32 protein-coding genes (1 of these 32 cut by a window edge) are annotated in these 43,546 nt (G+C 72.4%); 23 read left to right on the top strand and 9 right to left on the bottom strand.

What is annotated here, in order from left to right:
• Positions 1-656 (top strand): M43 family zinc metalloprotease (locus K8612_RS27770; protein WP_255672263.1); only part of this gene is annotated, 656 nt, incomplete at its 5' end.
• A 4-nt stretch (positions 657-660) separates the two neighbouring features.
• On the opposite strand, the gene comJ is transcribed toward K8612_RS27770, so the two are convergent.
• A complete protein-coding gene (gene comJ, locus K8612_RS27765) occupies positions 661-1,275 on the bottom strand; it encodes a competence protein ComJ (RefSeq protein WP_223764496.1) in 615 nt (204 codons plus the stop codon).
• Positions 1,276-1,596: 321 nt separating this feature from the next.
• Here comJ and K8612_RS27760 point away from each other — a divergent pair, with 321 nt between their 5' ends.
• The gene (locus K8612_RS27760) at positions 1,597-2,757 is read left to right on the top strand and encodes an acetyl-CoA carboxylase biotin carboxylase subunit family protein (protein WP_223739483.1); all 1,161 of its coding nucleotides are present in this window, start codon (positions 1,597-1,599) and stop codon (positions 2,755-2,757) included.
• 15 nt (positions 2,758-2,772) lie between these two features.
• On the opposite strand, the gene K8612_RS27755 is transcribed toward K8612_RS27760, so the two are convergent.
• Both K8612_RS27755 and K8612_RS27750 read right to left on the bottom strand, forming a co-directional pair.
• Positions 2,773-3,351, bottom strand: a complete 579-nt coding sequence (locus K8612_RS27755; protein ID WP_223764495.1) for a DUF2378 family protein — start codon at positions 3,349-3,351, stop codon at positions 2,773-2,775.
• Between the two features lie 10 nt (positions 3,352-3,361).
• Positions 3,362-4,135, bottom strand: a complete 774-nt coding sequence (locus K8612_RS27750) for an alpha/beta hydrolase (protein ID WP_223739481.1) — start codon at positions 4,133-4,135, stop codon at positions 3,362-3,364.
• A gap of 193 nt (positions 4,136-4,328) precedes the next feature.
• On the opposite strand from K8612_RS27750, the gene K8612_RS27745 reads away from it, so the two are divergent.
• The 4 genes from K8612_RS27745 (at position 4,329) to K8612_RS27730 (ending at position 12,248) form a co-directional block, all read left to right on the top strand.
• Positions 4,329-6,353, top strand: a complete 2,025-nt coding sequence (locus tag K8612_RS27745; protein WP_223764494.1) for a hypothetical protein — start codon at positions 4,329-4,331, stop codon at positions 6,351-6,353.
• Positions 6,354-6,428: 75 nt separating this feature from the next.
• Positions 6,429-8,105: a lamin tail domain-containing protein gene (locus tag K8612_RS27740; RefSeq protein ID WP_223764493.1), complete on the top strand. Its 1,677-nt coding sequence runs from the start codon at positions 6,429-6,431 to the stop codon at positions 8,103-8,105.
• Entirely contained in the window at positions 8,102-11,335 is a 3,234-nt protein-coding gene (locus tag K8612_RS27735) for a PAS domain-containing protein (RefSeq protein WP_223764501.1), read from the top strand. Before K8612_RS27740 ends, K8612_RS27735 begins: the two co-directional genes overlap by 4 nt.
• A 112-nt stretch (positions 11,336-11,447) precedes the next feature.
• On the top strand, positions 11,448-12,248 hold the full coding sequence (locus K8612_RS27730; RefSeq protein ID WP_223764492.1) for a hypothetical protein: 801 nt from the start codon (positions 11,448-11,450) through the stop codon (positions 12,246-12,248).
• A gap of 6 nt (positions 12,249-12,254) precedes the next feature.
• On the opposite strand, the gene K8612_RS27725 is transcribed toward K8612_RS27730, so the two are convergent.
• Entirely contained in the window at positions 12,255-13,178 is a 924-nt protein-coding gene (locus K8612_RS27725) for a TerC/Alx family metal homeostasis membrane protein (protein WP_223739477.1), read from the bottom strand.
• A 208-nt stretch (positions 13,179-13,386) separates the two neighbouring features.
• Here K8612_RS27725 and K8612_RS27720 point away from each other — a divergent pair, with 208 nt between their 5' ends.
• The 11 genes from K8612_RS27720 (at position 13,387) to K8612_RS27670 (ending at position 29,509) form a co-directional block, all read left to right on the top strand.
• On the top strand, positions 13,387-13,794 hold the full coding sequence (locus tag K8612_RS27720) for a low molecular weight phosphatase family protein (RefSeq protein WP_223739476.1): 408 nt from the start codon (positions 13,387-13,389) through the stop codon (positions 13,792-13,794).
• A gap of 247 nt (positions 13,795-14,041) precedes the next feature.
• A complete protein-coding gene (locus K8612_RS27715; protein WP_223764491.1) occupies positions 14,042-14,947 on the top strand; it encodes a DUF2135 domain-containing protein in 906 nt (301 codons plus the stop codon).
• A gap of 30 nt (positions 14,948-14,977) precedes the next feature.
• Complete coding sequence (locus K8612_RS27710; RefSeq protein WP_223764490.1) at positions 14,978-15,610, top strand: DUF1175 family protein; 633 nt, start codon at positions 14,978-14,980, stop codon at positions 15,608-15,610.
• Complete coding sequence (locus K8612_RS27705) at positions 15,607-17,196, top strand: hypothetical protein (RefSeq protein ID WP_223764489.1); 1,590 nt, start codon at positions 15,607-15,609, stop codon at positions 17,194-17,196. Before K8612_RS27710 ends, K8612_RS27705 begins: the two co-directional genes overlap by 4 nt.
• Positions 17,193-21,908 carry an MG2 domain-containing protein gene (locus K8612_RS27700; protein WP_223764488.1) on the top strand — a complete coding sequence of 1,572 codons (4,716 nt, stop codon included), beginning with the start codon at positions 17,193-17,195 and terminating at the stop codon, positions 21,906-21,908. The genes K8612_RS27705 and K8612_RS27700 overlap by 4 nt, the downstream gene beginning before the upstream one ends.
• 3 nt (positions 21,909-21,911) lie before the next feature.
• Positions 21,912-24,230 carry a hypothetical protein gene (locus K8612_RS27695; RefSeq protein ID WP_223764487.1) on the top strand — a complete coding sequence of 773 codons (2,319 nt, stop codon included), beginning with the start codon at positions 21,912-21,914 and terminating at the stop codon, positions 24,228-24,230.
• A 141-nt stretch (positions 24,231-24,371) separates the two neighbouring features.
• Positions 24,372-25,394 carry a hypothetical protein gene (locus K8612_RS27690; RefSeq protein ID WP_223764486.1) on the top strand — a complete coding sequence of 341 codons (1,023 nt, stop codon included), beginning with the start codon at positions 24,372-24,374 and terminating at the stop codon, positions 25,392-25,394.
• Between the two features lie 131 nt (positions 25,395-25,525).
• Positions 25,526-26,212 (top strand): DUF4142 domain-containing protein, encoded by a 687-nt coding sequence (locus tag K8612_RS27685; RefSeq protein ID WP_223764485.1) that lies wholly within the window; start codon positions 25,526-25,528, stop codon positions 26,210-26,212.
• Between the two features lie 76 nt (positions 26,213-26,288).
• Positions 26,289-27,260 (top strand): hypothetical protein, encoded by a 972-nt coding sequence (locus K8612_RS27680; RefSeq protein WP_223764484.1) that lies wholly within the window; start codon positions 26,289-26,291, stop codon positions 27,258-27,260.
• Positions 27,261-27,275: 15 nt separating this feature from the next.
• On the top strand, positions 27,276-28,025 hold the full coding sequence (locus K8612_RS27675) for an ATP-binding cassette domain-containing protein (RefSeq protein ID WP_223764500.1): 750 nt from the start codon (positions 27,276-27,278) through the stop codon (positions 28,023-28,025).
• Positions 28,022-29,509: a glycine betaine ABC transporter substrate-binding protein gene (locus tag K8612_RS27670; protein WP_223764483.1), complete on the top strand. Its 1,488-nt coding sequence runs from the start codon at positions 28,022-28,024 to the stop codon at positions 29,507-29,509. Before K8612_RS27675 ends, K8612_RS27670 begins: the two co-directional genes overlap by 4 nt.
• Positions 29,510-29,513: 4 nt before the next feature.
• Here the strand turns inward: K8612_RS27670 and K8612_RS27665 are convergent, their stop codons facing one another.
• A complete protein-coding gene (locus K8612_RS27665) occupies positions 29,514-30,488 on the bottom strand; it encodes a COX15/CtaA family protein (RefSeq protein ID WP_223764482.1) in 975 nt (324 codons plus the stop codon).
• A gap of 147 nt (positions 30,489-30,635) precedes the next feature.
• Here K8612_RS27665 and K8612_RS27660 point away from each other — a divergent pair, with 147 nt between their 5' ends.
• Positions 30,636-31,760, top strand: coding sequence for a hypothetical protein (locus K8612_RS27660; protein WP_223764481.1), 1,125 nt, complete (start codon positions 30,636-30,638; stop codon positions 31,758-31,760).
• Here the strand turns inward: K8612_RS27660 and K8612_RS27655 are convergent, their stop codons facing one another.
• The 3 genes from K8612_RS27655 to K8612_RS27640 all read right to left on the bottom strand — a co-directional run bounded on the left by K8612_RS27655 (position 31,761) and on the right by K8612_RS27640 (position 35,176).
• Complete coding sequence (locus tag K8612_RS27655) at positions 31,761-33,167, bottom strand: NAD-dependent succinate-semialdehyde dehydrogenase (protein WP_223764480.1); 1,407 nt, start codon at positions 33,165-33,167, stop codon at positions 31,761-31,763.
• 108 nt (positions 33,168-33,275) lie between these two features.
• Positions 33,276-33,740: an SMI1/KNR4 family protein gene (locus tag K8612_RS27650; RefSeq protein WP_223764479.1), complete on the bottom strand. Its 465-nt coding sequence runs from the start codon at positions 33,738-33,740 to the stop codon at positions 33,276-33,278.
• Complete coding sequence (locus K8612_RS27640) at positions 33,740-35,176, bottom strand: HNH endonuclease (RefSeq protein ID WP_306799732.1); 1,437 nt, start codon at positions 35,174-35,176, stop codon at positions 33,740-33,742. Before K8612_RS27640 ends, K8612_RS27650 begins: the two co-directional genes overlap by 1 nt.
• A gap of 377 nt (positions 35,177-35,553) precedes the next feature.
• Here K8612_RS27640 and K8612_RS27635 point away from each other — a divergent pair, with 377 nt between their 5' ends.
• The 5 genes from K8612_RS27635 (at position 35,554) to K8612_RS27615 (ending at position 43,443) form a co-directional block, all read left to right on the top strand.
• Entirely contained in the window at positions 35,554-36,282 is a 729-nt protein-coding gene (locus K8612_RS27635; RefSeq protein ID WP_223739463.1) for a phosphatase PAP2 family protein, read from the top strand.
• 115 nt (positions 36,283-36,397) lie between these two features.
• Positions 36,398-38,194, top strand: a complete 1,797-nt coding sequence (locus tag K8612_RS27630) for a histone deacetylase (RefSeq protein ID WP_223739462.1) — start codon at positions 36,398-36,400, stop codon at positions 38,192-38,194.
• A gap of 45 nt (positions 38,195-38,239) precedes the next feature.
• Positions 38,240-38,908 (top strand): acyltransferase, encoded by a 669-nt coding sequence (locus K8612_RS27625; protein ID WP_223739461.1) that lies wholly within the window; start codon positions 38,240-38,242, stop codon positions 38,906-38,908.
• A 221-nt stretch (positions 38,909-39,129) separates the two neighbouring features.
• Positions 39,130-41,157 carry an ATP-binding protein gene (locus K8612_RS27620; protein WP_223739460.1) on the top strand — a complete coding sequence of 676 codons (2,028 nt, stop codon included), beginning with the start codon at positions 39,130-39,132 and terminating at the stop codon, positions 41,155-41,157.
• 207 nt (positions 41,158-41,364) lie between these two features.
• Positions 41,365-43,443: a neutral/alkaline ceramidase gene (locus K8612_RS27615; protein ID WP_223739459.1), complete on the top strand. Its 2,079-nt coding sequence runs from the start codon at positions 41,365-41,367 to the stop codon at positions 43,441-43,443.
• A gap of 10 nt (positions 43,444-43,453) precedes the next feature.
• Here the strand turns inward: K8612_RS27615 and K8612_RS27610 are convergent, their stop codons facing one another.
• On the bottom strand, positions 43,454-43,546 hold the end of the coding sequence (locus tag K8612_RS27610) for a hypothetical protein (protein WP_223764478.1). 717 nt of this gene lie beyond the right edge of the window; 93 of the gene's 810 nt are visible here — the last part of the coding sequence; its start codon lies beyond the right edge, outside the window; the stop codon is at positions 43,454-43,456.

Genomic DNA, 43,546 nt, shown 5'->3' with positions numbered 1-43,546 from the left:
GACTCCTCGCGGCGCTCGCCGAGCACGGTCCGCGTCTGTCATCAAGCCTCGCGGCACGTCATTGGCCGGACGGTTACTTCCTGGCCACCGTGGACCCCTCGGGCAACCCGACCACGGGCATCCAGCGCTATTGCAACACGACCTGGTACCAGGACACGGGCAGCTACTGGCTCAGCACTTCCTGGGACCCGACGCGCTACGTGAACATCTACACCAACAGCGCCGGCGGCTCGCGAGGCTACGTGCCCTTCCTCCCCGCGGAGCCCACGGGCGCCGTCGGTCAGCCGCAGGACCGCGTGGTCATCAACTGGCTGGCCTTCGGACGGGTGGGGCCCGTCCCGCCGTACCACAACGGGCGGACTGTCACGCACGAGGTGGGTCACTACCTGGGCCTGTTCCACACGTACTACTCGGGATGCGGCACGGCCACCGCGCCGGACTGCTACACCACCGGCGACCGCATCTGCGACACCCCGCCCAATGCCACCTCCCACAAGGGGTGCACCGCGGGAATCACGAGCTGCGGCGGCGTGCCAGTCCCCATCCAGAACTACATGGAGCTGACGGACGACGCCTGCATGACGGGCTTCAGCGCGGAGCAGGTCCAGCGCATGCGCTGCACCCTGGCCACCTACCGTCCGGACCTGGCGCAGTAGCTTGTCACGCCAGTTGGCCGTCGAGGACCAGGCGCTTCGACGGCCGCAGTCCGGCATCTTGTTTGAGAATGGCGGGAGCGACGTCCTGGGACGGCACGAACGTCACCCGGCAGCACACGGGCGTGTCCTCCGAGGATTCGAGGCCGGAAGTCCGCTCGCGGAACTCCATCTCGAAGAGCAGCGCGTAGCTCCCTTCCGGCAGGTCGAACGGATGCACGCTCCCGTAGGACATGTCGCAAAGCTCGATGCCGCCTGCCGCCACTTCGAACGGAACGACGAGCGCGCGAAAGGCCCGAGGCGAGACTTGCAGCGTGTCCGCCAGGGCGACCTCGAAGGGCACGTCCCCGGCGTCTTCCAGCACCTCGAATGACACGTTGCCGCGACGCCAGGAGAATCCCTGGCCCATCGCCTGAGGCGTGAAGCGGTTGTGCCCGGGCTCGGGCAGTCCGCGTGAGCTGACCGTCACCAGCTTCTGCACCACGGCCATGACGAACCGCTGGGAGCGCTCGCGGTTCATCGGGACGGCCCGAGGCTTCGTGCTCTTGTCACCATTTCGTTCACCCCAGCGCTTCTTGAACGTGTCCCTCCGCGCGGACCACCAGTCGCGCCACTCCTTCACCGCAGCCTCCCTCTCTTCCCGCGGACCCGCGGGCTGGAAGTGGAGTCAGGTGGAGGTCGCGTCCCTCAGGCACATCTCCGCCAGGAACCGTGTGCGGACGTCATCGCTCTCCAGCAGGTCGATGAGCTCCGGGATGGTGTGCCTTCCCATCGCTTCCCTTGCCTGTGCGAACGCCTTGGAATCCTCCGCCATGCCGCGAGTGTTCCCGGTGCAGCCCCTTCGCGCGAGTGCCGCTGGTGGACAGTGTTCCCCACCGGGCTTCTAGGGCGCGGGCGGGGCCGCTATGGTCCACACCAGCGGAGGACTCGCCCGCCAGGAGCCATGAACTTCGTCTTCATCTCCCCCCACTTCCCCTCCCAGTACTTCCACTTCGCCACCGCCCTGCGCGAGCGCGGCGTGACCGTGCTGGGCATCGGCGACACCCCCTACGAGTCCCTCCGCCAGGAGCTTCGCGAGTCCCTTCGCGAATACTTCTTCGTCCCCAGCCTCACCGACTACGACGCCCTCCTGCGCGCCACCGGCTACCTCACCTGGCGCCACGGCCGCATCGACCGCATCGAGTCCCTCAACGAGTCCTGGCTCGAAGTCGAAGCCCGCCTGCGCGAGGATTTCCATGTCGCGGGCCTCCAGCCCTCGGACATCCTCAAGCTGCGCTCCAAGTCCGGCATGGCCGAGGTCTTCCACGCCTCCGGCGTCCCCCACCCGGACCTCCTGCGCGTGCGCGACGCGGAGCAGGTGAAGGCCTTCGCCGCCCGCGTGGGTTACCCGCTCGTGCTCAAGCCCGACGTGGGCGTCGGCGCCGCCCACACCTTCAAGGTCGCCAGCGACGCGGAGGTGGACGCCGCGCTCGCCCACCCGCTGCCCACGTCCTATGTCGCGCAGCCCTTCGTGCGCGGCACCATCGTCACCTACGACGGCATCGTGGACCGCCACGGCGTCATCGTCTTCAACCTCAGCCACGAATACAGCGACGGCGGCATGGAGACCGTCACCGAACGCCGCGACATCTCCTTCTGGAGCCTCCAGCACATCCCCGCCGCGCTCGACGTGCTGGGCCGCCAGGTCGTCGCCGCGTTCGGCCTGCGCGAGCGCTGGTTCCACCTGGAGTTCTTCCGCCTGCCGGATGGCCGCTTCGTCGTGCTGGAGGCCAACCTCCGCCCGCCCGGCGGCTTCATGACGGACATGATGAACTACACGTGCGACATCGACGTGTACCGGCTCTATGCCCGCGTGGTGACCGGCGACCCGGTGGCGGACTTCCAGTACACGCCGCGCCACCACGTCTGCCATAGCGCCCGCCGTCACGGCCGCCGCTACAAGCACTCGCACGCGCAGATCGTCGAACGGCTGGGCAAGTCGCTGCTCGTGCACCGCGAGCTGCCGCCCATCTACCACTCGCTGCTCGGTGAAGAGATGTACCTCACGCGCCACCCGGACCTGGAGTCCATGCGGGACGCGGTGCGCTTCATCCAGGCGACGTGAGCGGCGACCCGAGCTTCAGGGGTCCTGAATCCAGGTGAGCGCGTACGTGGAGCTGTCCCCGTCGTCGTGCACCTTCGTCACGCTGGGCGCCTTCGCGCCGCCCGAGGCCAGCAGCCCCTCGAAGAGGGCCTCCACGTAGCCGGGCGCGCCCAGGCTGGAGTTGAGGCTCAGCTCGAAGTGCGCGGGGCCGCGCTCCACGAGCGTCACCTCCGTGTAGTTGTCCGTGCCGCGCAGCACCTCCGGCAGCCGCTGCACCATGCGCCGGGGCCCCAGCACCCGCATCACGCCCATCACCGCGCGCCCCAGCAGCGTGGCCCCGTAGCCCTCCACGTGCGCCCGGGCGAGCCGGGTGTAGCCCTCCACCCGAGGCACGTCTGGATAGACCTCCTCCACGATGATCTCCAGGCACCGCGCCCAGACCGGCACGGGGTAGAGCGGCAACAGCGGCCGGTCCAGGTCCACGCCCGCATGACGCAGCCGTTCGCGCAGGCGGGGCGACACCTGTCCCTTCAGGCCGTGCTGGAGCAGGCCCTCCACGACCTGCACGTAGACCTGCCGCTGTTCGGGCGGCACCGAGCGGGGCTGGCGTGTCACGAGAACAGGCTCACCCGAGCAGCCACTGCATGGCTCCCGGCAGCCGGCGCTGCCAGTCCTTCTCGTGGTGCTCGCCGCCGGGCTCCAGCACGAGCGACACCTCGTGGTCTCCGTAGCCCAGGCCCTGGAGGTGGTGGAAGAAGTCGCGCGTGCCCCGGCCGTAGTCCAGCGGCAGGCCGCCCGCGTGGATGAACTCCGTGGCGCCCGCGTCCAGGTAGATGCGCGTCCAGCGGCGGCTGTGCTCGCGCCACGCGTCGAACAGGCGGCCCTGGCTCCACATCACCGTGGGCGACAGCGCGCCGATGCGCCCGAACACCCGCGGGAACTTCCACCCCAGGTACAGCGAGATGAGCCCGCCCAGCGACGAGCCCATCACGCCGGTCCACTCGCTGCCCTGGCGCGTGCGGTACGTCCGGTCGATGTAGGGCTTCAGCTCCTCCACCAGGAAGCGCCCGTAGGCCTCGCCTCGCGCGGACACGCCGTTGCGCGGTTCGTCCCACGGCGAGTACTCCTCGAAGCGGCCGGGGCCCGAGTCCACCGCGACGATGATCCACGGCTCCATCCGCCCCGCCTGGACGTTCTCCTCCGCGACGCGGTTGGCGCACCACGTGTCGAAGACGGCGGACTCCGGATGCGCGAAGACGTTCTGCCCGTCGTGCATGTAGAGCACCGGGAAGCGGTGGTCCTTCCAGGCGTCGTAGGTGTCCGGCGTGTAGATGCGGACGGTGCGGTTGAACCCCTCCTGGGGAGAGGGGAAGTGGCGAAGGATGTGGACGTAGCCCATGCGCTGTTTCTGGGGCCGGACGGACCGGCCTCGCGAGGATGTCACCGCAGCATAGCCGCACCGCCCCACGGCCACCTGGAGGCGCGTGGACCGCCGTCCCTCGCCTGGACCCCAAGTCCGGGAAAGGGATGGACCGCGCGTCGCGCCTTCTCTGTAGGGAAGGGTGGTCCCGCTCCTGCAGAGGGCCCGCCGCGTGCGTTCCGTCCTCGTCCGCGTGTGGCTGTTCCTGCTGGGTCTGCCCTTCACGGCGCTCGCCGCGACGTATGAGGTAGACCCCGAGGACACTGGCGAGCAGGCGCTGTTCGCGCTGCGGGAGGACGGCGCCATCACGGCCGAGACGCTGTCGGCGCTGCGGGTGCTGCGGCGCTCGGGGGTGGATCCGGCGAATGCGTCGCGCGCCTCGCTCTATGCGCTGCCGGGACTGACGTACGCGCGCGTGGATGGGTTCGCGGCTTCGGGAGGGCTGACGCCGGAGGAGCGGCGACGGCTGGCGCCCTTCCTGACGACCTCGGCGCCGGAGCGGGTGGCGGGGGATGCGCGGCTGCTGTCGGCGTTCGCCGCGTCGGATCCGGTGCTGCCTCCGCTGGCGCTCCAGGTGCGCGTGGCGGGACCGGAGGGATGGCGTTTGGGATTGCTCACGTCCCTCACCCGGCGACGGCTGGGCGCGGTGCACCGGGACGCGAACCGGCGGGCATTGGTGGCGGAGGCGCCCGGCGTGTCGGTGGTCGTGCCGAAGTTCTTCGGTCAGTGGACGGGCGAGCGGGCCTCCGTGCTGGTGGGCTCGTACCGGCTGGGCTTCGGTCAGCGGCTCACGTTGGACACCACCGGGCTGCCCACGCCGGAGGGCTTCCTGCCGGATGACGCCGTGCGGGTGCCGGGCGACGTGGAGCGCTGGTGCTTCCTGGGAGATGGCGCCTGCACCCCCGAGGAGCGCGCCGCGGACGTGACGCCGGACTTCCAATGGGACGAAGGCTTCCGGGGCGTGGTGGGCACGGTGCGGACCGCGTCGGGGGTGTCCGTGACGGGCTTCGGTTCGTATCAGTCCCGCTCGCTGCTCTCGCACGCGCTGATGGAACGGGCGTCCTGTGCGGGCACGGCCTGCAAGGCGCCCGCGGTGTGGCTCGCGGGAACAGGAGCCTCCACGGGACGAGTCGTGTCGCGCACGCTGCCCGGCGTGTTCCACGAGTGGGCGGGAGGTGGCCACGCGGCGATGGCGTGGACCCGGCGGGCACAGGTCGGAGTGACGGCCTGGGGCGCGCGGCCGGTGTGGAGCGTGGAGGGCGCGGCGCTCGATTTCCGCTCCACGGCGGGCTACCCGGCGGGCGGTGCCTTCGGCGCGGTGGGCGTGGATGGCGCGTGGGGGCTGGGGCCCGTGGACCTCTTCGTGGAGGCGGCGCGCACGTTCGATGCGGCGCCGGGCGGAGGCGGTGGCTACGGCGCGCTTCAACGCACGGTGGTGGCGGACACGTCGAAGGAGCTGGAGCTGTCGCTGCGTGCCTATGGGCGCGGCTTCGCCAATCCCTACACGGGCGCGATGTCCGGCCCGGACGAGTTGGAGGGCTCACGGGCCCGGAACGAAGTGGGCGCTCGCGTGCGCTACCTGCACCGCGTGGAGGGCGCGCTGCGGCTGCGCGGTGAGGTGGATGCGTGGACGCTGCCCTCGGATGGCACGGCGGTGGGCAGCGCCGGCACGGTGAACCTGCGGGGCTCGGCCCGGGTGGACTGGCGGGCGCACGCGCTGTTCCAACCGTCGCTGTGGGCCGAGTACCGGGACAAGGACGTCGGCGTCGCGGGGGACTGCTTCGACGGTTCGGGCGAGGACCCCTGCTCAGGGTCGCTGCTGCGCATCACGGCCCGGGTGAAGGCGGAGCTTCACGACGCGGTGTCCGTGGCCGCGCAGTACGCGCATGCCCGCGTGGATGATCCGGTGAACCGCGGCGTGCGGGAGGACGCGCACGCGGTGGTGGAGGCGCAGGTGCGGCCTTGTGACGCCTTGAGGCTGCGCGGCCGGGCCGTGTGGAAGGACGAGGACGTGTCGACTCGCGACCGGCTGGAGCAGGCCTTCCGGGCCACGCTCGATGCGAGCTGGACGGCGGACGCCGTGACGACGCGGGCCCGGTACGCGTGGGTCGTGGACTTGAAGGACGCGAGAGGAGCCCGGACGCCGCCGGATGCGCCCCGGCACCTGTTCGCGCTGGAAGTGGAGACGCGGTTCTGAAGGGAGCGGAGTGTGGCGGCTCGGGCAGTGCGGGGATGGGGTGTGCGGTTGGGACTGGGATGGATGCTGGGGTGGATGGGGGCGTGCGGACTGCCCACGTGGGAGGACGAGCCAGCGGCGTGTGAGGCGCTGGTGCCGGGGGACCTGATCATCACGGAGTACCTCAACGACCCCGTGGGCGCGGACACGGGGAAGGAGTACGTGGAGCTCCACAACCCCACCGGGCAGACCGTGGACCTGCTGGGCGTCACGCTCTTCACCGCGCGCGACGAAGCGGCACAGGAGCGCGTCTACACGTTCACCACGGGCCTGCCGGTGGACGCGGGGGCCTTCGTCGTGCTGGGCGACGTGCGTGACGGCGCGCTGCCCGAGCATGTGGACCAGACCTACGGGGATGCGCTCGGCGCGCTGGGCAACAGCGCGGGGCTCCTGGGTCTGCGGTGCGGGACGCGCGTGCTCGACTCGGTGGCGCTGGCCGCGCCAGTGAAGTCGGGCGCGGCCCGGACCTATGACGGCCGGTTCGTGCCCGACGCGGAGGGCAACGACGACCTGTCGCGCTGGTGCGACGCGCCGGACGGAACGCGTGGCAGTCCGGGACGCGCGAACGCGCCGTGTCCCGCACTGCCGGATGGCGGAGTCACCTCCGGAGCGACGTGTCTGCCGCCGGGCGCGGACTCTCCCCGGGACATCCAGTCCCCGCGGCCCGGAGAGCTGATCATCACCGAGGTGATGGCCAACCCGCGAGGAGACGACACGGTGGGCGAGTGGCTGGAGGTCCGCGCCACCGTGCCCGTGGACCTCAATGGGCTGACGGTGGGAACGGACACGTCCGGCACGCGCCTGGAGTCGGAGCGTTGTCTGTCCCTCGCCGCCGGAGAGTCCGCGCTGCTCGCGCGCAGGCGGGAACCGGAGGTGAACGGCGGCCTGCCGGAGCCGCTGGCCACGTTCTCCGTGGACCTGCGCAACGCGGGCGGCGGGGTCGCCATCCGCGCGGGCAGCGTGCTCATCGACAGCGCGCTGTATGGCCCGGCCCAGGACGGCGTGGCCACCCAGGTGTCCGCGCCGCTCACCGCCGATGCGAAGAGCAACGACGTCACGGCGTCCTGGTGCGCCGCCACGGAGGCCTACGGTGACAAGGGCAACCTGGGTACGCCGGGACGGACCAACCGCGCGTGCACCGGAGCGGACGCGGGCACGGCGCAGGCAGGCTGTATCGACCGGACCACGGGGCAGCCCCGTGCGCTCCGCGCTCCCACCGTGGGCTCGCTGGTGCTCACCGAGTTCATGGCAGACCCCGCCGCCGTCCCGGATGCGCAGGGGGAGTGGGTGGAGGTGCTCGCGCTGCGCGAGGTGGACCTCAACGGGGTGACGCTCTCCAGCGAGTCGGGCAGCTCCGTCCTGGAGTCCCCGCTGTGCCTGTCGATGAAGTCCGGAGGCTTCGCGGTCCTCGCGCGTGGTGAAGACGCTTCACTCAATGGCGGATTGCCCTCAGTGCTCGGCACGTTCGCGTTCGGCCTGGGCAACGGCGCGGGGGCCCATGTCCTCAAGCTGTCGGCGCAGGGGAGCGTGCTGGACTCGGTGGTCTTCACGAACGCCGCGAGCCCCGGCGTGTCGTCGCAGTTGGACGCGCGCGTGCGGGACGCCACCGGCAACGACGCGGCCGGGGCCTTCTGTCCCACGCCCGCCGGCGTGACCTTCGGCGCGGGCGACCGGGGCACCCCGGGCCGGGAGAACCGGACGTGCGCGCGATGAGGACGCGGCGGTTTGCTTGGCTGGTGCTGCTCACCGTCCTGTCCGCCTGTGGTGGCGGGGAAGGGGAGTGCGGCCCGAGCACGGGCGTGGTGACGAAGGTCATCGACGGGGACACGGTGGTGCTCCAGGACGGCGAGCGGATCCGCTACCTGCTGGCCGACACCCCGGAGACGACGCAGGGGCACGACGACTGCTTCGGCGAGGAGGCCGCGGCGTTCAACCGCTCGCTCGTGGAGGGCCGCACGGTGCGGCTGCGGGACGCGGAGGCGTGCACGGACCGCTTCGGGCGGCGGCTCGCGTACGTGTCCGTGGACGGAGAGGACGTGAACGCGCTGCTCGTGCGGCGCGGCTACGCGTGCACGCTGTTCATCCCGCCGGCCGGTGCCTCCCGGCGCGGCGAGTTCGAGGCCCTGGAGCTGGAGGCCCGGCGCGCACGCCGGGGCCTGTGGGGCCGCTGCCCGGCGCCGTGTCCCCGGGGGCGGCGCCCACCTGCGTCCACCCTGCGGCAGCGTGTCCATCACCGCCTGGGACAGCCGCGCGCCCAGCGGCCAGGCCCTGGTGGAGCTCGCGACCGGCCCTCGCCCGTCCGGACGTGGACCCGGGTCCACGTCCTGGAGGGCAGCCCCCTTGTCACCAGGACATGCTCGCCCTGTCCGCCCGTCCTTCGTTCCGCGAGTGGCATGGCCTGCGGCCTCCCGTGTGCTCGGGAGTCCGTCTCCCCCAGGTCAATGATGCGACCCGGCGGTTCACGGAGGCCTCCCATGGCCGCCCGCCACGTCCCTGGGTTCAATCCCAGAGGTGGGCAAGCCACCCCACCCCATCCCGCAAGCCCCATCCATTTCGCGACGCGCGATGTGCATCTTCCCTCCACTCCGGCCACGTCCAGGGAGCAGGGGTACGGTGACACTCACTCTTCCCACAGCAGGCGGCCTGCCTCGTACGACCGGTGCCTCCGGAGCGCCGGCATGAACCCGTTCGCGTCCACGACGGACTCGCTCGCGGACCTGGTGGAGGCGCGGCGCGAGGACATCCTCCGGCGCTGGGGCGCACGGCTGGACCCTCACCCTCCGGGCATGGCCGCGCAGCTCCAGGACCGGCTGGCGGGGATGCTCAAGCTGTTGGACGCGCTGGTGCTCGTCCTCCGTCAGGGCGCCGTGGAGAACTGGTCCTCGGGGGCGGTCTGGGCCCATGCCCGGGAAATCGGGCAGCGGCGTTTCCAGGCCGGCGCTCGCGTGGAGACGCTGGTGGAGGAGTACGGCCTGCTGCGCGAGGCCATCCTCGAGGTGCTGGATGCGTCCCACCGGCCGCTCGGCACGAACGAGCTGCGCGCGCTGTGGCGCGCGCTGGACCGGAGCCTGACGGAGGCCGTGGCCCACTACGTCCACGAGCACGGACAGGCGCTGCGCTCCCGCGAACAGCGGCTGCAGGAGATCCTCGACCACGCCCAGGCCGCCATCTACGCGAAGGACGCCAGCGGGCGGTACCTCTTCATCAACCGCCCCTTCGAGGCCATCTCCGGCCACCCGCGCGAGTCGGTGCTGGGGCGCTCGGACCTGGACCTGTTCCCCCGGGAGACGGCGGAGCGCTTCCGCTACAACGACCGCCGGGTGCTGGCGTCGAAGACGCCGCTCGTCTTCGACGAGGAGGTGCTCCAGCCCGACGGGACGCACCTCTACCACACGATGAAGTTCCCCCTGCCCAGCGTGGTGCAGGGCGAGCCGTGGGCCCTGTGCGGCGTGTCCACGGACATCACCGCCACGCGCACGCTGCGCCAGGAGCGCGACGAGGCCCGCGAGCAGCTCCACCGCGTGCTCACGCAACTGCCCGTCGTGCTGTGGGCCTTCGACGCGCAGGGCGTGTTCACCCTCTTCGAGGGCGAGGGCGTGACGTCCACCTCCGTGCCCTCCCGGGTGATGCACGGACGCTCCGTCTTCGACGTGTTCCGGAACCGGCGGGACGTGCTGGAGGTCGTCCTGCGCGCGCTGGCCGGCGAGCGGCTGTCCACGGAGCTGTACCTCATGGGCGTCTGGTTCGAGGTCCGCCTCCTGCCGGTGTTCGACGCGGGCGGGCGCGTGGTGAGCGTGTCGGGCGTGTCGCTGGACATCACCGAGCGGCGCCGCGCGGAGCAGGAGCTGCGTGCGTCGGAGACGCGCTACCGGCTGGCCACCCTGGCCACCCGCGACATCATCTGGGACTGGGACCTGGTGACGGATGAAATCCACTGGAGCGAATCGGCGCCCCGCGTCCTCCGGCTGGACATGTCCCGGGGGCCGCCCGTCATGGACACGGCGTGGTGGACGGCCAGCCTGCACCCCGACGAGCGCGAGCAGGTGATGCGGGAGCTGCAGAGGGCCATCGACAGCCACGAGGGCCACTGGGAGGCCGAGTACCGGATTCGCCGGGGCGACGGGACGTGGGCCTTCGTCGAGGACCGGGGCCGCGTGGTGAAGGACCTCCAGGGCCGCCCGGTGCGCATGGTGGGCGCAATGCAGGACGTCACCGACAGGCACGAGGCGGAGGCCGAGGCGAGGCGCCGCGCGGAGTTCGAGCAGTTGCTCATCGGCATCGTCGGCCACGACCTGCGCAACCCCATCTCCGCCATCACCATGGCCGCCACGTCGCTGGCCAGGCGGGAGGACCCCGACCCGCGCGACCAGAAGGCCGTGGCCCGCATCCTCTCCAGCGCCGAGCGCGCGCACCGCATGCTGCGCGACGTGCTGGACTTCACCCAGGCCCGGCTGGGCGGCGGCATCCCCATGGCCCCGCGCGACGTGGACCTGCTGGACCTGGTGCGCCAGGTGCTGGACGAGGTGCAGCAGGCCCACCCGGAGCGGCGCCTGGAGGTGGCCGGGCGGGGCGTCACCCGGCTGTGGTGCGACCCGGACCGGCTGGCGCAGGTCATCACCAACCTGGTGAACAACGCGCTCGCCTACGGAGACGCCCACTGCCCGGTGCGCGTGCGGCTGCGGGGCCAGGCGGGGGGGGTGACGCTCGCGGTGAAGAACCAGGGGCGCCCCATCCCCCAGCACCAACTGCCGCACCTGTTCGAGCCCCTCAAGCGCGCGGAGCTCCGGGATGGCCAGCGCAATGCCCACGGGCTGGGGCTGGGGCTGTTCATCGTGAAGCACATCGTGGACGCGCATGGCGGCCGGCTGCGCGTGCGCTCCACCGCGCAGGACGGCACCACCTTCCTCGTGCAGTTGCCGCGCCGGCCGCCCGCCCGGGACTGAAAGGGGCCGCCCCTGCCCGGGGCGCGCTTGCCCTCCAGGGACGGCCCGGGTAGCAAAGGGGCTCCGGCGGCGGGCGGGCCCGTCCTTTCCGGAAGGAGAGCGGAGCAGCGCCATGAACAAGAAGTGGATCCTCGGGCTGGGGCTGGGTGTGGGCGGGCTGCTCCTCGTGGGCGGAGGCCTGGTCGCCACGGGGTACTGGGCGGACCGCCAGATGGACGGCGCCGGCGTGGCCGCGCTGATGAAGTCCCAGGAGCGCGCCCAGAAGACCGCGGAGCTCAACGCCCGCTACCCCTTCCAGCCGCCTGCCGCGGGCAAGGTGCTGAAGCTGGACGAGGCGCGGCTGGAGGCCTACCTCGCGGCGCGCGAGGCGACCCTGCCCGCCTACGACGTGCTCCAGAAGGAGTCCCTGGAGTTCGTCCAGAAGTACGGCAACGAACTCAGCAACGGGAGCCACAGCGCGAAGCTCCGGGCCGCGGGCGCCTCCCTGCGCATGCTGGGCAAGGCCCAGGCCTCCCTCCTGCTGAACCTGGAGGCGCAGCGCATGTCGCCCCAGGAGTTCGGCCGCCTCACCGCCGTGGTGTATCCGGAGCCCCAGGCCGCCGCGCCGGACGCGGGCGTGGCGATGGTGTCCCAGGCGAGCGACCCCGCGAACATCGCGCTCCTGGAGGAGCAGCTCGCCGCCATCGGGCCGCGGTTGGAGGACCCGAAGCTCAGCGAGGCAGAGCGGCTGCAACTGGAGCAGCGGCGCGCCGGGCTGCGCAAGTACATCACCCAGTTGGAGGTGGCCTCCGGCAAGGACGTGAAGGACGCCAACGCCGCCCTCCTGAAGAAGCACGCGGCGCGCATCGCGAAGGCGGCGAACCCCACGTTCGACCAACTGCTGACGAAGCCCCTGAGCCCCGGCGGCACCTGAGGCGCCTCAGGCCTCCACCTGGCGCACGGACCTGCGGTGCAGGAGGCTGGCGCCCACCGCCCCGCCAATCACCGCCACGATGATGGCCACGGACAGGAGCGGCGGGATGTGCACCCACGTCTCCACCACCATCTTCACGCCCGCGAACGCCAGCACCCCCGCCAGCCCGTAGTGCAGGTACTTCAACTGCCCCACGGCCCCGGCGATGACGAGGTAGAGCGCGCGCAGCCCCAGGATGGCGAAGGCGTTGGAGCTGTAGAGGATGAACGTGTCGGTGGTGACGGAGAACGCCGCCGGCACCGAGTCCACCGCGAACAGGATGTCCGTCACCTCCAGGCCCACCAGCGCCAGCAGCAGCGGCGTGGCCAGCCTGCGCCCCTGCTGCTTCACCACGAAGCGCGGCCCCTCCACCTGGTCCGTCACCGGCAGACTCCTGGCCAGCCAGCCGACCACGCGGTTGTCCTCCTGCTTGGAGGGGTCCTCGCGCAGGACGCGCCACGCGGTGACGAGCAGGATGGCGCCGAAGACGTACGACACCCAGCCCCAGCGCTGCAGCGCCGCCGCCCCCACGAAGATGAACAGGGCCCGGAACACCAGCGCCCCGAAGATGCCCAGGAAGAGCACCTCGTGCTGGTAGCGCTGGGGCACGTTCAGGCTGCGGAAGATGACGAGGAAGACGAAGACGTTGTCCAGGCTCAGGCTCTTCTCGATGAGCCACGCCGCCAGGTACTCGTGGCCGCGCTCACTGCCCAGCGTCGCCCACACGAAGCCGCAGAACCCCAGCCCCAGGCCCACCCACGCCAGGCTCCACAGCACCGCCGCGCGGCGCGACTGCCCCCGGCCTCCCCGGTGCGCGAGCAGGTCCACCACCAGCAGCGCCAGGAGCAGCGCCCAGAAGACGATCCAGGCCCAGGAGGGGGTGCTTTGCATGACCCCTCCAACCTAGGCATCCCCCCGGCTCCCGCCCCAGGGAAGGCTTCGCGCGGAGTCAAATCCCACCCAGATTGGCGGTCATGACACCCCTTGTCAGGGGGATGTGCTGGGGGAGGGCGAGCGTTGTCCTCTTCCCTGCTCAGGATGTGATACTTCCCAGGAAGCCCAGGAACATCATGATTCTCAACACTCCAAAGGCGGTGCGATGAACACGGTCATCTTCGCTTGTACGCACAACGCGGGTCGCTCGCAGATCGCGGCGGCCTTCTTCAACCTGCTGGCGGACCCGGCGAAGGCGCGCGCGATTTCCGCGGGAACGCAGCCGGCCGAGCGTCTGCATCCCGAGGTGCTCGCCACCATGAAGGAGATGGGCGTGGACCTGGGCGATGCGAAGCCGCAGCGCCTGACGCCCGAGCTGGCGAAGAGCGCGCAGATCCTGGTGACGCTGGGCGGGCTGCCGGACGCGCCGGTGGTGGCGGACCAGAAGCGCGAGGACTGGCCCATGGAGGACACGGTGGGCAAGTCCGCGGCGGACGTGGAGAAGATCCGCGACACGACGGCCGCCATGGTGTCGGACTTCGTGAACCGCCACGGCTGGGAGCGCCCGCAGTAGTCGGGTGCGGCAGGCAGGGCCCCTCTGACGCGTGACCGTGGGTGTCCGGGCCCGAAGGGCGGGCGGACGGACTCGCGAGGAGGGGAGGCGAAGGCCGCGACGTCCAGCGTCGCGGCGGGGGGGCTTCCCGGGCCATGGCGCCAGCGGGGGCCGGGTGGCTTGAAAAGGGGGAGGGGCTTGCCGCACGCTGTGTCTCTTCGCGGACACGCGGTTCGCGCGGCTCACCTCCAGGTTCGCAGGCTCCATCATGCTCTCCGTCCTTCTCGCCGGGCTGCTCTCGCAGACGGCGCCGCCGGTCTCCGCCCGCCAGCAGGGCGTGCCCATTGGCCGGGGCGACACGATTCCCAAGGTGGTGTTGAGCGCGCCGTCCGGCGGGTGGACGGTGGACCGGATGCTGCAAATCGAGGGCACGGTGAGCGACGCCTCGGTGGATCCGGTGGTCGTGTCCATCAACGGCGACCGCTACCTGATGCGCACGCAGGGGGGGCGCTTCAGCCGCAAGTTCCCCGCGGCCAGCGGCAAGAACGTGGTGACGGTGATGGCCACCAACAAGGGTGGCACGGCGCGCGCGCAGGCGACGAGCTACGCGCAGGTGCCGCCGGTGCCGCTCAAGGCCATCCTCACGAGCGACACGGACGGCGTCTACACGGACCTGCACATCTACGAGCCCACGGACGCGAGCAGCGCGGGCGACACGCTGGACGTGACGTCCATGGCGCACGTGTACTGGGCGAACACGGAGAGCCCGTCCGGCGGCACGTTCTTCCTCAACGAGCAGGGCGGCGACTTCGACCAGCCGGCGTACGGCCCGTACCTCTACATCCACCGCGCGCCGCCCAAGGGCGTGTACCTGGTGGCGACGAACTACTGGCCCAGCGGTGACAAGGCGCACACGGTGGCCACGCTCAACCTGGCGCTCTTCGAGGGCACGCCGGGCGAGGTCCGCCGCCGCGTGCGCATCCCGCTGGCGACGCCGGGCACGACGCGCGTGCTGGCGTGGGTGAACATCCTGGGAGACGGGCAGGCGGAGGTGTACGTGCCGTCCGCGGATCCGAAGCCCAAGGGGAACGGCTGGCCCACGAACCTGGAGGAGGCGGTCAAGGAGCTCCAGAAGAGTGGGGACGGCGGTGGCGGCGGAGACGAGGGCTACTGAAGCGGCCGGCGCTCCCGGCTCGGCCCCGCCATGCGCGTCCTGATGCTCACGTTGCTGTTGAACGCCGCTGCGCCGCCCTCCGTGGAGGCTCGGGCGCGGCCTGCCGCGTCCATCGCATCGGAGCCCGTGGCCCCGGAGACGCGCTCGCGGCTGCTGCGCCGGGAGGTCGCGCAGGTGGCGCTCGCGCAGGTGAAGGCCTTCGACGCCGCGTGGCAGCCGGCGCAGCGCGACTGCGCGGGCCTCATCCGCTACGCGTACCGCACGGCGTACCGGCGCGTGGCCGCCGAGCGCCTCGCCTCCCCGCTGTGGCGGGACGCGCGCGGCGGACCCTCTGATTTCGCGGACGCGGAGACGCTGATCAGCCGCAGCTTCGCTCCGCTGGGCCGGGGCGAGGACGCGCGCGAGCAGCTCCGCACCGGGGACGTGGTGGCCTTCCGCCAGGAGCACGACGCGGGCCCCGTCTTCCACCTGATGCTCGTGGTGCGCCCGGAGGACCGGGCCCATGCCCCCGCGCGCGTCGTCTACCACCCCGGTGAGGCCGGAGCGCGCGTGCGCACCGGCGTCCTGGACTCCCTCGCCACCGAGGCGCCGCTGGAGTGGCGCCCCGTGCCGGCCAACGCCGCCTTCCTCGGCTTCTTCCGCTTCAAGGAGTGGATGTCATGACGTCTCCCGTGAGCCCGCCGCCCCCCGCTGGAGGCGGAGGCAAGGGCCCCTCGTCCGCCGCGCGCATCGCGCTCATCGGCGCCCTCGTCGTGGGCGTGGGCGTGGGGGCCTTCGTGCTCGGCCGCAAGAGCGGCGGCGGCGGCTCCGGCCCCGCCTTCTCCTCCGGTGAGCCCAAGGGCCCGCCGACCGCGGGCGCCACCGTGGAGGGCATGCCGGAGGTGTCCTCCTCGAAGATGGAGGTGCCCGGCGCCGCGGCGCTCCCCGCCCTCTGGGTGGACGTGCACTCGCCCGCGAAGGTGCGCGACGCGCTGGCGCGCAACGCGTGGCTGAAGTCGCAGTGGGAGAAGCCGCTGGGGCAGGGCTTCACGAGCGGCTGGGCCGCGTTCCTGGGCTCGACCGGCGCCGACCTCAAGGCGTCCTTCAAGGGCGCGGTGCTGGACGTCGTCGTCGGGCAGTTGCTCGACACGCCGTTCCGCACGGTGTGGTTCACCGGCGACGCGCGCGTGGGCACGCCCGCCCTCATCGTCCCCAAGGCGAACAAGACGGCGCGGGCGGCGTGGGACTCGCTGGACGCCGTGGCGAAGCGCGGGGAGCTGGTGGCGGACGGGTGCCCCGCCAGCACGGGGGAGGTGCCGGACGGCGGCTTCCACCTGTCGCGCTGGCTCGTCGCCGAGCAGACGGTGTGGGCGGCGCGCACGGAGGACCGGCTGGTGCTGTCGCGCCACCCGGTGGTGGTGCTCCAGGCGCTGTGCGCGGCGCTGCCGGAGCTGGACGGGGAGCTGGGCGTGGACGTGGAGGTGGGCTTCGACGCGAACGCCTACGGCCGCGAGGCGCAGCTCTTCACCCATGTGCTCGGCCTGGGCGAGGACACGCGGCTCCAACTGGGCGTGGACGGCGACCGGCTGGTGGCGAAGGGCATCGCCGGGAAGGTCAGCGGGACGTGGGTGGCCACCGGCAAGCCCCTCTCCGACGACCTGCTCAAGCTGGTGCCCGAGGACACGCCGGTGCTGTTCGCGTTCCAGCTCATGCTGCCGGAGTCGCTGGAGCCCGCGCAGCTCAAGGCCTTCTGGAAGGGCGAGAGCCGGGCCCCGATGCGCGCGCGCCAGGTGGCCGTGGCGTGGACGCCGCGCGGCAGCGCGTCCATGGAGCCGGAGCTGGCCCTGCTGTGGGGCGACGAGAAGGACGCGGAGGGGCTGTCCGCGCTGTTCTCCGGCGGCGCGCGGACGCTGGTGCGCGCCACGCTGTGCAAGCACGTGGTGCTGGCCACGAGCCAGCCGGAGGTGGAGCGGCTCCAGAAGGCGTGCGAAGGCCGCGCGCCCAACATGCTCAACGCCGCGGGCCCGGTGGTCGCGGGGCTGCGCGCGCCCTCCACGGTGGTGCTGGGCGTCAACACGGGGCGGCTGCTCAGCGGGCTCGCCATGGACGGCTACACGTCCGAGGCGCGCGTGGACCGCGCGTCGCCCATGCCCAAGGCGCTGCCCCCTGAAATCGAAGCGGCCCGCCGCGACCTGGAGGCCCTGCCGTACCTGGGCTTCCGGGGCAACGCGCAGGGCTACGTCATGGCGTCGGAAGGATTTGGGACATGAAGACCTCCGTTCGTTTCGCGGCCCTGGCCGCGCTCCTGCTGTCCGGCGTGGCGCTGGCCAAGCCGCTCTACATCACCGTCCCGCGCTCCTACGGCAGCAGCGAGCCGGTGGCCGTGGACGTCGCCTTCGAGGACAAGGGGCCCGTGGAGCTGCGCGTGCTCCAGCCCGCGAACCTGGACGCGTTCATCCGCGCGCAGGGCGACCTGCGGCGCGCGTATGAGACGCCGCCCACGCTGCTCAACCCGGGCCGGGGCCTGAGCCGCGGCCTCAACGCGGTGCGCTCGCCGGGCCTGGTGCTGATGGAGGCGCTGTCGCCCGACTTCCGCCAGGAGGTGGGGACGTCACTGCCGAAGCCGCCGGCGGACTCCTCGTCCGGCGAGCCGCTGGCGAAGGTGGCGGAGGGGCCGGAGAAGCTGGTGGGCACGCCGCCGGGCTTCTCCGTGGTGCGCAGCCAGTGGCTCAACCTGGACCTGGGCGGCGCCAACCGCGACTTCAACGTGCCGGGCTTCGACACGGGCGACAGCGGCAGCGGCTTCCAGGAGCGCCGCGTGCTGCTCGCGCCGCTGCCCGCGGGCACCTACGTGCTCCAGTTGGTGCAGGGCCGGGTGGAGGGGCAGGTGGTGCTCGTCGTCAGCGACGTCACCGTGCAGCTCAAGCAGACGGACGGCCAGGTGCTGGTGCGCGTGGCGGGGCGCGACCAGCAGCCGCGCGCGGGGGCGCAGGTGCAGGTGTACCTGCCCACGGGCAAGGGCCCCACGGGCACCACGGACGACAAGGGCGAGGTGACGCTGGCGGTGACGGAGCCGCGCATCATCGCGACTGTGACGGCCGGCCAGGACACGGCCATCGTGGACACGGACTTCTACTCCGCGCTGGCGGTGGCGCCGGACGTGTTCATCTACAGCGACCGGCCCATCTACAAGCCGGGCAACGAGGTGAAGTTCCGCGGGCTCGTGCGTCAGCCGGACACGTTCCTTGCGCGGCTCTTCACGCCGAAGAAGCGCGACGTGCGCGTGAAGCTGGTGTCGCAGGAGGGCCGTGAAATCGTCACCCGCGCGGCGGTGGACGAGTTCGGCGCGTTCAACGGCACGCTGAAGGTGCCGGACGACCTGGGCACGGGCGTGCTGCGCATCGAGGCGGACCTGGACTCGCAGCCCCACCAGGGCGAGGCGCGCGTGCAGGACTACGTGAAGCCCACGTTCTACCTGGAGGTGCAGCCCGCGTCGGAGACGGTGGTGCCCGGCCAGACGGTGAGCGTGACGGTGCGCGCGCGCCGCTACGCGGGCGGCGTGCCCAAGGGCGCGAAGTACGAGGTGTTCCTCTACCGCAGCCTGCTGGACGCGCCCGCGTGGGTGGACGACTCCGGCCGCGGCGGCCAGGGCAGCGCGGTGACGTACGGCACCGCCTCCAGCAGCGAGGGCAAGCTGAGCGTGCCGGAGCGGCTGTACTCGTCCGTCGCGGAGCGCCAGGCCACGGACGACCCGTGGTCCTCCGCCAGCGAGTTCAACGCGGAGGGCGAGGCCCAGGTGGAGGTCGCCGTGCCCCCGCTCGGCCCGGGCGAGGACCGGCTGCCGTACCGCTACAGCCTCACCGTGCGCGCGCGGGATGATCAGGAGACGTTCGCCACCGGCACCGCCGCCTTCTTCCTGTCGAAGGTGGAGGTGCTGGGCGTGGCGCGGTTCTCGGACGCGGTGGTGCAGAAGGGCTCGGACGCGCAGGTGTCCGTGCGCGCCACCACGCTGTCCGGCAAGGCCTACGGCGTCACCACGGGCGAGGTGGACTTCACGCTGGTCCGCGCGGACGGCAGCGAGAAGGAGCTGGGCACGCAGACCTTCACCACGCAGCAGGACGGCACGTCCCGCCTGAAGGTGCCCACCACGGACGTGGGCCGGGTGGTCGCGAGCGTGACGGTGAAGGACAAGAAGGGCGAAGCCTGGACGGGCGAGGAGTCGCTGCTCGTCATCGGCGGCGCGGACGAGCCCGTGGCGCAGGTGCCCAACCTCACGCTCGCGTCGCTGTCCGGCACGCTGGAGCCGGGCGACAGCGCGAAGCTGGTGGCGCTGATGCCGGACGGCTGGGGCCAGGGCGGCAGGGACGCGGGGCCCGTGTGGGTGACGCTGACGGGCGCGAGCCTGTACGGCACCACGGTGGTGCCGTTGAAGGGCCGCACGCTGGTGCACACGTTCCCGGTGGAGAAGCGCTTCGGCAGCGCGGTGTACGCGTCCGTGGCGTACCCCACGGCGACGGGCCGCTGGGAGGAGCGCACGGTGGCGTTCCGCGTGGTGCCGAAGGAGCGCACGCTCACGGTGGCGTTGCAGCCCCGCCGCGCGGAGGCGCTGCCGCTCACGGAGCAGGCCATCGACGTGCGCGTCACCGACAGCGACGGCAACGGTGTGTCCGCGCAGGTGTCCGTGGGCGTGGTGGACAAGGCCGTCTACGCCATCCAGTCCGAGTTCCGCCCCGGCGTGCTGGACTTCTTCTATCCGCCCGCGCGCGACAACGTGACGAGCTTCTACTCGGCGGAGTTCCAGGGCTACGGCTACGGCGAGCAGTTGGCGCGCAAGATGGCGGGGCTGCCCGACCACGCGTTCGCGTCCATCAAGCCGCCCAGCCGCAACGCGAAGGACCTGGAGAAGGACACGGCGCACTGGGACCCCGCGGTGGTGACGGACCGGGACGGGCGCGCGACGGTGCGCTTCACGCTGCCCTCCAACCAGACGCTGTGGGTGGTGACGGCGGTGGCGGCGGACACGTCCGGCCGCTTCGGTGAGGGCACGGCGGAGTTCGCCACGCGCGGCGGGCTCAACGTCTACGCGGCGCTGCCGCAGTTCCTGCGCGAGGGCGACGAGGCGCTCGCGTCCGTGCGGCTGGCCGCGGGCTCGAAGTCCAAGGGCAGCCAGGTGCTGGACGTGCGGTTGCAGCCGGGCGGCGCGCTCCAGGCGGACGCGCTCCAGCGCAAGGTGGAGCTGGGCGAGGGCGGCGAGCAGGTGGTGCCGGTGACGCTGCGCGCGGCGAAGACGGGCCCGGCGCAGCTCTCCGTGGACGTGGTGGGCGGCAAGGATCCGCTGCGAGACCTGAAGCGCTTCGACGTGGCCCCGGCCGCCGTGGAGGACGCGGTGCAGGTGAGCGCGTGGGGCGGGGGCGCGCTGTCGCTGGAGGCGCCGGAGGCTTCCGCGTTGACGCGCGTGGAGCTGGTGCTCCAGCCGTCCACGGTGGACGCGGCGCTCACCAACGTGCGTGAGCTGCTCACGTATCCGTACGGGTGTCTGGAACAGCTCGTCTCCACGACGGTGCCCAACGTGGCGGTGTACCAGGTGCTCCAGAAGGCGGGGGCGCTGGACAAGCTGGACCCGGACTCGCAGGCGCTGCTGGCGGAGGCGCGCAGCCGCTCCGTGCAGGGCACGGCCCGCATCCTGGGGCTCGCGGTGAAGGGCGGCGGCTTCACCTGGTTCGGCGGCTACAGCGAGCCCAGCCTGCCGCTCACGCTCATCGCGCTGGACGGCCTGGCGTACGCGTCCGAGGCGGGGCTGGTGGACCGCGACGACGCGCGCATCCAGGAGAGCGCGAAGTGGCTGGAGGCGCAGGAGGGCCTGCCGCCGGAGTACGACGCGACGCGCGCCTACGTGCTCGCGCGCCTGCAGGGTCCGCGTCAGGCGGCGCGGGTGCGCGCGCTGGTGGAGTCCGCGAAGCCGGGGGATTTGTATCCGCTGGCGCTCGCGGTGCTGGCCGCGGAGAAGGCGGGCGTGATGAAGGAGCCCGGCCTCCAGGAGCGCATCCAGGGGCTGGTGAAGGAGAGCGGCGAGGGCTTCGCGAAGCTCGCGGGGCTCCGGGGCGAGGCGGAGACGTCCGAGGCGTTCTACCGCTTCCCGCTGCGGCGCGTGGGCCTCACGGCCATCACCGCGCACGCGGCGTCGTTCGGGTCGCTGGACGTCACGCGCGCGCGCAAGCGCATCCTGGAGATGCTGAGCGAGCCAGGCCTGTCCACCTTCGACCGGAGCACGGCGCTCTTGCACTCGCTCTGGCTGGTGGAGCGTGACGCGAAGGCGTTCAAGGGCATGGCGCCGCCGGAGGTGAAGGGCGCGTCGGCGCCGGTGAAGTTCGCGGCGCGGAGCATGGGCCTGGTCGCCACGCTGCCGGCGGGGACGCGCACGGTGGACGTGGGCGGCTTCGACGGCGTGGCCACGCTGCGCGCCGCCGCGATGACGCCGCTCAAGAGCGTGCAGCCGCGCGTGAACGGGATGTCCGTGGAGCGCGCGTACTACGTGCTGCGCGAGGGCGGGAAGGTGAAGCTGGACGCGGGCGCTTCCGTGAACCAGGGCGAGGAGGTCTACGTGGAGCTGACGCTGGATGCGCGCGGGGAGAACCGGGCGCGCTCGGCGTACTACGTGGTGGAGGACGCGGTGCCGGCGGGCTTCGTTCCGCTCCAGGAGGACAAGGTCTTCCGCGGTCCGCCGCACTCGCTGCCGCTGGCCCCGGAGGCGCTCAAGCGCCGGCAGTTGGACCCGTCCCGCGCGACGTTCTTCTTCGAGGAGCCGGCGTGGTGGAGCGACAGCCCGCGCACGGTGGGCTACGTGATGCGCGCGCAGTTCGCGGGCACGTTCGCGGCGCCGCCCGCGACCATCGAGGACATGTACTCGGCGCGCATCCGGGGCCGCACGGCGTCGGACGTGTTGAAGGTGGTGCCCTCGAAGACGTCCGTGAGTGACCTGTAGCCCATGGGGTGGGCCGTCGCCGTCGCCGTGCTGTTGTCGGCCTCGCCCACCTTCGTCACGAAGGGCGATGTGACGCCCGAGGCGGACCTGCGCCGTGAGGCCCAGGCCGCCTGGACGACGCTGGAGGCGCAATACGCGGCGCAGGCGGGGGGCCTTCCGGCGAGGGCTCCCGCCACGGTGACGCTCCAGAAGGGCACGTCGCTGACGCCCGAGCGCAACGCGCAGGGCCGGCCCGGCGTGGTGGAGCTGCGGCAGAACACGCCCGGGGTGCTGGACGCGAGGACGCGCACGGCGCTGCGGCACGAGCTGGCGCACCAGTTGCTGTGGTGGGCCTGTCCCGCGTCCAGCGAGGACCGGCTCTTCCACGAAGCCTTCGCGCTGACGGTGAGCGGCGAGCTGCCCGCGTGGCGCGACGGTCCCTATCAATCGCTGTCCAGCGCGGCGCAGGCGGTGGCGAGCGCGCCAGCGGTGGACACGCCGCGAGCGAGGAGGGGACTGGCCCGCATCCTGGGGGAGCACACGGGGTTTCCCGCCGCGCTGACGCGCCGGCTGCGCCAGTGTCATGACGGAGCGCGCTGGGCCGCGCCCCTGACGGTGGAGGAGCTGGCGGACGTGGCGGTGCTCGCGCCCGAGCCGGCCACGGTGGTGGTGAGCCGGCACTCGGGAGAGGTGCTGTTCTCCGAGGGAGACGTGCGCCGCGCGGTGCCCTACGGCTCCGCGCTCAAGCCGTTCCTGTACGCGGCGGGGACCGTGCTCGCTTCGCCGCGCGATGTCCGCGGCTCCGGCACCTCTTCGGAGGCAGCGGGGCGTGCTGCTCCGGACTCCAACGCGCCTCCGCTGCTCGCGCCGCGCAGGGGCGTGCAGGAGTGGGCTTGCGGCGCGGGGCTGCCTCCGAAGGTGGATGCACGGATGGCGCTCCTGCGCTCGTGCAACGGATGGTTCCTGGACTGGGAGGCCACGGGGCTCGCGCCCAAGGCCTTTGGTGTCTGGGGGCCGGTGCTGTCCTCCGTGGGCCTCACCGGTCTGCCCTCGGACATGACGGAGGCCATCGGGCTTCGCTCCGCGCATGGCCTGTCTCCGTGGGGCATGGCGCAGGCGTACCGGTTGCTCGCGGAGGCGCGGCCGGATGTGCTCGCGCTCCTCACCGGCAACGTGGATGAAGGCACACTCAGCGGCCTCTCCACGTCCAGGGCGCTCAAGGGCGTCGCCACCAAGACGGGCACCGTGCGCGACGCCGCGAGCCGCCCCCAATTCGGATGGATCGCCGCCGTGGACGCGGACCTCGTCGCCGTCGTCGTGCGCCCCGGCAAGATGCCCCGGCACTTCGTGGATGAGCTCCCCGCGCTCCTCGCCCGCGTGCGCCGTCAGGCGGGACTGGACGCCGCGCGGGTGCAGGTGCTCGGCCTGCTGCCCTCCACGACCGTGGAGGCCCGCTGCGCGGGCGCGGGCTTCTCATTGGACGACGGCGTTCCTCGCGCCGCGCCACCGGACTTCTCTCGCCTGGACGCGCTCACCGCGAAGGGCCCCGCCGTCTGCCTGGGCAGCCCGTGGCGCGTGCGCTTCCCGGATGGCCCCGACGGTGGCCGCGACTACGCGGGTGTCTTTACCTGGTCCACGCCTCCTCCGTACCGTCCTCCACCCGGCGTGCCCACCACGCCCAGCGCGCTCAAGGCCCGGCGTGGCTCCGACTTCGTCTTCCGCACCACGCGCGTGAAGTACACCGCGGGCGTCGTCGCCGCCGAGGACGTCACGCTCCAGGGCGAAGCCCGCATCGCGCTGGCCCGCATCGCCGCGCACAACGAGCGCCACGCCGACACCCGCCACCCCGGCCGCGCCCTCTGCGACACCACCCACTGCCAGGCCTTCCGGGGCACCGTGCGCATCCGCCCGGAGGAGTCCCGCGCCCTCCAGCTCCCGGCCCTGAAGTGGGACACCTGGCTCACCTTCTCGCAGGGCGGCGACACCCCATGGCGCGAGGTCCGTCCCCGCTCCGAGGTGGAGGCCCTGCTGGGCACGAACCTCGTCTCCCTGCGCTTCGAGTCCGGCCGCGTGCGCTACCTGCGCACCGAAGGCACCCCCGCCGCCCCCTACGAGGACGCGCGCTCCCTCCCGTGCGACACGCTGCGCGCCGGCCTGAAGCTCCCCTCCTGCCCCCAGCGCGCCTCCTTCGACGGCCCCCAGGTCCGCTTCGAAGGCCAGGGCCGGGGTCACGGCGAAGGCCTGGACGTGGAAGCCGCCAAGGCCAGCCCCGGCCTCTCCAGCGACGCGCTCCTGGAGCGCGCCTTCGGAGCCCGGGGCGGAGCCTCGACGCCCACCCCCTGAGGTCCCCCCGCCGTCCCCCCACCCAGACCTACTGGGTTTCCCATTACCCACTCGGGAAACCACGAAAAACGTGCTGACAAGGGCGGCGAATAACAGCTATTACGTAAGAATACCGTAGCGCTATTTGGTGTGAGGGGCCCAATGGCGGAGGGAATGAGCGAGGCGGAGGCCACGCGGCGCGCGTTGGAGGCGTTGCCGGAGGGCCTTCGGGTGCGCTGGGTCCAGGAGGGCCGCGGGGCCTGGGTGCTGGGCTGCCAGGACTCGAAGCCGAACCTGCACGCCCCCCGGGGCGAGGACGTGCTCATCCAGGGTGAGCTGTGGCTGCTGGGCGCGCGCTACGTGGAGGGCGCGGTGCCGCGAGGCGCCCTGCGGGTGTGGCTGCTGGAGGGGGCCGTGCGGCACGTGCTGGCCTCGCGCGTGGCGGTGGGCGGCGAGGACCTGACGCTGGGGCTGGGGCCTCCCGGGGCGCGGGTGCCGTCCGCGCGCGTGGTGTGTCAGCGCGTGGAGTGGCGGCCGTACTCGGTCGCGAACGCGGCGCCGCTGGCGGCGGCCTTCGTGGACCTGTGGCGCGGCCTGGGCCGGGGCTCGCGGCTGGAGCGGCTGGGGCTGGAGGTGGAGGGCACCGTGGAGGGCTGCGCGCGCGTGTCCCCCTTCGTGGAGGTGGAGCCGGACCGCAAGGGCAGCCGCCGCACCCCGACGCGCCACCCGCTGCCCCCCTTCGAGGCGGCCACGGCGGACGTGCTGCGCGACTGCCGCCTGTGGCTGCGCGCGATGGCGCACGCGCTGACCCGCGAGCCGCCCTTCCTGCGCGAGGTGTACCTGCCCCCGGGCGACGGCGAGCCCCTGGCGCTCCAGGCCACGGCCGCGGGCGGGTCGCTGAGCGCGCTGCTGGAGCGGCGGCTGAGATGGGCGGAGGGGTGGCTGTCTCCCTCCGCGCTGCTGGAGCTGGAGGTGTCGCGCACCGTGCCCGAGGGCGTGGGCGCCGGGGCCTGCTGGCTCACCACGCGCTTCGAGCAGGCGCAGACGGGCGGGATGGCCACCACCGTCACGCTGCTCGACACGCCCTGCTTCTCCTCGGAGGTGCTGGCGCTGCTGCGCGGCTGGGCCCAGGCCACGGCGCAGGGGCGCGGCGCGGTGGTGCGCGGCCTGTTGCCCGTGGAGTGACGCGGCCTCATCCCCCCGGGCCTCGTACCCGGGGGGAGGGCGCTCGGCCAGGCGGCCCTGGCAACGGGCTCCCGCGTCCACACCTTGCCCCCGTCAAACGTGCATCCGCGAAGGCGGGGGAGGCAGGGACCATGAGCAAGACGAACTGGAAGACGCGGGCGGTGACGGCGGCGGTCATGACGGGGCTGATGGGCTTCTCCGCCCACGCCCAGGACGAATCGTCCAAGGAAGAGAAGCACGAGATGAAGCAGGGCAAGGCCGTGGGTGAGGCCGCCGCCAAGCGCGTGCAGTACGTGGGCAAGCTGGCCGTCTTCAACAACCGGCAGATCAAGCTGGCGCGGCTCGCGGAGCAGCAGGCCACGAATCCGCAGGTGAAGGAGTTCGCCACCAAGCTGCGCGAGGACCACGAGCAGAACCAGGAGCAGCTTCGCACCTGGGCCCAGCAGAAGAAGATGGAGGTGAGCGCGCTCACCGACACCAACATCACCTCCGAGGACCAGATGGGCACGGGCGGCTCCGGCGTGCAGCAGGGCTACCAGGAGAAGATGAAGGGCTCCGGCGAGAAGCTGGGCAAGGCCTTCGACAAGACGAACGAGGAGATCAACAAGCTCCAGGCCAAGCAGGGGCCTGAGTTCGACAAGGCCTTCCTGTCGCGCATCGCGGAGGACCAGAAGAAGGGCAAGGACATCCTCGAGGAGGGCCGCAAGGAGTACAAGAACGACGCCACCTTCCTGGCGCTCCTGAGCGACACCGAGCGCACCGTCCGCGGCAACGAGACGGAGGCGAAGAGCCTCGAGAAGCAGATCAAGAAGCAGTAACCGCGTGTGTAGCGCGGTGGGCGTCGGACCGACGGGCCGGTTGACTCGGCCGGGTCCGGCGCCTATCCCCTCGCGGATGCGCACGGCACTCGCGGCGATGGGGGTGACATTCGGGGCGCTGCTGAGCGCGTGTCTGGCGTCCGCGCCGGTGGCCCATGCGGTCCCCTCCGAGGGCGTGACGCCCGCGGGCCCCTTCGTCGAGGACGCGCGCGCCCTCTTCGACGGCTGCGTCCCCCTGCCGGACAGCGCCACGTCGCGCACGTACCGCTGCGGCGCGCTCTCCGTGTGGCTGCACGAACAGCCCGGGCTGAGCGAACTCCAGGCCGTGGACTCCGGCCGCGCCCGCGTGCATGCCCGGCTGGGCACGGGCCTCACGGAGGCCCAGGGCGAGCTGCCGCTCGGCGGACAGCCGCGCCCGTCCCTGCGCTTCGAGCGGTGCTCCGGCGAGGCCCCCTGCACGGTGGGCGGCTACGTCACGGCGGTGACGCCCTCCGCGGGCCACGTGCGGCAACTGGGCTGCGTGGCGCGCGACGACATCCGCGCGGGGCTGGGCCGGTGCCTGGAGCTGTTCGCGTACCTGGCCACGCGGGGCAACCCGGAGGGCGACACGCTGTCGCCGTCCGCGCGCGTCATGCCGCCCCGGCTGCCGTGGCGGGTGCTGTACGTGCCGGAGGGGTGCGAGGTCGCGGACTCGACGACGCGCGCGGGGCGGATCCGCTGCGCCGCGTCCACCTTCTCCTGGAGCGTCTTCTGGCCGGTGGCGCCGGGCGCGGGCCAGGTGGAGCGCTGGCGCGACCGGAGCACGGAGGAGCTGCGCGACGCGCTCCCGGGGGCCAGCCCGACGCAGGTGCGCGACTGCTACGTGGAGGGCCAGGCCACGCGCTGCGTGCGCTTCACCGCGCCCGCGCCGGAGGGGGGCGGTGACGTCCAGGTCTGGACCGGCGGCGTGGACCGCCAGGGCTGGGGCCTGTTCGCGGCGTGCAGCCTCCCGGCGAGCGCGCCCTTTCCCACCCAGACACTCTGCGACGGCGTCTTCGCCCCGCGCTGAAGGGACGTGGCGTTCGTGTTCCTCCTGGAAGGCGTGTCCAAGCGCTTCGGCGCCTCGCAGGCCCTGCACCCGCTGGACTTGAGCCTGCCGCGGGGCGCCACCACGGTGCTCATCGGCCCCAGCGGCTGCGGGAAGTCCACGCTGCTGCGGCTGCTCAACGGCCTGCTCCGGCCCGACACCGGCCGTGTCCTCTTCGACGGTCGGCCCCTGCCGGAGGACGCGGACGCGCTGCTCGCCGTGCGCCAGCGCGTGGGCTACGCGCTCCAGGGCGGCGGCCTGTTCCCGCACCTCACCGGCGCGCGAAACGTCACCCTGATGGCGCGGCACCTGCGCTGGCCGGAGGCGCGGATCCGCGAGCGGCTGGAGCAACTGACGGACCTGACGCGCTTCCCGGCGGAGGCGCTGGAGCGCTTCCCGGGCGAGCTCTCCGGAGGCCAGCGGCAGCGCGTGGCGCTGATGCGCGCGCTGATGCTGGACCCGGACGTGCTGCTGCTGGATGAACCCCTGGGCGCGTTGGATCCGCTGGTGCGCCACGACCTCCAGGCGGACCTGCGCGGCATCTTCGAGCGGCTGGGCAAGACGGTGGTGCTCGTCACGCACGACCTGGCGGAGGCCGCCTTCCTGGGCCACGGCATCGTGCTGATGCGCGAGGGCCAGGTGGTGCAGCAGGGCGCGCTGGAGGACCTGGAGGCGCGGCCCCTGGACCCGTTCGTCACGCGGTTCATCCAGGCGCAGCGCCCGCTGCCCCTGCGGAGGCCGGGATGACGCGCGCGCTGGCGTGGCTGCTGCTGTTGCTCACCGTCGCGTGCACGAGCACCGAGGCCGGCGGGCCCCAGGTGCGCGTGGGGTCCAAGAAGTTCACCGAGTCCGTCATCCTCGGGGAGCTGGTGACGCAGGTGGCGAAGGACGCGGGCGCGCGGGCGTCGCACCGGCGCGAGCTGGGCGGCACCACGGTGCTGTGGGAGGCGCTGCGCCGGGGCGAGCTGGACGTCTATCCCGAGTACACCGGCACGCTGCGGCAGGAGCTGCTCGTGGGCCGCGCGCTGCCGGACGACGACGCGCTGAGGCGGGCGCTCGCGGACGAAGGCCTGCGGATGAGCGCGCCGCTGGGCTTCAACAACACCTACGCGCTGGGCATGAAGGAGGCGGAGGCCGAGCGGCTGGGCATCCGCCGCATCTCCGACCTGAGGGCGCACCCGGAGCTGCGCGTGGGCTTCAGCAACGAGTTCATGCAGCGGGGCGACGGCTGGCCCGCGCTGCGCGACGCGTACGGCCTGCCCCAGCGCGACGTGCGCGGCCTGGACCACGACCTGGCGTACCGGGGCATGGAGAGCGGCGCCATCCAGCTCACGGACCTGTACTCCACGGACGCGGAGATCGCCGCCTACGGGCTGCGCGTGCTGGAGGACGACCGGCACCACTTCCCCGCGTACGACGCCGTGCTCCTCTACCGCGCGGACCTGGAGCCGCGCGCGCCCCGGGTGGTCCAGGCGCTGCGCCGGCTGGAGGGCTCGCTGACGGAAGCGGAGATGGTCCGGCTCAACGCCCGCGCGCGGCTGGAGCACGTGCCGGAGGCCCGGGTGGCGGCGGACTTCCTCCAGGCCGCGTTCGGCCTGACGGCGGAGGTGCGCACGGACGGGCGGTGGGCGCGCGTCTGGCTGCGCACGCGCGAGCACCTGTTCCTCGTGGGCCTGTCGCTGGTGGCGGCCATCGCGCTGGCCATCCCGCTGGGCGTGGTGGCCGCGCGCCGTCCGCGCCTGGGGCAGGGCGTGCTGGGGCTCTCCAGCGTCATCCAGACGGTGCCGTCGCTGGCGCTGCTGGTGTTCATGATTCCGCTCTTGGGCATCGGCTCGAAGCCGGCCATCGCGGCGCTGTTCCTCTACAGCCTGCTGCCCATCGTGCGGAACACGGCGGCGGGGCTCCAGGGCATCCCGTGGGAGGTGCGCGAGTCCGCGGAGGCGCTGGGCCTGCCGTCCGGCGCGAGGCTGTGGCGCATCGAGCTGCCCATGGCGGCGGCGTCCATCCTCGCGGGCATCCAGACGGCGGCGGTCATCAACGTGGGCACCGCCACGCTGGGCGCGCTGGTGGGGGCGGGCGGCTACGGCCAGCCCATCCTCACCGGCATCCGGCTGGACGACGTGGGGCTCATCCTGGAAGGCGCGGTGCCCGCGGCGGTGCTCGCGCTCGCGGTCAGCGGCCTCTTCGAGGCGGTGGCGCGCGTGCTGGTGCCGCGGGGCCTGCGCGGCTGAGGCGCTACACCGGCTCCACGTGGGAGGCGGGCCCGGCGGCGGGCTCCAGGCGCGGCGCGTCCTCCGCGAGCCCCGCCGCGCACAGCCGCACCACGCACATCCACACGCAGTCCGCGAGCAGCAGGTGCACGAGCTGCATCGTCACGGGCGCCAGCAGCACCAGGTTGATGACGCCCGCGCACAACTGCGCGGCGTACACGCCGGTGAGCCACGCGGCGGCGCGCCGCACGTCCGGCGAGGGCCGCAGCCGCGCCACCTGACGGCCGCCGAACACCAGCAGCGCGCCCATGGCCACCGCGATGGCCGGGTGGAACACGCGCAGGCGCAGGAGCACGTGCGCCGTCTCCGACAGGTCCTGCTGGAAGCCGTGCGCGAGGCTGGTGGCGGGGAAGAGCGTGTCGCCCAGCGCGGCCACCGCGCCGCTGATGCCCAGCACCAGCATGCCCACGATGCTCCCGCCCAGCAGCGCGCCCACGGCGCCCTGGCCCCGGAGCGCCATGCGCGCGCGGCCCTTGGAGGCCCACACCACCAGCGTCTGCGCGCCCACCAGGAGGAAGGTGTTGGTCAGGTGCACGCCCATCCACACCGCGCGGCCCAGGCGCGCGTCCTGCGCCACGTACTTGAGCAGCACGATGCCCGCGCCCACCAGGCCCTCCGTGAGCATGAACACCAGCGCCCAGAACGCCGCCTTGCGGCCCGGGTGGCCCTTGGGGAACTCGCGGCGGCCCCAGGCGTAGAGCGCCACGGCGAGCAGCGTGGCCAGGCCGCTGGTGAGCCGGTGGGTGTACTCGATGAGCGTCTGGAGGGAGGGCGCGCGGGGCACCACCTCGCCGTTGCAGACGGGCCAGTGGTCGCCGCAGCCCGCGCCGGAGCCGGTGGCGCGCACGAACGCGCCCCAGAGGATGACGCCCAGGGTGTAGAGGAGCACGCCCTGGCTGAACCACTGGAAGCGGCGGGTGGCGGCGGTGGGAAGGGTCATCGTGCCCTCCCAGTACCGCATCCGTTCACAGGGGACCACCGCGCGCCCGCGTCCGGCCGCCCGCCGCGCGCCAATGGCTCAACACCTGCGCTTATGGGGCCACCCGCGACAGTCCCCAACCCCAGGGGAAGTTGTTAGCGTCACCTCGTGCCCCGAGACCGCGAAGCGCCCCCTGCCTCCTCGCCTCCCCACGACGCGGCCGAGCGCCTGCGCCGGCTGGAAGCGGCCATCGAGGAAGGCCGCGCGCGCAAGGACGCGGCCCTGGAGGCGTGGGTGCGCCGGATGGGCCGCCTGCCCACCGACAAGGAGCGCGACCGCTGGGAGCGGGAGTGGGAGCGCGGCGCGGAGCGGGAGCGCCAGCGATGGGAGAAGCAGTGGGAGCGCGAGTCGAAGGACGCCCTGCGCCGCGCGGAGCGGCAGGCCAAACGCGACGCGTACCTCGCCCAGCAGCAGGCGCACCGGGAGGCGAAGCGCGCGGAGAAGGCGGCGCGGGAGGAGGCCTCGCGCAACCCGGTGGTGGGCGTGGGGCAGCTCATCGTCGCGCTGGCCTGCGTGGCCACGGTGGTGCGGCTGCCGCAGCAGTACTGGTGGCTGGTGTTCGTGGCGCTCGCGTTCTTCAGGGGCGCCGCGAAGCACCTGCGCCCGAGCAACAACCCGCTGCTGACGCGCGTGGAGGAGCCGTCCGCGCCGGCGCCGGCCCAGGCGAAGGTGCCGGAGGCGCCCGCGGATCCGCGCCTGACGCGCGTGGACGCCGTCTGCGAGAAGCTGCTCGCGGAGCTGCGCGCGGGCAGGGGCGTGTTGCAGGAGATGGTGCGCTCGCCGGAGCGCACCGTGCAGGACCTGCGCAAGAGCTGCCACGAGCTCGTCCGCCGCGAGCGTGAGCTGCGCACGGTGGCGCCGCCGGAGGACGTGCGGCGGCTGGCGGACGAGCGCCAGAAGCTGGAGACGCGCCAGGCCGCGGAGGAGGACGTGGTGGTGCGCGACCGGCTGCGCGCGGCGTTGCAGGTGCTGGACGAGCAGGTGCGTCAGCGCGCGGAGCTGACGAAGTCCGCGGACCGGCTGGAGGCCGAGTTCACGCGGCTGGCGTACACGCTGGAGAACCTCTACGCCCAGGTGCTGCGGGTGCGCTCGGCGGACGCGGCGGACGCGGACGTGGCGGGCGCGGGCCTGCGCCACAGCGTGGAGCAACTGGGCGCGGAGGTGGACGCGGTGACGTCCGCGCTGGAAGAGGTGCACGGCGCGCCCGTGGATGGCCGGGTGCGCACGCGCTGACTATTCGCCCGCGTGCTTCGACGGCTGCGGGGCGCCGGACGCGCCGGTGATGCGGACGGTCTTGGCGTTGACGAACTCGCGGATGCCCAGGTCGGCCAGCTCGCGGCCGTGGCCGGAGTGCTTCACGCCGCCGAAGGGCAGGCGCGCGTCGGAGGCGACGAGCGCGTTGACGAACACCATGCCGGCCTCGATGCCGTCGATGAAGCGGCGCTGTTCGTCCGGGTCCTGGGTCCAGACGCTGGCGCCCAGGCCGAAGGGCGTGGCGTTGGCCAGCTCGATGGCGTGCTCCAGGTCGCGGGCGCGCAGGAGCGTGGCCACGGGGCCGAAGAGCTCGTCATGGAAGGCGGGGGCCTTGGGCGGCGGATCCGCCAGGACGGTGGGCGGGTAGAAGTTGCCGGGGCCGCCCTGGGGCTTGCCGCCCAGCAGGAGCCGGGTGCCGGCCTTCACGCTCTCCTGCACCTGGGCGTGCAGCCCTTCGAGGATGCCGGGCGTGGCGAGCGGGCCGACGTCGGTCTTCGGGTCCATGGGGTCACCGACCACCATGGACTTCATGCGTTCGACGAAGCGGCGTTCGAACTCCTGGGCGATGGGTTCGGCGACGATGAAGCGCTTGGCGGCGATGCAGGACTGGCCGTTGTTGATGAGGCGCGCGGACACGGCGGTGTGCACGGCCTTGTCCAGGTCCGCGCTGGGCATGACGATGAACGGATCGCTGCCGCCCAGCTCCAGGACGACCTTCTTGATGGCGCGGCCCGCGGCGGCGCCGACCGCGCGTCCGGCGCCCTCGCTGCCGGTGAGGGTGACGGCCTTCACGCGAGGGTCTTCGATGACGCGGTTCACCTCCGATGTTTCGATGAACAGGGATTGGAAGGCGCCTTCCGGGAAGCCGGCGGTGCGGAAGAGTTCTTCGAGTGCGATGGCGCACTGGGGCACGTTGCTGGCGTGCTTGAGGAGGCCCACGTTGCCGGCCATGAGGGCGGGGGCGGCGAAGCGCACGACCTGCCAGAAGGGGAAGTTCCACGGCATGATGGCGAGGACGGGGCCCAGGGGCTGGTAGCGCACGAAGGCGGTGTCGCCATCCACGTCGATGGGCGTGTCGCGCAGGAGCTTCTCGGCGCGGGTGACGTAGTAGCGGCACGCGGTGGCGGACTTGATGGACTCGGCCTTGGCGGCCTCCAGGGGTTTGCCCATCTCCTCCGTCATCATGCGGCCGAAGCGGGGGGCCTCGACCTCGAGGATCTCAGCGGCGCGGCGCATCCAGCGGGCGCGGTCGGCGAAGGGCGTCTCGCGGTAGGAGCGGAACGTGTCCGCGGCCCGTTGCAGCTTGCGCTCCAGCTCCGCGGACGAGAGCACGTCGAACGTGCGCAGCGTCTTGCCGGTGGTGGGGCTGATGGTGGCGATGGCCATGTGCGGGTGCCTCCCGGTGAGAACGTCACCGGGTGATAACAGGCCACACCCCCCTGACAATGTCCCGCTGGCCCGAGCGTCCAGGGGCGTACGCCGCGAGCCCGCGACTCAGGACTCCAGGACGATGGGAGACAGCGCGTCCGACTGGAGCGCCGAGAGGAAGCTGTCGAGGTCCTCCGCCAGCAAGTGGACGCTGGCCGTGCCCGGCCGGGCATGCGCGTCCCAGTAGAGCACCTGGCCCGTGACGGACAGGCACACCTTGTCCGCGCCTTCCGTCGTCGCGATGGGGAGCAGGCCCGGCGGGAGACGATCCCGGAAGACCTCCAGGTTCCAGTCGAGGTTGCAGGACTCGACGGGGTCATTGAGCCCGAAGAAGAAGTGGATCCGGCCGAAGGGATTCCCCGGCACGCCCTGGAGCTTGAAGAGGTCGCGCTCCGGACGGCCACCGTTGGTGGCCAGCAGGAAGTCGCGAAGTGGTGGCGGGAGCCTGAGCCCATATCGATGCTCGAACGAGTCGAGCTCCGCGTTGCTCAGCGGTGGGCCGCCTTCAGTCGTCCGCATGCGCTGAGCCATCAGGGGCCTCTTGAGAAACCGCCGGTGTGTCCTGTCCGGGCGTGAATGTCGGTGGGAACCAATTGCAGGGTGGCTCGGTCCTGATGGTGGTGCCAGGTCATTCCTTTGGGCGTTTGCTTCAAGCCCGCGGCCTTGTTCGCGGCGGCAAAGTCCCCAGCGCGCGAACCACTATAGGGAATCCGTACCTCGGCCTGCACGACTCCGGCGGCCTTGAAGTCAGGGTAGCCTTCCGCGTCGAAGGGTACCCCGGTCACGGGATGTCTCTGCCCGGCGAGGTGCGCATTCCGGATGGGTGCGTCGGTGAAGAAGCCTCCTGCCGAACCGCTGGAGTCGGTGCGGGTCGACGGTGTCCGTGGCCGCTCGTGCTCAGCCTGCGCCAACATGGCCTGGGCCTTCGCCGCGTTGCCTCGGGTTTCATGCAGGGCCAGAACACCCGCCTCGCCCCACTCGGCGGCGAGATAGGCGTTCTCCCGGCGGGCCTGGAGATACCGCAGCACGTCGCGGGCTGCATTGATGCCAAGCTGTTCCTCCAGCCGAGCCACGACGACCTTCAGCCTCTCCATGCTGAGGACAGGGTTGGGAGACTCTCGGAGCGCGCGTGCGCCCTTGCCGCCTGCATACATCGCGACCATCAGCGCTGCTGGCGCCAACTCGCGCGTGGCCTGCTCGTACCTGCCTGCGGCCAGCGACGACGCCCCTTGAGCGGTTCCCGCCATCAGGTGGAAGAACCCCAGCGGTACGCCAAAGGTCAGGTGGTCGAAACTTCCGAGCGCTACGTTGTCCGCCGAGAAATGCTGCTTCACGAGTGCTTGTTCCACCTCATCCAGGGCCTGGCGGTAGGGCTGAGGCAGTTGCTCTCGCTTGAAGGACAGGTCCAGGTAGCGGGCGCCCGCACTCACTTCGCTGCTGGAGAGTGCGTCGCGGCCGGCCCTTCCCAGGCCCCGGAGGACATCGCCGCCGCGTTCGGGACGCTCTGCGTGTGCCTCAATCATCAGGCCGCGTTCGTGCAATTGCTCGCGGACCGTGGCCATCGCGCCAAGCGTCTGGCCCAGGTGCTTGTCCTGGGCCAGCAAGTTGAGCACGGCACGCATTTCGTCATCGCACGTGGAGTGGAGGACGAAGAGGGCGAACACCTCGGCTCGGGCGACGCCGTATTGCTCCGTGGCCCTGATGAGAAAGGCCGCGCGTTTCCGGCCCAGGACCTCCGAGGCCTTCGCGTCCATCGGGCCCAAGGCTCCCAAGCGGATGGCGTCCCAGTCACTGAGCGAATCCACCAGTCGGGCCATGTCCACCCCCCGCTGCATGGCCACGAAGTTCGCGGGAGATGCGCCCTTCAGGAAGGGCGCGAGTACGTCCTCGCTGGCGTCCGGGGAATCAGGCTCGAACGGCGCGGATGCACAGCCAGTGGCCAGCAAGACGACGCATGCCAGCGTCAACCATCCATGCCATCGCATATGAGCCTCCGGCTGATGGTGGCGATGGCCAGGTGCGGGTGCCTCCCGGTGAGAACGTCACCGGGTGATAACAGGCCACACCCCCATGACAATGTCCCGCTGGCCCGAGCGTCCAGGGGCGTACGCCGCGAGCCAGCGACCGCTCCATGGGCGAACGTTCTCACGAAGGCTGTTGCAACAAGAAGGACGGGAGGTGCTTGGAAGCGCGGAAGGTCCTCGATGGTGTCTGCCTTCGACTGGTCCTGGCGGGTCCGCCGAGAGACTCGAAGCTTCACGCCTCCCTGAGCACCTGGAGCCTGTCCGACACTCGCCGCGAAAAGCCCGTGGCCAGCCCGCGCCCGCTGTCTTAAGTCACGGCCATGTCACGAGGGCCTTGGCGGTGGGTGTCGGGTTGGGATGCGATGGTGACGCGGCCCCTGGGGCTGCTCCTGCTCGTGGTCGCGTGCGTCCTGGGCTTCGTCTACCTGTCCGATGAGGTCCATGAAGGCGACACACAGGACATCGACGAGCGCATCGTGCGCTCCCTGCGCCGTCCCGAAGACCCCGCGCTCCCCCGGGGCCCGTGGTGGCTCGCGGAGAGCGCGCGCGACGTGACGTCCCTGGGCGGCTTCCCCGTCCTGTCCATCCTCACCGCGGCCGTGTGCGGCTTCCTCGTCGTGGCCCGCCGCTACCGCACCAGCCTGTTCGTGCTGGCCGCCATCGTCGGCGGGTGGATGCTCAACGCGCTGCTCAAGGGCCTCTTCAACCGCCCGCGCCCCTCGGTGGTGCCCCACCTCACCGAGACCCTGTCCACCAGCTTCCCCAGCGGCCACGCCATGCTGTCCGCCATCACCTACCTCACGCTGGGCGCGCTGCTGGCCCAGTTCTCCGAACACCGCCGCGTGAAGGTCTACCTCCTCACCGTGGCCCTGCTCCTCTCCGTCCTCGTGGGCTGCACCCGCGTGTACCTGGGCGTGCACTACCCCACGGACGTGCTCGGCGGCTGGGTGGCCGGGCTCGCGTGGGCCCTGGCCGTCACCGTCGCCGCCCGCACCGTGCGCCGCCGCAGCCCCGCCCTTCAAGAAGAGGCCCAGCGCCCCGTGGAATGAGCCTTGCGCCCACGCCCCCCTCGCAGGATGAAGGGGGCACCACCCTCTTCCGGCCCGCCCCCGTGTCCCTCGTCCCCGTGAACGCCCGCCGTCCCCAGCCGCCCGCGAGGCGCGGATGATTCAAGCGTGGCTCTGGAAGCTGGGCCTGGGACGCGGCCGGGTGCACGTCTTCTACGACGAGGCCTACCGCCTGCCCCTGTCCGGCATCGAGTCCTCCGTGGGCATCGAGCCGCGCGGCACCGACTTCACCACCTGGTACCTGCTGGAGTCCGGCGTGGTGCGCGCCGCGGACGTGCGCCACCCCGTGCCCGTGTCCTACGCGCAGCTCGCGCGCGTGCACGACGCCCGCTACCTGGAGTCCCTCTCCCACCCCGCCACCCTCGCGCGCATCTACGCCACCGACCCGTCGGAGGTCCCCGTGGACGCGCTCCTGGACAGCGTGCGGCTGGTGTGCGGCGGCACGCTGGGCGCGGCCCGGCTGGCGCTCGCGCGGCAGACGCCCGTGGTCAACATGGCCGGCGGCTTCCACCACGCGCGCCCGGACAAGGGCGGCGGCTTCTGCACCGTCAACGACATCGCCGTGGCCGTGGCGGACCTGCGCGCCTCCGGCTTCGAGGGCTCCGTGGCCGTGCTGGACCTGGACGCGCACCCGCCGGACGGCACCGCCGCGTGCCTCGCCGGCCAGCCGAAGACGTGGATCGGCTCCGTGTCCGGCAGTGACTGGGGCGTGCTGCCCCCCGGCGTGGACGAGACCCGCGTGCCGGACGGCTGCGACGACGTCACCTACGTGCAGAAGGTGAAGGACCTGCTCGCGCGGATGCCCGCCTCCGACATCACCTTCGTCATCGCCGGCGGGGACGTGCTGGCCGGGGACCGCTTCGGGCGCGTGGGCATCTCGCTCCACGGGGCGCGCAAGCGCGACGTGGCCATCGCCGCCGCGCTGCGGGGACGCGCCAGCGTGTGGCTGCCCGGCGGCGGCTACCACGCCGAGTCCTGGAAGCTGTTCGCGGGCACCGTGCTGGTGCTCGCGGGGCTGGGCCACCAGCGCATCACCGCGCGCTATGATCCGCTGAGCGCGCGCTTCCAGCGCATCGCGCACCTGCTGGATCCGGAGAACGGCAACACCGCCGGCAAGGCGCCGCACTGGGAGCCCTTCTCGCTGGAGGACCTGGAGGGCCCGCTGCGGCTGGGGCCGGAGGTGCAGCCGCGCGTGCTGGGCCACTACACCGCGCAGGGCATCGAGTACGCCCTGTTCCGCTACGGCCTGCTGTCGTACGTGGAGCGCCTGGGCTACAGCCGCCTGCGCGTGCAGGTGGCCTCCACCGGCGGCACCGGCGACCGCATCATGGTGCTGGGCCACGCGGGCGGCCGCGAGCACCTGCTGTCGGACTCGGTGGTGGAGAAGAAGGAGCTCCAGGGGGAGACCTTCCTCTTCGCCAACTGGCTGTCCCTGCGCCACCCCCGCGCGCGCTTCAGCGAGACGCGCCCGCAGCTCCCCGGCCAGGAGGTGCCCGGCCTGGGCCTGTCGCGCGAGACGACGGAGGTGCTGCTCGCCATGGCCCAGCGCCTGGGGCTGGCCGGCGTGGCCTTCCGGCCCATGTGGTACCACCTGGCCGTCGTCGCGCGAGGCCGCTTCCACTTCTCCACCCCGGAGCGCCAGGGCCGCTTCGAGGCGCTGATGCGCGACCTGTCCGCGCTGTCGCTCGTGGAGGCCACGCGCGCCGTGGCCGAGGGGCGCGTGCGCCTGGACGGCCGGCCGTACCCGTGGGAGCCGGACGAGATGCTCTGCCGCCTGTCCCCCGAGCCCCTGGACGCGGAGGCCGTGGCGCAGGAGCGCGAGCGCTGCCACTTCACCGTGGAGCCCGCGCCGGAGCCCGGCGCCGCGCCCGCCGTGAAGCCCGAGCCCCTGTGACGCCGCGGCGCCCGGCGGACGCCGGGCCCGTGGTAGTCAGGGCGCGTGGACCTGGACGCGCGACGCCGTGAACAACACAAGCTGCGGCTGTCATGGATGCCGTGGCTGTACTTCAGCCTCAAGCCGCGCCACCGCGAGTGGGCGGAGGCCTGGCAGCGCGAGGTGCAGGACCGCCTGCGCGCGCTGGAGACCGTTGAAATCGCCGAAGGATGTTTCATCGCCCCGGAGGCGCGCATCTTCGCGGAGCCCGGCCGCACCGTGCGCATCGGGCCGGGGTGCAGCATCGGCGCGGACGCCTTCGTGCACGGGCCCGTGGAGCTGGGGCCGCGCGTCAGCCTCAACGCGCGCGTCAGCCTGGACGGCGGCGCGTGCGGCATCCGCATCGGCGAGGGCAGCCGCATCGCCACCGGCGCCACGCTCTACGCCTTCGACCACGGGCTCGCGCCGGACCGCCCCGTGCGCGAACAGCCCGTCACCTCGAAGGGCATCGTGATCGGCGAGGACGTCTGGGTGGGCGCCAACGCGGGCATCACCGACGGCGTCACCGTGGGCGACCACGCGGTGATTGGCATGGGCGCCGTCGTCACCCGCGACGTGCCCCCGTGGGCCATCGTCGGTGGCGTGCCTGCACGCCTGCTCGGGGATCGCCGTCAACGCCCACGTTCCGGAATTCCCGGGGGCTGGGAGCCCCCAGACTCCGAGGGAAACCCATGAGTCCCGGGTGGGTCCATTGACTTTGAAACATTCGAGCGCCCTATGCTTCGGGCCGCGGTGAGACGGAGAGAGGGCTCGGGCCTGGATGCACCGGGTGGGTTTCCCTCCAATCCAGGTTTCATTCCGTCTCATCCGTGATGAAGGAGGCCGCGGTGGCGCAGGAGCAACGCGAAACGGGGAGCGCCGCTGCTCTGGGGCAGTCATCCGGGGCGAGCGACCTCGTGGACACGCGTCGTTTCCAGCGCGCCGGGTCGCTGCTTCGCGAGGCGCTCTTCGAACTGGACGCCGCGGGCCGGCTCGTCCTGGCGACCCCCGCCTGGGAGCGCCTGGTCGGCGCGCCCGTGCACGCGTGGCTGGGCCGCTCGCTGGTGGAGCTGTTCCACCCGGAGGACCGGGACCAGGCGCGGGTGCTGCTGCGCACGGCGCTGTCGCGCACGGACGTGCCCTCGCGGCTGGAGCTGCGGCTGACGGGCGGCGCGCAGCCGCGCTGGGTGGAGCTGTCCGCGACGGGGGACCCGGAGCACCTGGGCGGCGTGCTGGGCACGCTGGTGGAGGTCACCCCGCGCCGCCTGGCGGAGGAGGCCGCCGCCACGCGCGAGCGCTACCTGGGCGCGATGGTGGAGGTGCAGCGGCGGCTGCTCACGCCGGAGTCCGCCGGGGACCTGTACAGCTCCATCCTGGAGCCGCTGGGCCGCGTCGCGGGCGCCAGCCGCGCCTACGTCTTCGAGTTCCACCGCGACGCCTCTGGCCGGATGCTCCAGTCCCAGCGCGCGGAGTGGTGCGCGCCCGGCATCTCGCGCGAGCTGGACAACCCGGACACGCAGGCGTGGCCCATTGATCAGGCCTTCACGCTGCCCCAGTTGGAGCAGCTCCACCGGGGCGAGGCCGTGCAGGGCTCGCCGGAGGACTTCGGCGCGGACAACGCGCCGGTGCTCCTGGCGCAGGGCATCCGGTCGCTGCTGGTGCTGCCCCTGCTGGTGCACGGCGAGCCGTTCGGCTTCATCGGCTTCGACAACTGCGACGACGCGCGGCCCTGGTCGCACGTGGAGGTGAAGCTGTTGTCCGGCGCGGCGGGCGCGCTGTCGCTGGCGCTGGAGCAGCACACCACCAACGCGCTGCGCGTGCGCACGGAGACGGCGCTGCGCCGCACGGAGGCCGGCTTCCACCTGCTCATCGAAGGGTTCCCGGACCCGGTGGTGGTGCACACCACGGACGGCATGCTCCTGTCGGTGAACCCGGCCATGGCCAACTACCTGGGCTACCAGGACCCGGCGGAGCTGCTGGGCCGGCACCTGCTGGGCCTGGTGCGGCGCGAGGACCAGGAGGTCGCGCGCCGCCACCTGGAGGAGGCGCAGGACGGGGCGCTGGCGGCCCGCTCGCACGAGGTGCCGCTGGTGCGCCGCGACGGGCAGGTGGTGAGCGCGGACCTGGTGACGCTGGGCGTGCTCTTCGACGGGGTGCCCGCGCGCGTGACGGTGGCGCGCGACTTCACCGAGCGCAAGCACATGCAGGCGCAGCTCATGCTGGGGGACCGGCTGGCGTCCATGGGCATGCTGGCCGCGGGCATCGCGCACGAGCTGAACAACCCGCTGTCCTACGTGCTCTCCAACCTGGAGTTCCTGCACCGCGCGCTGGGCCCCATGCCCCGGCCCCTGGCCGCCGAGGAGCTGCTGGAGTACCAGCAGGTGCTGGACGACGCGCGCGAGGGCTCCGAGCGGATGCGGCAGATCGTCCGCCAGCTCAAGGTCTTCTCCCGCGTGGACGACGCGCACGAGGAGGCGGTGGACCTGCACCGCGTGCTGGACTCCGTCGCGCAGATGGCGGCCAGTGAAATCCGGCCGCGCGCCCGGCTGGTGAAGCAGTACGGCGCCGTGCCGACGGTGCGCGCCAACGAGGGCAAGCTGTTCCAGGTCTTCCTCAACCTGGTCATCAACGCCGCGCACGCGATTCCAGAGGGCTTCACGGACGAGCACGAGATCCGGCTCATCACCCGCGTGGACGACGACGGCCGGGTGCTGGTGGAGGTGCGCGACACGGGCCGGGGCATCGCGCCGGAGCTGCTGCGCCGCATCTTCGACCCCTTCTTCACCACCAAGGCGCCGGGCCAGGGCACCGGCCTGGGCCTGTCCATCTGCGACACCATCGTGCGCGCGCTGGGCGGCACCATCGCCGCGGAGTCCACGCCGGGCCACGGCGCCACCTTCCGCGTCACCCTGCACGTCGCCGCGCGGCCCGCACTCGAGGTCTGAGCGGCTGGGCGTCCGCGCGTCCGTGCGGAGGAGCGGGCCGCCCGTCCGCTGCCGCGAAATGGACTGAATCCGCCGCGCTCCCGTGTTCGAGTGTGGAGCGCCGGACGGCCCGCCCTCGCGTGCGCTGCCCTCCAGGGGGCGGCGGCGACACGCTGGGGCCCCGCCGCCGCAGGGGGCCTTCCCTTCCGGAAGGCCGTGGAGGATGCCATGCGCACGCTGAACGCCCGCCTCGCTCCCGTGCTCGGGTTGCTGCTGGGCTGCGTGCTGACGCTGGGCCCGGGCGCCGCCCCCCGGCTGTCCACGGCGGACGCGCAGGAGGGAGCGGCGCGGGCGGACGCGTGCGCGGGCTCCGCGAACTTCCTCATCGGCGCGGCGCGCTCGGACATCACCGGCCCCGCGGCGGAGGTGGGGATGATGGGCTACGGGCAGGTGGGCCAGAAGACGGAGGGCATCCACCAGCGGCTGTACTCGCGGGCGTTCGTCATCGCCTCGCCGTGCAACGGCCGCCGCGTGGCCTTCGTCAGCGCGGACCTGGGCATGGTGTTCCAGGCGGTGAAGCAGCAGGTGGTGGAGCGGCTGCGCTCGAAGCTGGGCGACACCTTCTCCGACGACAACGTGCTGCTCAGCGCCACGCACACGCACTCCGGGCCGGGCGGCTTCAGCCACTACACGTTCTACAACCTGACCACCTTCGGCTTCGTGCCCCAGAACTTCGAGGCCATCGTCTCCGGCATCACGGACTCCATCCTCCGCGCCAACGCGCGCCTGGCGGAGGGGTCGCTGCGGCTGTCCTCGGGCGACCTGCACGGCGCCAGCGCCAACCGCTCGCCGGAGGCCTACCTGCGCAACCCCGAGTCCGAGCGCGTCCGCTACCCCGGCAACGTGGACACGCGCATGACGCTGCTCCGGATGACGGGGGCGGACGGGCGCGAGCTGGGGCTCGTCAACTGGTTCGCCGTGCACGCCACGTCCTTCGGCAACACCAACCACCTCATCACCGGCGACAACAAGGGGCTGGCGGCGCACGCGTTCGAGGTGGAGCAGGGCGGACGGACGCCCGGAGGGCCGGACACCTTCGTCGCGGCGTTCGCGAACTCGAACGAGGGCGACGTCACGCCCAACATCCTGGGCGGCACCAACGGCGGCGGCGCGAACGACTTCGAGGACGCCGCCATCTCCGCGAAGAAGCAGTACGACTTCGCCGCGCACCTGTGGTCCCACGCCGCGATGCCGGTGATGGGCGGCGTGGACTACCGGCACACCTACGTGAAGATGGACGCGGTGGACGTCGCGCCCGCGTTCGCGGACGGCGGCGAGCACCGCACCTGCCCCGCGGCCATCGGCCTGTCCATGCTGGCGGGCGCGGAGGACGGGCCGGGCTTCGGCGCGGAAGGGGCCACGTGCGAGAACGTGCACGACCTGTGGAGCCAGTTCTCCTGCTCCGCCGTCACCACGCCCTGCCAGGGGGAGAAGCCCATCGTCCTGGAGATGGGCACCATGAAGCCCTACCCGTGGTCCCCGGAGGTGCTGCCCCTGCAGGTGGTGACGGTGGGGCCGCTGGCGCTGGTGGCGGTGCCCTTCGAGATGACCACCATGGCGGGCCGCCGGCTGCGCGACACGGTGCGCGCGCAGCTCCAGGGCCTGGGCGTGACGGACGTGGTCATCGCGGGGCCGGCCAACGCCTACTCGGGCTACGTGGCCACCCGCGAGGAGTACGCGCGCCAGGACTACGAGGGCGCGTCCACGCACTTCGGCCCGTGGACGCTGGCGGCGCTGCAGCAGTCCTTCGCGGGGCTCGCGGCCTCCTTGCGCGAAGGGGTGGCCGTGGCGCCCGGCCCCACGCCGCGCGACCTGCGCAAGGCGGTGGTGGGGCTGCAGCCCGGCGTGGTGTTCGACGACAAGCTGCTCTGGGTGGACTTCGGCGCCGTCGCGGAGGAGGCGAAGGCGTCCTACGCGCGCGGCGACACGGCGAGCGTCACCTTCTGGGGCGGCCATCCGCGCAACGACCTGAAGACGGGCGGCACCTTCCTGCGCGTGCAGCGGCGGGAGCTGGACGGTACGTGGCGGGACGTGGCGAACGACGGGGACGGCGTCGCGCTGTACCACTGGCAGCGCGAGTACTGCGTGCCCACGCTCGCGTGCTCGCAGGTGCGCATCACGTGGCCCATTCCCCGGGACACGCCGCCGGGCACGTACCGGCTGGTGCACGAGGGGAACTGGAAGTCCGGCTGGGACGGGCGCATCCACCCGTACTCGGGGAGCTCGCGCCCGTTCACCGTGCGCTAGCGCGCGCCCGTCAGTCGCAGGAGCCGTCCGGGTTGCACCGCTTCTCGCACTTCTTGCAGGCCTCGCCGCCCTTGCCGCACTGGCCCTTGTTGGGCGCGGAGAT

The organism is Corallococcus sp. AS-1-6, assembly GCF_020037015.1.
Taxonomy (GTDB): domain Bacteria; phylum Myxococcota; class Myxococcia; order Myxococcales; family Myxococcaceae; genus Corallococcus.
Note: the sequence above shows the minus strand (reverse complement) of the source record. Positions and strands in the feature narration are given on the sequence as shown.

Bases quoted from the DNA above. Each gene is read 5' to 3' on its own strand.
- K8612_RS27760 (WP_223739483.1), top strand. From the start codon at position 1,597: ATGAACTTCGTCTTCATCTCCCCCCACTTCCCCTCCCAGTACTTCCAC.
- K8612_RS27750 (WP_223739481.1), bottom strand. From the start codon at position 4,135: ATGGGCTACGTCCACATCCTTCGCCACTTCCCCTCTCCCCAGGAGGGG.
- K8612_RS27740 (WP_223764493.1), top strand. From the start codon at position 6,429: ATGGGGGCGTGCGGACTGCCCACGTGGGAGGACGAGCCAGCGGCGTGT.
- K8612_RS27735 (WP_223764501.1), top strand. From the start codon at position 8,102: ATGAGGACGCGGCGGTTTGCTTGGCTGGTGCTGCTCACCGTCCTGTCC.
- K8612_RS27730 (WP_223764492.1), top strand. From the start codon at position 11,448: ATGAACAAGAAGTGGATCCTCGGGCTGGGGCTGGGTGTGGGCGGGCTG.
- K8612_RS27725 (WP_223739477.1), bottom strand. From the start codon at position 13,178: ATGCAAAGCACCCCCTCCTGGGCCTGGATCGTCTTCTGGGCGCTGCTC.
- K8612_RS27720 (WP_223739476.1), top strand. From the start codon at position 13,387: ATGAACACGGTCATCTTCGCTTGTACGCACAACGCGGGTCGCTCGCAG.
- K8612_RS27715 (WP_223764491.1), top strand. From the start codon at position 14,042: ATGCTCTCCGTCCTTCTCGCCGGGCTGCTCTCGCAGACGGCGCCGCCG.
- K8612_RS27710 (WP_223764490.1), top strand. From the start codon at position 14,978: ATGCGCGTCCTGATGCTCACGTTGCTGTTGAACGCCGCTGCGCCGCCC.
- K8612_RS27705 (WP_223764489.1), top strand. From the start codon at position 15,607: ATGACGTCTCCCGTGAGCCCGCCGCCCCCCGCTGGAGGCGGAGGCAAG.
- K8612_RS27700 (WP_223764488.1), top strand. From the start codon at position 17,193: ATGAAGACCTCCGTTCGTTTCGCGGCCCTGGCCGCGCTCCTGCTGTCC.
- K8612_RS27695 (WP_223764487.1), top strand. From the start codon at position 21,912: ATGGGGTGGGCCGTCGCCGTCGCCGTGCTGTTGTCGGCCTCGCCCACC.
- K8612_RS27690 (WP_223764486.1), top strand. From the start codon at position 24,372: ATGGCGGAGGGAATGAGCGAGGCGGAGGCCACGCGGCGCGCGTTGGAG.
- K8612_RS27685 (WP_223764485.1), top strand. From the start codon at position 25,526: ATGAGCAAGACGAACTGGAAGACGCGGGCGGTGACGGCGGCGGTCATG.
- K8612_RS27680 (WP_223764484.1), top strand. From the start codon at position 26,289: ATGCGCACGGCACTCGCGGCGATGGGGGTGACATTCGGGGCGCTGCTG.
- K8612_RS27670 (WP_223764483.1), top strand. From the start codon at position 28,022: ATGACGCGCGCGCTGGCGTGGCTGCTGCTGTTGCTCACCGTCGCGTGC.
- K8612_RS27665 (WP_223764482.1), bottom strand. From the start codon at position 30,488: ATGACCCTTCCCACCGCCGCCACCCGCCGCTTCCAGTGGTTCAGCCAG.
- K8612_RS27655 (WP_223764480.1), bottom strand. From the start codon at position 33,167: ATGGCCATCGCCACCATCAGCCCCACCACCGGCAAGACGCTGCGCACG.
- K8612_RS27650 (WP_223764479.1), bottom strand. From the start codon at position 33,740: ATGGCTCAGCGCATGCGGACGACTGAAGGCGGCCCACCGCTGAGCAAC.
- K8612_RS27635 (WP_223739463.1), top strand. From the start codon at position 35,554: ATGTCACGAGGGCCTTGGCGGTGGGTGTCGGGTTGGGATGCGATGGTG.
- K8612_RS27630 (WP_223739462.1), top strand. From the start codon at position 36,398: ATGATTCAAGCGTGGCTCTGGAAGCTGGGCCTGGGACGCGGCCGGGTG.
- K8612_RS27615 (WP_223739459.1), top strand. From the start codon at position 41,365: ATGCGCACGCTGAACGCCCGCCTCGCTCCCGTGCTCGGGTTGCTGCTG.